The organism is Lachnospira pectinoschiza, from assembly GCF_900103815.1.
Lineage (GTDB): Bacteria > Bacillota > Clostridia > Lachnospirales > Lachnospiraceae > Lachnospira > Lachnospira pectinoschiza_B.
The window spans coordinates 57,672-115,342 of sequence record NZ_FNHZ01000001.1 but is presented as its reverse complement, the minus strand read 5'-3'; the positions used below and the strand labels follow the sequence as shown (position 1 = coordinate 115,342).

The window sequence follows — 57,671 nt, the reverse complement described above, 5'->3', positions numbered from 1 at the left end:
AAAGTGGGAGAAAAAAAAGGACTACAAACGAATTTGTAGTCCTTTTGTCTTATTATTACAAAAATGTAATGCCGGCAACGGGAATCGAACCCGTATGGGAGTATAAGTCCCGCAGGATTTTAAGTCCTGTGCGTCTGCCAGTTCCGCCACACCGGCATAACTGCTCAATGAGCAATTAACCTAGTCTCAAGTGCTCTCAAGACCTTAGTTATATTATCACGAGATTGAAGCTTCGTCAACCTAAAATTAGGAAATCTTGCGATAATTTTATACATGTTGCTCTGGCGTAGCCTAAGTTAATCTAGCGATGCATCAACGTCTCGCTCTTGGGAAAAAGATCTTTCGATCAACAAGACAACTAGAGTTGCTTTACTACCTGCAGATTACATGCAAATGGGCGGAGAAGGATTCGAACCTTCGAAGGCAGTGCCAGCAGATTTACAGTCTGTCCCCTTTGGCCACTCGGGAATCCACCCATGTACTCAAATAAGCAATTATTCTATTAATTCAAGGCAATAAGCTTTACTGCCTCAAACGTTTGCAAGTTTACCATAACAAAATATAGTATGCAATACATTTTCAATCTCTTTCATAAATCTTTCACTTTTTTCACAAAGTTGTCACAAACTTGACAATATAGTTTGTGGTTTATATACAAAAATGTGTATGGGATTGCATTGCAAAACCATACACATTTAAATTTCATAAAGTAATTTTTATTCACTTTCAGCATTAGTCTTCCTGTAATCTTTCAACCATTGCTAAAAGACCTGCAGCGCTATTGAAGTTATCTGGGATAATTTCGCTAGCTGGAATTGAAATATCATACTCATCTGTAAGAGCTGAGATGATTTGTAAAATATCAAATGAATCTAAGATGTGATCATCAATAAGTGTTGTGCAATTTTCAAAATCTACATCTTCCTTAACGTCCTGTAAAATTTCAATAAGTTCTTCCATAGTTTTCCTTCGACTTTAAAAGTCTATCCTTTCTCATTTTAATTTTTGTAAAAAATTTACCTATTCATTGAATTAATTTCATAGCTTTCCACGTAGTCTCTTACTAATCTAGCACTTCCATCCCACAATACTACTCGAGGAAGAGTTCTACTAAGGAATAGATAAATACCTTCTGTAATAGAGTACGCTCCCATGTTAGAGAATGCAAGTACATCTCCCATATTTAATTCTAGAGGAAGCTGACTTACAATAATATCGTTTGTGGTACATAAGCTACCATATAAACAATAAGCCTTTTTTGTGGCATTTTCTTGAACATCCTCTAAAGAGCTTATAAATTCCTTAGTGTTTAGATTAGCCACCACAGGAACTTTCATACCCATCATCTGGCCGTAGTAATTTACGTGATTAAGGCCACCATCAATAAAGGCATAGTCAATGTCCTTGTTAGTCTTCATATCCACGATAGAAGTTAGATAATAGCCGCATTCAGTGGCAATAAAACGTCCCATCTCAATAGTTAGCTCGTAACCCTTAGCTGCCAAAGCCTTTAGGCCTTCGCTAATCTCCTCAAGGGATTCGTAGCTGTTAGTGCTGTCATCTTCTGCAAAAATTGGCACTCTAGCCCCAGGGCCATACTCAACCCTTTCCATCTTAAAGCCATGGTCTTTTTCTAGAGTCTCTAAAATGTCTGATAGCTTATCTAGTTCTTTTAGCTGCTTTCTAGCGTGTTTCTTTTGAGTACCAGTAAAGAAATGAAGTCCTTTTATTTCAATTTTGTCAAACTTGTCACGGTTATCAATTAGGTAGAAAAGGTCTTCCTTGCTCATACCAAACTGGTTGCCGCCGTTAAGTCTAGGAATTAAATTCACCTTGTGGTCTGCGTGCTTCTGGATATATTCCACCTGACGAAGAGATTCCGCTGTGAAGGTGGCAATGCTTCTTTCCTCTTTATCTACTCCTACCCCGTATTCAAGAGCGCGGATTACATCCTTTTCTGTCTTACAAACACCTGAGTAAATGATCTTACTTGGGTCAACCTTATACTTTGCGCAAAGTTCTAACTCTCCTGGAGAACAGACTTCAAGGCCATCCACAAGGTCCACAAGCTCTGTTGTAAGGAATGGATTTGCCTTGATTGAATAAACAAGACCTACTTGTTCTCCAATAATATGTCTGATTTTTTCAATTCTATCCTTTAATGCTTTTATATCAAAAACGTATGTTGGGCTGCCGTATTCATCGGCAACTGCTTTTAGTTCTTCTAAGTTCATGATGTCCCTCTTTCTTTTGATTTTGCGGGCGCTGCGCTAGCAATGGCGCGGCCACGATGGGCGCTGGTGCTGGGCCGCGATAGCTGCGGGCAATAGCGCCAGCGAGCACGCGACAAGCCCAGCACGGCGCTGGCGGGCGGCTTAAAGGCCTGCCACCTGCTTTAATGCATTTCTATCTATCTTGCCATTCTTTGTCATTGGCATTTCATCAATCATAATTACCTTATTAGGTATCATATAAGATGGTAAATCTTCTCTTAATTCTTCAAGGAGTTCCTTCTTGTCGGCATCACCCATGACAAAGAGAAGGATTTTCTTCTTATTATTATCGTAAAGGCAGCAAGTTCTCTCTACCTTATCCTTTGAACTAGCAGCCACCTCGATTTCTCCAAGCTCGATTCTCTGGCCCATGTGCTTAACCTGAAAATCCTTACGAGATACGTAGTAGAGAAGTCCATTTTCATCATAACGACCAAGGTCGCCAGTTCTATACATCATCTCAAGGAATTCAGGGTTTGCAGGGTTTGGCATGAAGGCTGCATTAGTCTTTTCCCTATCCTTATAATAACCTAGGGCAAGGCAGGCGCCGGATACGCAAATTTCGCCAACCTCGCCCGCTTCTCTGATTTCCTTATCGTTGTCATCTAGAAGGAACACGTGCTCATTTTCAAAAGCCTTACCTGCCGGAATCACTTCCTTAAGGTCATAGTCTCTGTCCACCACATGATAAGTGCAGTTGCAAGTAATCTCTGTTGGGCCATAGACGTTAACGTATGTTGCCTCAGGAAGGTACTTCTTCCAAACGTTAAGCTGCTTAATCGGCATAACTTCGCCAGAGAAAATGACCTTTTTAACGCTAGTTGGCACCTTGTAGCCAAAACCGTTCATAATAGACACGAAGCACATGGCACTAACAGCCCACACAAGGACAGTTGGCTTTCTCTCCACGAGATAGTCCATAAGGACTGTTGGATTTGAGAAGTAACTACGTGGGATGATGTTAACTGTGCCGCCTACTGAGATTGATGCAAATATATCTTTAACGGATACGTCAAAATCAAAAGGAGCTTGGTTAGCCCAAATGTCGTTTTTATTCAAATCAAAAGTCTTTATAAAGACCTCAATAAAGTCGATAATTGAAGCATGGCCCACAACAACGCCCTTTGGAGTTCCTGTAGAACCACTTGTAAAGTTTACATAAACAGGATCATTTGAAAGAGCTGTATGTCTTATTTTTACAAGTTTTTCTCTATCAATTAAATCCTCTAAATTGCCTTCACTACGATATTTTCTCTGGTTTTGAAGAAGAGTTTCAAGGCTTATTATTTTTACATTTTCATATTTATCAAAAAGGCTAAGGGCACTAGAATAGTTGGCGTCGTCGGTGAAAATGACCCTAGGCATTAAAGTTTCAATTACCTTTGTCTGTCTTGTTTCTGGACTTCTTAAATCAATAAAAGAGTAGAAGGCGCGAGTCTTTAAGGTTGCAAAGATACCCACTGTTGCATCTACGCACTTCTCAAGGTAGAAGGCGATGGCCTCTCTTTCCTTTATCTTCTCATCATTAATTAAATAACTTGCAAGAATATCACTTTCAATTTCAAGCTCCTTGTAAGTTATTGTCTTGTCTACATCGGCAAAGGCTACCTTATCTGGGTAGTTTGCGGATGAGTTTTCTAACCATTCCAATACGTTTTTCATACGCTTGCCTCTTTTCTTATTTATCGTAACTAATAGTTTGTACGCAACGCTTTTCATAGGCCAAATCAGAACCTACTTGGCGGGCGTTTACTACAATCTTTATGCTGCCATCGTCGTTTCCATCTGCATCAAAAGGAATTAGGCAGCTAGTGCTTGAGGAATAATCTTGAACGACCGTGTATTCCCCAGTGCTTTCATTATACACTGTATATTGATATTCTACGTCTACATTTGTGCCGGTGTAGGCAATTGAGGAAACGGAGATTCCGTTGGTCTTAGTTGTAGTGTTAAACCAGATTGTAGATATGTAATCTATTGAGTTTAAGTATTCTTCTGGGCTGTAGAAGTAGCTTGAAACATCCTCTCCTGCCTCCTTCATAAGTAGGAAGTTTGCAAGGGATGTGGAAAATGCTTCCGAGCCCTCCTGATTCATGTGCTCATGGTCGAAGAAATACTTATCGCTTGTAGTAAATAGCTCAGATTTTGCTAAGTTAAAGTCATAGTATTCTGCGCCACACTCTGCAAAAAGCTCCTGTAGGAGATACATTTTCTCAAAATATTCATCTCCATTCTCGCCATAGCTTAACACGTCATAGGCAGGATGTGGTGTGGCAATAACTATAAGCTCAACGTCGTTTTCCTCGCAAAGATTTGCAATGTCTCGTAATTCCTGTAAAGAGTCCTCGCTAAAGGTCTCTGAATAGTAGGAATAAGTTGTGTCATTACCTGTATCATCAAAGTTTAGATAGCCGCTTAAGTAGCCGTAGCCCTTGCCTACATAGTGACGGTAGACGTTATTAACCATCTCCTGCTCTGTGGCCTGCTTACCCTCAAGCTTTGCCTTAACGTTTGATGCCACATTTTTTAAATCCACGGAATTGTAAATCCAAGGGAAGAAGTAGTTTAGGGAAGCCGGTGTTCCCACAATGTCCTCATCAAAGGCATAATTAGCGTAGGTAGTTAGCTTTTCTAGAAGGGACTCGCCCTTTGTCTTGGCTCTTAAAAATGAAACTTCAGCTATAGTGCTTCGCTCTCCTGTAAGAGAGAAATAGCCAAGAGCCATAACCACGCGCTTTACCCCGTGATCTTCAATGGCGGTTTTAATAGCTAGCTTAGTTTGAGCTAGATACTGGGAAGGGGTACCCATGTTGTAGGAATTAGTGCCCATGATGTCATCCACCACATAAGGGCTAATGCCTACATAGCAAAGGGAGCTTCCCACAAAAATCTGATCTATACTGTCTTCTTTATGGTAATCATCCCACATAACCTGACTGGCAGAACCGTAAGGCTCTAGACAGAATTTAAGTAGTTCATTAATTAGAACTACGCAGACTACTGCAATGATTACACCTATCCATTTACGTTTCTTTCGCTTAGGCTTTTGACTTGCCTGTGGCGATACATTTTCATTATTCTCCATAAGGCCTCCTTATTAATAGTTCGCGTACATAAAGCTTCCGCTAGATGCACTGCTAAGTCCAAAGGATATTAACATCATAATTATTAGTGTTGAATAAAGTACAATTCTAAAAGGAATTGGGGACTTCATAAGCTTTTCAGTTGGGTCGATGCCGCGCTCCTTTAGGATGCTGATAATAAGCACCACGATGCAGCCAATAAAGGCTAGGTTAAGGCATAGATTTTGCTCATAAACTGCGCAGTCCTTAAGTCTTCTAAGGAAACGCTCTGGATGAAAGTAGGTAAATGTGTTGCGTAGGCAAAGTAAGCTATAACTTGGATTTACCAATACATCAAAATACCAACCGATATTTACAACTATAAAGGTTCTTACAATGGCAAAAGCCTTGTAAAATTTGTTCTCTCTATTAATGTGTAAGACTGCTACCATCTTGTCAAAAACTGGGCTAAATAGGTCGCTTAGGGCGATTACAAGTCCGTTATAAATACCCCAAATAATAAAGTGGGATGCTGCCCCGTGCCAAAGTCCTACAATAAAGAAAACTAGTAGGTTTGCAAGACAGGCCGGAAGGGTTCTGCTAAGATGGGTTGCTAAATTTTTATTCTTAAGCTTTTTGCAGGCCTTAGATAGGGACTGCATAGGCTTTGTAAGGGCAACTGGATAAAAAATGTAGTCTCTCATCCAAGCACCAAGGGAAATGTGCCATCTTCTCCAGAACTCCCCTAGAGACTTACTAAAGTATGGCTGACGGAAGTTTTCCATCATGTCGATACCAAGCATCTTTGAGGCACCCATAACCATGTCGATACCGCCTGAGAAATCGCAGTACTGCTCAATGGAATAGAGAAGTATTGTAAAGACGATAATGCTTCCTGGTGTCTTTGAATCTATATTTCTAAAGGCTGCTATGATGATAGGAGATACCATGTCGGCAATGGCATATTTTTTAAAAAAGCCATAGCACATACGAAGTATTCCTCTATGTATGTTGTCTAAATCAAGTTTGTGTCTGCCATTTAGCTGATTTCCCAATTGATCATATCTATTAATTGGTCCCTGAAGTAATTGTGGAAAGAAAGATACGAAATTAAGGTACTTAAAAAAATTATTCTCGGCCTTATACTTTCCATTATACATATCAATTAAATAGCTAACTGATTGGAATGTATAAAAGGAAATTCCAAGAGGAATAACCACGCTTGAGGCGGAGAAAATTGTATTGCCCGATTCAGTTACGGACTCTTCAATAGTCTCTGCTACTGTCTTAGCTCCTAGTCCATTGAAAAACTCGTAAATGCTTGACCAATATTTTAAATAAGCAAGAATTCCAAAGTTGATTAGTAAAACAATTACCAATGCCACACGCTTATCAAACATATACTTAGCTTTAAGTTTTGCCTTAGCTTCTTTTATCTCGTCTTTAGACTTTGTTTCGTCATTCTTAAGTGCTTTCTTATCTAGGGCGTTTCTTTCTGTCCTTTTGCTCATATATAGGCCTGCAGCGAAAGTTGTTACAGATGTTGTGAAAATGTATATCAGATTAGTAAAACCACATAAGCCGTAAAAAATCATATTGGCAACAGTTAACACAATCCATTGATAACCTTCTTTATATTTGGATTGATTAAATATCTTCTCTACTCCGTAATACACTGCTAGCAAAGCCACCATAAATAGTGCAAATTCCAATGAGTATAATTCCATTTCTAACTCCTAAAGTATATTAATGCTTTATCCTGAAAGTGCCCGAAATTGAGCACCTAATTGATAATAGCACTATGAAAATTAATCTTCAATAAGTATCAAAAATTGTTCACTAAGAATTCACGACTAGTCACAAATAAGACTTAGCTCGTTAATTTTTTAATAAATATAATATCTACTCTAAACTTATAGCATCATATAAAAATCCCCTCCTTATTGATATATCCAATAAGGAGGGGATAATTCTTAACTTAATAAAATTTTATAGATACTGTGTCTTTCCAGACTCTCTAAGTTTTGCGAGAACCTGCTTGATCTCGCCAGCATTTTCCTTAGTCGAAATAAGAATAGCATCGTCAGTGTCAACTACAACCATGTCTCTAAGACCTACTGTAGCAATGAGCTTATCCTTTCCTTCGATTACTGTATTCTCTGTGTTAACTGTTACAACGTTACCTGTAACTACGTTGCCCTTGTCGTCGTTGTCCTTAATACGACCAACTGCAAGCCATGATCCAACATCATCCCAGCCAAAGTTACCTGGAAGTGTGAAGATTGAGCTAGCCTTCTCCATGATACCGTAGTCAACTGACTGTGATTCAAGGTTAGGGAACTCTGCATTTAATACTGCATCTTCTGAATCTGTTCCAATAGCATCCTTAATCTTTAAGAGGCCTTCGTATGTGCTGTTCATGAAGCTCTTGAAACAATCCATGATTGTTGAAACCTTCCAAACAAACATACCTGAGTTCCAAAGGTAGTTACCTTCAGCAAGGTATGACTTAGCTGTTTCAAGGTCTGGCTTCTCAACGAATCTAGCAACCTTGCGGCCATTGCCATCTGTAGTGCTTTCATCGTACTGAATATATCCATATCCTGTTTCAGGATAGTTAGGTGTAATACCTACTGTTACTAAGTTCTCGCCCTTAGTTGCAATTTCAACTGCTTCCTTAAATGTGTCAGCGAAAACTTCATTTTTCTTAATTAAGTGATCTGATGGTAAAACGATCATAACTGCATCGTCTTCACCGTTCTTCTGAGCCTTATCAAGTACGTGTACTGCGCCAAGACCGATACATGGTGCTGTATTACGTCCGATAGGTTCACAGAGAATGTTCTCCTCTGGGAGACCTGGTAACTGCTGTTTTACTAATTCCTTATAGTTCTTGTTAGTAGCAATATAAACATCTTCTAGCTTAACTAATGGGCTGATTCTTTCAACTGTAAGCTGAATCATTGTCTTTCCATCACCTGTAAGTGATAAGAACTGCTTAGGTAAATTCACACGGCTTCTTGGCCAGAATCTTTCACCCTTACCACCTGCCATAATTAACGCTGTAGTCTTCATGTTTAATCCTCCATTAAGTGACTAGCACTTTTCTAATTAGATATTCTAATCGCGAAAATGTTACTAGAGGCATCAATTCATCAGAATTGATGCCTCCAGTTTATAAATCATTATAATCTCCGCAATAAATAAACTTGAAAGTTCGGCGCAGCCCAAGTCCCCGCTTCACTGCCAGCAAACCTTCAAATTTATGGCTTGATTTTAACACTTATGTTAAGAAAATGTCAACATTTTTCCTTTAAATTATAAGTTTATTTAGAGAATATTTATTATTTTAATACTCCTATTTTCTGTTTTTGTTAATATTTTTAGGTCTAAGGGACTATTGGCTTGTGGTTATAAACCTAGGGGGAAAGATGGTGGGTATAGGGTGAACCTTTTAAAGAAATGCATCATTCCTCCTTAGAATTTCTAGAATAAAATTCATTAAGTCTTATTAATTCCAACTCAAAATATTCCCTATTATTATCCTTTATATTCTCCAATATTAAGCCTGCAAAAAATGATTGAATTGCAGCTATCATTGTAAAGCCACATATAATAAGTGTAGGAAAACGACGAACTAAGCCCGTCTTAATAAACTCCACAAGTATTGGCACAAAAAAGCCTATGGATATCAAGCCCAATATTATTGCTAGTGTTCCAAAGAATCGCAAGGGTCTAATATGTCTAAACAACTTCCATATAGTACACAAAACCTTAAAGCCATCTGAATAGGTATTAAGCTTTGACACGCTGCCTTCTGGTCTATCCTTGTAATCCACTACGGTGTTTATAATATTCATGTTCTTATCTATAGCGTGAATACTCATCTCTGTTTCGATTTCAAAGCCATTGGATAGAACCGGGAAGCTTTTTACAAATTGATAGCTAAAGGCCCTATAACCTGTCATGATATCCTTGATATCGCTTTTAAAGAGGAAATTAATACTCTTTCTTACAAGGACGTTTCCAAAGTTGTGGAAAGGTCTTTTATTTTCACCAAAATAAGTAGAAGAAAGTCTATCGCCAACTACCATATCCGCTTGTCGTTCAAGAACGGCATCAATCATTGCCTTAGCGGATTCTGCCGGATATGTATCATCACCATCTGCGATGACATAACACCTTGCGTCAATTTCACGAAACATGCGACGCACTACATTTCCTTTACCCTGCTTGTATTCGTGTCTCACAACAGCCCCTGCTGCCCTTGCAAGAAAAGCGGTCTTATCCGTTGAGTTGTTGTCATAGACATATACGCGGCAGTCACCATCATCCCCATATTTTTCAATGACTGCGCGAAAATCCTTCACTACTTTTTCTATCGTTTTCTCCTCGTTGTAACAAGGAATTAGAACTGCGATTTTATCCATAATTCTACCCACCCCTTTGTGACTTCTATGCTAGTTCTTTCTCTACTCTCTCAAGCGCTGATGCTACAACTGCATCCATATCATAGTACTTATACTCTCCAAGTCTGCCACCAAAGATCACCTTATCTTCCTTAGCTGCAAGAGCCTTGTAGTCTTCGTAGAGTTTGCCATTCTTCTCATCATTAACTGGATAATATGGTTCATCTCCTGGCTTCCACTCAGAACTATACTCTCTTGATATGATTGTCTTAGGAAGATCGTTACCTTCTTCATCCTTACCAAATTCAAACCACTTATGTTCAATAATTCTTGTCCATGGTGTCTCGCTGTCAGTGTAGTTCACAGCTGCGTTTCCTTGGAAGTTTGGAATATCAAGGGTTTCATTTTCAAAACGCACAGAACGATATTCGAGGGTGCCAAGCTTATAGTCAAAGTAAGCATCAATAGGACCTGTGTAAACCACCTTACCGTCTTCCTTTAATTCAGCAAGAAGGCTCTTTTTTGTTGCCTCATCAAGATAATCAAGGTTAAGTCTAACATCGATACCCTCAAGCATATTTGCCACAAGCTTAGTGTAGCCACCGATTGGAATACCCTGATAGAGGGCATTAAAGTAGTTATTATCAAATGTTAAACGCACTGGAAGTCTCTTAATAATAAAGGCTGGAAGCTCTGTACAAGCTCTTCCCCACTGCTTCATTGTATAACCCTTAATTAACTTCTCATAAATATCCTTACCCACAAGGCTAATTGCCTGCTCTTCTAAGTTGGCTGGTGGATTAACGCTACCATCTGCATTAGTTCTAGCCTTCTCACCTTCAGCTCTTTGCTCTTCAATTTTAGCCATAGCCTCTTTCGGTGTAACTACGCCCCACATCTTGTTAAATGTGTACATGTTAAATGGTAAAGAATATAATTCTCCCTTGTAATTAGCAACTGGTGAGTTAGTAAATCTATTAAAATCGATAAACTGATTAAGATAATCCCAGACTTTCTTGTTATTAGTATGGAAAATGTGTGCGCCATACTTATGAACATTTATCCCTTCCTGCTTCTCTGTGTAGATGTTACCGGCGATATTGCCTCTCTTATCAATTACAAGAACTTTCTTTCCTGCATTAGTTAATTCTCTTGCAAATGTAGCTCCGTATAAACCTGAGCCAACAATAATATAATCGTACATAATCTCTTAGTTACCTTTCTGTTTTAATTCCTAGCTAAATTTTAACTCAGTCGGAGTACAAGCTCCGACTGAGTTAAACGCTCCGCGAGGATGCGCACGGATTCGGACAGGAATTTGTCTGCAGTAGCAGACCCGAATCCGACGCGCAAGACTCGCGAGCGAGTCTTGACATCTAATTCTAATATTTTTTCTAGTTTCCCGTAGCTACAATTATAGAGCCAAATCCTCTGTAAAACAATATCTCTTGTATATTTGAAAGGCATAGTTTATAATAAACATATGTATCGCAGATGTGAATTTTATATTTTATTGGGATTATTTTAAGAAATTCTCTTGACAAAATTTAAATTTAGAATTATTCTAATTCCAAGTTAAGCGATTGAGATACATTTTCATAACGCTTAATCAAGTTTATGGAAGGAGAATTACCATGACGAAATACGCTAAGGAAATTTTAGACATTGTAAATGCTTCAAGTGATCACCTTACTGCTGAAGAGATTTTTCTAAAGCTCAAGGCTAAGAATTCTAAAGTCGTCCTTGCAACTATTTATAATAATCTAGGCACCTTAGTTAAGAACGGCGATGTTAGAAAGATTGCAATGGACGGTGGGTCAGACAGATACGATAAGACTGTTCGTCACGATCATTTAATATGTGCTAAGTGTGGTAAGATTTCCGATTTCACATTTGAGGATCTAACAGAATCAATTGAAAAGCAATCCGGTATTAAGATACTATCTTATGACCTTAAGGTTTCTTATATATGCGACGATTGCAAAAAGAATCATTAATTTTTTATTTTAAGGAGGACATTTAATTATGAACAAGTATGCAGGAACACAGACAGAGAAGAACTTAGAGACAGCTTTCGCTGGTGAATCACAGGCACGTAATAAATATACATATTTTGCTTCAGTAGCAAGAAAAGAAGGCTACGAGCAGATTGCAGCTCTCTTCGAGAAGACAGCTAACAACGAAAAGGAACATGCTAAGTTATGGTTCAAGGAACTTGGATGTCTTGGTGATACACCAGCTAACCTTTTATCAGCTGCAGAAGGCGAGAACTACGAATGGACAGATATGTATGATGGTTTTGCTAAGACTGCTGAAGAAGAAGGCTTTACAGCTTTAGCTGCTAAGTTTAGAATGGTTGCAGCAATCGAGAAGATGCATGAGGAACGTTATAGAAAGCTCTTACAGAATGTTGAAACAAAGCAGGTATTCGAGAAGAGCGAAGTTAAGGTTTGGGAATGCCGTAACTGTGGCCATATCGTTGTTGGTACAAAAGCTCCTGAGGCATGTCCAGTCTGTGCACATCCAAAGAGCTTCTTTGAAGTGCATGAAGAAAACTACTAATTAGAAATAATCTTAGGGATAAAGATTAGATATATATGAAATGAAAGCGTTATCGCAGGTTTTTCACTAGGTGAATTACTTGGCGGTAACGCTTTTTTATTGATTATAACTACATATTATAAAGATAACTGCTTTAGAATAACGTTGCTATTCTTTGATGCAAAATCTATTAATTCATCTGTAAAACCAGATTTCGAATAAATGCAATAATACTCTCTTCTTGATTGTGTCTTCCATTTAACACTTTTAGCCTTCTCTTTTAAGGACATCAATACATCCATTCCCTTTTTATTCTTAGAGTATTTACACTCTCCAAACACGATATCTTCGCCGTTAGAATCATACGCTAGTATGTCAATTTCAACATCTTTAGCTCCCCACCATCTTCCTAATCTATTAAAAGGTATTCCATTTGCCAATAAATTCCATGCATCTTCTCTACATATGTCTTCATATACATATGAGACATGATTATCTATAAAATTCTTCTTTATCTTATCCTCTACATATTGTCCTTTTCCAGATTCTAATAATCCCCTATTAGGATATATAAACTTAAACCAGAAAACTATAAAATTATCCTTAATCTTATACAAACCCATCTTGCTCTTACTTGGATTCTCCTCAGTTATGGGAACTTCTCTCTCGATTATATCTAGGTCCACTAAGACCTTTAAATATGAGGTTAACTTTGATTGAGCAACTTCAAGATAAGTAGCTATTTTAGATAGTTTATAATTACCGGCAGCAATAGTTTTTAATATTGAATAATAACTTCCTACTTCAGATACTTCCTTTTGTAATAAAAACTCAGGTTCAGCGTATAAAAATGAATTAAGAGAAAGCACATTCTTTTTTATCGCTTTATAAATATCCTTGTCTTTACTAAATAACTCTATGTATTTTGGAACACCACCTGTTACCGCATATTGCATTATTTGCTGATCTAAATTTAAAGTTTCATCAAATAAATGATAGTATGAAAAATCAATCTGCTTTAGTTTTATCTGCGCAGTTCTTCTTCCATAAAGTGGAGAATCATAATTTAGCACCTGTGAGGTCATCATATTAATTAAAGAACCGCATAATATAAGCATTACATTAGCCTTAGATAATATCTCATCCCAAGCCTTTTGCATAATAGAAGGAAATGCCTTATTAGACTTACCTAGATATTGAAATTCGTCAATTACTAATACAATTCTCTCTTTCTTTGATTCCTCTGCTATTCTTTTAAAAATAGGCATCCAAGTATCAAGATTAGCACTAGATAAAAGCTCATCTTCAAGTTCTAATGAAACTAAATCTTTAAAGGCATTTCTATTTTCAAATTCGCTTTCTTCTGTTGCCAAATAATATATAGATTTCTTATTCTCACAAAAATGATTGATCAAAGTTGTTTTACCAACTCGTCTTCTTCCATAAACAACTACAAAAGCTGGTGAGCTGCTATTATACTCGTTTTCTAATGTTTCTAATTCTTCTTCTCTTCCAACAAATAGTTCCATAGCAAACCTCCATCACAATTTATATAATTTAGATTATTATAATCCAAATTATATAAATTGTAAATTATTCTATTCTATTGATACCATTTCTTATAATACAAACCAAACAACCCCATCAGCCCGTATCAATCAACAGCTATCATCACTGTTATTAACACGACCCAATGGGGTTGTTTATTAGTAGCATTTTCTTTTAAAAAATGTTACAAGTCTTATAAATCTTTCTTCCAAAGACCATGAAGATTGCAGTACTCATAAGCTGCTACTGCCTTCTTTCCGCCAAGGTTAAACTTAACGCATGGTGGCTGACCTGGCTTAAGATACTCTACAAGTACACCATCTTCTGTCTGGAGACAGACAAACTGAATGAAGTGCTCTTCCACCATTGGATGCTCTACTTCACCAATCTTTACGATAACTTCATCACCGTTGCACTCTACTACTGGTACATGCTTCTCTGTAGCTGCATCTGTTGTGTTAGCCTTAAGTAAAGTCATGTCCTGACCGCAACATACTAATGGACCGCCCCCATCATGAAGTTTCATGATAATATTGCCGCAAATGTTGCAACGATAAATCATTAATTCTGCCATAAAAACCTCCTTATTTAGTTATACATTTGGATAGTAATATTATAACTTATATCGAGTTGGTATACAAGGAGTATATTTAAAAGAACACAAATAATGTTTCAAAATAAGATATTCCTTATAACACAAATCAAAAAAGAGGTAGCCACTATTAGCTACCTCCCTCTTAATCATTCTATTCTTCAGTTTCCATCACCTTTGGTTCTTTTATAACCAAGAACTTTAACTTAAAAAACATAAAACATACAAATTGGTATAATATATAAGCTGCAAATCCTATTGCAAATGTAATTACCATCCATTTAAACAAACTAATTAAGAACAGTTTGGGACTTTCATATAATAACTTAGCCCAATCCATATTTCTCCACCATGTTCTAAATGAATCACTATCGTGTATTAAATATATCATAAATGTAGAACTTGCAATATAATTATACACTATTTAAATTAATAAGAAATAGCTTTTTATTATTTAAAGTCAATACTTTTCATATTTATATTACCATATTTTATACGTTGAATTCCATTTTTATCAGTCTTTAAAAAAATAAATATACATTATTTGTTTAAATTAATTTGTAATTTACAGTTTCTATAAATCATATTTAATTCCTACAGTATAGATTAATTTACTTATAATCATCCTAACTTCTAAGTATGTTTCAATAAAAATGAATGCTAACTATAAAATATAGTATAGCATCCATATGTCCACTCTTGTTCATAAATATAATCTCAGTTTTTCATACATTCTAAACAAATTAGATGCTATCCCTTACACTACGAGATAGCATCTATAAGATTCACTCATATTATAAAAATTTTTATTTTAAATATCAGCTATTTATAACGATTAAATATATTTAATGTTGTAATTTATACCACTTTACATTCTTTCGCAGTTATAAAAACATGGATTATGATACTACCATGCCAATTTTGTACTTATATCATAATCATATACACATATTTTATATTGCCCAGATTCCAACACTTTTTGAGGTTGTCCTAATATCTTAAAAATATTATTACTATTTATGCCAAATATGTCACCATCATAAACTATAATGTAATTCGATGGTTCTTCATACCAAGATGATTTACAAAACCAGTTATACATTCCATAATCTTCCCCTTCACATATAACAGCTCTAACCTTAACACTTTCTCTAGATAAAACTGTTAATTTAGATGCTTCCCAAAATCCTGCATAACCAGTTGTTAAATTATTATCTTCCAATGTTTCTATAAGTTGTAATGTGTCATCTGTACTTTCTTTTTCATCTAAGTGTACCATATAAGCTTTTAAAACAAGCACTAATAATAATGTTATTAGTACGGTTATTTTCGTTTTCTTGTTTTTATTAATAATTAAATTATCATAATTTCTTATAAACACAATAGCAACAAGCGCATCAAAAAATGATAAATATCTTGCACTTATATAATCAACCGAAATTGTAGTCATAATAAATACCAATGACATTATAATAAAGGCTAAGCCTAATATTGTAGTTATAAAATCATAATCTTTACCTGATAGAAATTTAATAATATTAGATATTATTATGCAAAAAAACATTAATACAATTAAAACATTGATTGCATAAAATACTGTTTTTACAGAAAACAGTTGGGTATTTTCAAAATTTCCATCAACCAAATATAAAATACTTCTTATGTAAACAATTATTTTACTAGGTAAACTCTCTAATGATACAAAAAATTTTGAATCTAAAAAAGAATTTTTATTTGCTCCTCCTACAAAAAAGTATAATTTATCTAGTAAAAAACCAGTTATTAAACCGATAGCATTAATGGCAACAATTATACCTGCTCTATTTAAACTTATCTTATCTAATATAAAGCTCCAAAAAGCCCAAAAACACATTGGAGCTATTAGTAATAATATGATTATCGGATCACTTTCAACTGCAAGTGCTGTTAAAATAATATATAATAATCCAAGTAATATAATTTTCTTTTTTTCAACACATTCATTTAATTTAGTAACAATAAATACATTTACAAACGAAATTACAAAAACGCCTACATGAGCACGTAAAAGATTAAGTGCAAATAATCCGGGTAACATGGCATAAATTAAAAATAATAAGCCCTTTTCCCACTTTGATTTTTCAAACTTATCTTTAATTAACAACAGCGAAACCAAAACTAATGCAATTTGCATCAATCCGGAAGCTATTACATAAGCCCTACTCGAAACTCCTGCTACCAATACTCCTATTATATAATATATTACATCTGTAAATAGAAATGAAATTCCAGTTAAGTTCCAGTTAGATCTAAAAAAATTTCCACTTAAAATATCTTTTGCTTCAAGTACTAAATTTGCATAGTCGGAATTTAGCGCCCAAAAAGAAAATCTCCAAATGATAAAAGCACTATATAATACAAACAAGAATACAAATATCGCTGCTTTTTTATACTTATTCATTGACTACTCTCACCCTTCTTTTTATTGTACTATTTAATAATAGACACCAAAAAATATAGCACTTGGTGCATAAAAAGTCAATCTACGACAGTATTTGTATGTTATACGTTATATCGCATATAAGATTAAATGACTAATACCTTTTATTTTCTAAATATGGCTATAAATCAAATAATTACTTTTAATTTAACTAGATTAATTCAAAAAAGGGGTTATCATGAAACTTAAAGCTAGAACTATTACAATAATATCAATTTTGTTATCAATTTTTGTTTGGATCTTTCTCGATTTATTTTTAGATGGTTCAGCATCTCAAGAATTATTATTTGTTAATAATTTAGATACAGGTATGGATTTCTTTTCAAGTATTCTATATACACAAGGGACAAATCCTTATATGGGATTTGATACAGTATATCCACTTCTAGCAAATTTTTTTATGGGTTATATTGCATTCTTCCATCATATATAAAATCGATAATTCCAACAAATATGGGAGCTATAATGAATGCGTATGGAACTGCAGCGGATTTACGTACATTACAAAATAGTATGATGCTATTTATAATTACAATATTGCTACTTATATATACTAAAAGATATACTAAAAAATATTCTAATAATACTGTAGTTTCAATTACTTTATGTTATTCAATTGGAGTGATTTACGCTATAAAACGAGGTAATATTATTTTACCTACAATTGCACTAATCATGTATTTTTTAAATAACTATGATAACAAATCTAAATTTAAACGTAATATGGCACTTACCTGTTTAGCTGTAGCCGCAAATTTAAAACTATATCCAGTATTTTTCGGCATTATCCTAATTAAAGAAAAAAAATATATAGACGCTATAAAACCGTTATCGTAGGTTTATCATTATTTTTATTTCCTCTCTATTTTTTGGTGGACTATCTGCAATAAAACAATTTTTATAATTCTTTTAGGATTTTCAGGAACTGGAGTAAATAATTTTGGATATTTTGGCTTACAATGTATCTTTAAAACTATGATTGCCCTTACACAAAAAATAACTGGAGCTGACATTAATATATATCCTTACATAAATATAATAAGTTTTATGCAAAAAATTTCTTATGTAGTAGCATTTATTATTATATTGTTGAGCTTATGTGTAAAAGATAAATGAAAATCTTATTTATTGTTATAGCTATTTTTACCGTTCAACAATCAACAGCTTATACAACTTCTTTCTTATTATTTAGTTTTATATTTTATCTAAGAGATGTTAATTATTTAAAACTTAATTTAGATACCTTAATTTTTGTAATTATGTTAATAATGCAGCTACCTATAGCATTATTGGGTTTACAAATACCTATTACAGGTTATCCAAATTACACTTTTAATACTATACTAACTCAATTATGTTATGTGTTATTATTAATTTATTGTATAACTTATGATATATATAGTTTATTTGCTTTTATTAAAAGAAAATAGCAATTATTGATGTTAAAATCATAAAGCAGCAAACAATAAGTGTTGGGAATCTGTCCATTAACTGAGAATGTCTTTACAAACTGATAACTCATAGCTCTATAGCCTGTCATAATATCATTATTCTTTGTCTTAAAGATATGATTAATGGAGAACCTAACCAAACCATTACCAAAGTTATAAAATGGGCTCTTACTCTCTATAAAGTATGTTGATGATAATCTATCACCTACAACCATATCAGCCTGTTCTTCTAATACAAGTCTTGCCATTTCCTTAGCTTCACTTGCTGAATATATATCATTTCCATCGGCCATTAGATAACATTCTGCATCGATGTCTCTAAACAATCTTCTTATAACGTTACCTTTTCCCTGATGTCTTTCATATCTAACTACAGCTCCTGTAGCTCTTGCGATTTCATCTATTCCATCACTTGAGTTGTTATCATTAACATAAATAACCGCCTATGGAATATCCTCTTGAAATCTTTTACAACTTTCTCAATTGTTGCACTTTCATTATAGCATGGTATTAATACTGCTACACTGTCCGTTCTAATCTTCTTCTAACAATTGTTTAAATCATCTTTATTATACCTAAACAATATACTATTATATCTAATATTTTTCAAAACACAATAGTTTCACATAATAATAGCCCTACTAGATTTTCTAGTAGAGCTATCATTCTATACATGAGTAATAAGGCAAGTACCCTTTCCTCTAATAATAATCTCTTTCTTTCCTGCACTAACAAAGAAACTGTCTGCCGGTTTATACTTCATAGATATCTCACCCTTTTCATCTTCTACAGCAATACTACCATTTCCCTCAATGAATAATGCTGACATAAATGATGCTTCATCTACAGGTATTCTTACTTCGTCATTTACTTCATACTTTGTTACTTCAAAGTACTTACACTGAACAAGACGTTCTTCTGTGTAATGCTCATTACGTGCAAGAACAACTTCGTTCTTATTATCCTTAACAAACTTTTCCGGTACAACTACATCTAAGGACTGTGCAACATGTAATTCTCTTAAATTACCAAACTTATCTCTTCTATCGTAGTCATACATTCTGTATGTACAGTTTGAATTCTGCTGAATCTCTGCTATTAAGATACCTGCACCAATAGCATGAATAGTTCCGGCCTTAACCATTACTACATCTCCAGGTTTAACATCGATTCTATTAAGAATTTCTGTAATTGTATTATTCTTAATTCTTTTTTCAATCTCTTCCTTAGTAGCATCTCTCTTTAGACCACAGTAAAGGAATGCTCCTGGTTCTGCATCTATTACATACCACATCTCATTCTTACCATACTCATTTTCTTTCTCAAGAGCATACTCGTCATCAGGATGAATCTGAATTGAAAGATCCTTCTTAGCATCGATAAACTTAATAAGAATTGGGAATCTATCTTGTGCTTGGCACTTCCAACCTAAAGACTCTTTTCCAATTATACTTAAGTAATCATTAAATAATCTACCTTTGTATTTACCTGATGCAATTCTACTAAGTCCATCTGGATGGGCTGATAACTCCCAGCTCTCAGCAATAATGTCGTAATCACATTTCTTACCATATACATCACGAAGCTTAGTTCCACCCCAAAGATTATCCTTAAAGGCTGGATCAAGCTTAACGATTGGCTCTGCTGCCGCAACAACATTATTAGTATCTACATTGCTCTGATAAATCTTTACGAAATCATCATCCATAAGATTCTCACCTATTCCGATTTCAATAATAATTAAATCCTTATCAGTCTTATTGGCAACCTTATGCATTACACCTATTGGTACATCTACGCTTTCAAATCTATTATAGTCCTTAGTCTCATCTCCAACTGTAATAGTTGCCACACCTTCAACTACTGACCAATGTTCTGTTCTAAGTTCATGCTTATGTAAGTTCATCTGATATCCAGGATAAACTGTAACCTTACGAACCTTATAACCTTCGTTATAACTTAAGAGCTCATGTGTACCCCATTCTTTATAAGAAATTCTGTTATGATCAAAGTACATCTCATAAGTATCTTTATTATCCTTAATGATATCTTTAATACTATCAGCTGAACGCCTTGAAGACACTAATAATGCATCTTCTGTATTAACAACCACAATGTCTTTTAAATCATTAGCTACAACAAGTTTTCTCTCTGCTTCGTTAATAACTGTTACATTGTTACAGTCTTTTTTAATTACAAATTCCTGATTATGTACCTGTGCAATGTCTTCTAAATCATTAGCCGAACCTACATCCTTCCATCCAAATGTAGCTTCTACAACCTTAATCTTATCAGCCTGCTCAAATACTAAAGTTTCAATACTTCCTGTTGGAATATCTTTCATCACATTCTCATTAAACTTAATTGAACGTTTAATAGCAGGAACTTTTCTCTTTGCTAATTTACACTTCTTAAATAGCTCAGGATTAACTTTATTAACCAAATTAACCATGGCACCTGCACTAAATACTAAAATGCCTGTATTCCAAAGATAGCCCTCTTCATAACTAAAGTCTCTACTTTGCATGTTATCAAAGTTAACCTTTGAAATATACTGAGTAACTAATTCCCCTTTTCTCTTTATGTATCCAAGAGTAGATGTTCTATAAAGAGGCTTTGAACCAACTGTTACAATATCGCCATTCTTAGATAATTCCTTTGCAGCAATAATTGTATCTTTATAATCATCGCCTTCAATTAAATTATCTGAATTAACTACTAATACAGTTTCTGTCTGGTTGCAGAACAAAGTACCAAGCATAATAGCTGCTGCAGTTCCATGTGCTTCACCTTCTAGTAATACACGATACTTAAGGCTTTGGAAAGCCTTCAATTGACCGTTAACAATATGCTTATAACTTTCATTAGTAATAATTAAAAACTCATCACAGAAAGGCATGTTACGAACTACTGTCTCCTGTAATATAGATCTTCCTTCCTTAACATTCATAAACTGTTTAGGAAATTGTCTGCGTGATAATGGCCATAAAGCATCTCCACTACCACCAGCTAAAATAATACACTTCATAACTTATTAATTCCTCCAAATAGGATTGTCAAAATTTAGTCATTAACGGAACGATTATAGCACACATTAAAATATAATGCACCAATTAACATTACTTTAATCATAAAATATATGTTAATTACAATAACTATTTTATTGATTTATTAATTATTATATGATAGACTTTTAGCTAGTTAGCACATCCGTGCTTAACAATAATACCACATAAAAAAATGGCGTTGAAATCAACGCCATTTTTTATTTGGGAAATATATAAAATTCAAAATATAGTATTAGTTCACTTCTTTACTTTTAAATGCCCATAACTTATTCATAACAAAGTTAATTGGTACACTTATTATTAGTGTTATTAGTGGAGATATTAATTTGCTAACACCTAGGATATCAACCCATAAAAATGCTAAAACATTAGTTAAAAACAATCCTGTAAAAGCATATGACATATAAGTTTTAATTAGCGCAGCAAAAATATTTCGCTCTTCTCCATCATTTACTGTAAATACATATTTATTGTTCCAATAAAATGACCATAATACACTCAAAATAAATGCAACCATATTAGCTATAAAATAATCATATCTAATACAAAGATGATTCTTATCTAATATCGTAAGTGTAATTAAATATAATAAATACGATATAACAGTGTTAGAAAGTCCAACTATACCAAATTTTATAAATTCAACAAATGATTTTTCTACCTCTGGACTTAATTCTTTATGAAGGATCTTAAATATTATCCTTAGAAAAAACAATCCAATTTTTTCTATAATATTATATATATATTTCATATGATTCTCCATTCAAATAGATATATTTACTCATCAAAGTTAATTCTTTCTTCTTCGACTACCAATGGACGGTTCATTAACCTTTGATTCATACTTATAATATATTCACCCATTAATCCTATAAAGAATAACTGTAGGGCACCTAAGAAACTAACCAATATAATCAACGGTGCCATACCTGCTGCAAAACGGTCCCAATATATTAACTTTAACACTAAATACACAAGACCTATCACAACACTAATAAAGCCCACAAATGCACCTATAAATGTTGCAAGACGTAATCCTATTTTAGTATATGATGTAAAACTTAGCATTGCTGCATCATATAATGTATAAAAGTTATTATGAGTTTTTCCAGCTCTTCTTTGTGCCTGAGTGTACTCAATCTCTGTTCTTTTAAAGCCAAGTTCTCCAACAATACCTCTAATAAAAGGAATAGGATCTTTTAAATCTCTTAAAACCTTAACAAAGGACTTATCGTACAAACCAAATCCAGTGAAGTGTTCAATTTGTTCTGCTGAAGACATCTTCTTTATCATTTTGTAATAACAAGATCTTAAGAAGTACATAATCTTATTTTCTTTACTTGTTGTCTTAACTGCACAAACAATCTTATATCCTTCTTCCCATTTTGCTACTAACTGAGGAATAACATCTATTGGATCCTGAAAATCAGCACATACTGGAATTGTGCAATCACCTGTTGTTTGTAATATTCCATAGTAAGGTGAGTTAAACTGTCCAAAATTCTTTGCATTAAAAATCGCTCTTATCTTTTTATTGCCCTCACATAATTGTCTTAATTTAACCCTAGTAGTATCTCTTGAATCATTATCTATAAATAATATTTCATAATCGTAATTAGGTAAATCCTTAGCAAACATTTCAATGATGGCTTCGCTAATTGGTATAACATTCTCTTCCTCATTATAACAAGGAATCATAATACTAATCTTTTTCATTTTATCTCCTACCATTTTTAATCCAATCTATGGTTTCATTTATTCCTTCTTCAAAGCTATAACCTGGTTCAAAACCTGTATCATTAACTAATTCAGTGGTATCTGCACATAAGTACATAACCTGTTTATTACCATAAGGTATATCGCCAAAACCAATTTCTGCTTTTGGATTAATTTGATTCTTCATTCCAACAATATAATCTTTTAAAGGTCTCACACTTCCTGATCCTATAGTATAAATCTTTCCATGCTTACCCTTTTCACCTAATAATCTAAAAGCTTTTGCAGCATCTTTTGAATATAAATAATCCCACTTTTGCTCTCCTAATGTACAAGACGGTTTTTGACCTTGTAAAAGACTTGAAATCAAACTCATAATCATAGTCTTATCACCATCATATGGTCCATATATGCTTAAAATTCTAGTCCATATATGCTTTATTCCAAATTCTTCACACATTATTCTTGTCATCTGTCCAGCACATAGCTTAGCAATTCCATATCCATTTTCTGGAAAGGTTGGTGTTAATGCATTTAGTTTACCTTCAAAACGACCATATTCAGCTTGTGAACCTGAACCTATAAAGGTTTTACACTTTATTCTTGAAGCTGCTTTTACAGCATCTAGGGAATACTTAACGTTTTCATTTTGTCCATACATATTGTTACGGCTATTACCAAATGTACCATCCCATGCAAAATGATAAAAAGTATCTATATCAGAAATGTTTTCTTTTTCAAGAATCTCTGGTAATTTATCTAATTCAGATAAATCACATTCCACTTTCTTGATTTTACTATTTTCTACAATTCTACTTGATCTAGTAGAATTTGGTCTAACAACAGCTACTACTTCAACACCATTATTAACTAATTCATTAATCAATGCCATTCCTATAGTTCCTGTTGGACCTGTAATTATCGCTTTTTTCACTTTACACCTCTTCTACAGGTTTAATATATAAATTACTAAGTACTTCTTCGCGTGGTAAGAATGGGGCTAAATCTTCAAGTGGAGGACTTACCAAACTTCCATCCTCTAGTCTCTTTGTTGCACTCTTTGGTTCCCATACCTGCTTAGTATCAGTAAATACTTCACAGAATACAAATCCATCCATTGAAAGAGCCTTATCGACTGCTTCTTTCATTTCCTCGTTATTATGAGCTGATAAATATGGATAACCAAATGCTTCTGCAAGCTTTTTGAACTCTGGGAAACTTAAATCTCCCGATTCAGGACCTATACCAATTTTACACTTATCTTTAAATAAGTTGTTCTGTGTTAATCTTATTGAATGATAACCGCTATTATTTATTAAGAATAACTTAATTGGTAATTTATTAGTTATAATTGTCTGTAATTCCTGTAAGTTCATCATTATAGAGCCATCACCCTCTAGGCAGATAGTATCTTTTTTACCCCCTGCTACACATAAACCAATAGCAGCTGGTAAACCATATCCCATACTAGCAACTGCACTATTAATAATAAATCTTGTATCCTTCTTTATTACATAATTCTGATGACCTACTACACAACAAGCTCCATTAGAAACAGCTGTTAAAGAGCCTTCTTTTAAATTATCACTTAAATAGTTAATAAATGCATATACATTAGCTGTCTTACCATCGTTATTCCAATGTCTTTCAAGAGTAGTTGGATATTTAGCTTTCCATTCCTGACACTGTTTTACCCAACTATCTTCAGTAAATACATGCTCGTTTTTAGCTATTTTCTTATCAATTACATTATTTAAAGTTGTTAAGAAATCCTTAGCATCTGCCCAAACTGGTATATCTACATGAATAGTATGCTTTTTCATTTCAGCTCTATCAATATCAACCATTATGACTTTTGCTTCTCTAGCCCATGTATTAAAGCTATAACCTGTTTGACGAATAGAAATTCTAGTTCCTATAGCTAATAATAAATCTGAGTTCTGAACAGCAAAATTTCCTGCTCTATCACCCATATTTCCGCCTCTACCAACATAAAGTGGATTATCTGTTTCGATTAAATCTACGCTATTCCAATATGTAGCTATAGGTACATTTAATTTATCAATAACTTTTCTAAATTCATCATATCCACCAGATAATCTTATGCCACCGCCAGCATAAATCACCGGTCTTTTGGCTTCTTTTATCATATCGATAATCTTTTCTACTGTTTCTTCAGAAGCAATAGGAGGTAACATAGCATCATCTTTTTCCTGATCTTCTGTTCCAAAATAACCATGTAAATCATCTGTTTCAATATATGAGCCTTGATAATTTACTGGAATATCTATCCATACTGGGCCTGGACGTCCTGTTGTAGCTAAATGCCATCCTTTTTCTAATGCATAACGAATATCATTTGGATTCTCAATCATTACAGCATATTTTGTCATGTTTTCTACGGATTTTACAATATCATATTCCTGATCTCCTACTGCTCTTAATGGCAAACCGTCTGTATACTGCATAGCATATCTTGCTGTTGTATCATATCTAACCTGTCCACTAATAACAAACATAGGAATTGAATCTAACCATCCACCAAGAACACCTGTTAAAGCATTTGTTCCTCCAGGACCTGTTGTAACACATAATGCTGCTATATTATTCTCTAATCTTGCATAGCTTTCTGCTGCAATAGCACATGCCTGTTCATGATGATTATAAGTACAATGCATAGATTCGTTATGACCAAATGCATCATTTAAATGCATTGCTCCTCCACCTACAACCATAAATGTATCTTTAACACCATGTTTAACTAAAAAATCCACTACATAATCAGCTAATCTAACTTTCATGAAATTTCTCCCTTCATAAACACACATAGAGAAGTTTCTATAATTTCTTATAAAAACTTCTCTAATGAAAAAATTATTATATTATTGATTTACGGCCTCAATAATTGTCTTAGCCATGTAATCGATTATTTCATCTGTCATTCCTGGATAAACACCAACCCAGAATGTATCTCTCATAATTCGATCTGTATTTTCTAATGTGCCAACAACTCTATAACCTTCACCAGTTGCACGCATCTGATCGAAGCATGGATGCTTAATTAAATTACCTGCAAATAAGTTTCTTGTCTGTACGCCATGATTTTCAACATATTCAACAACTTTCTTTCTATCAATGCCTTCCTTAACTGTAATTAAGAAACCAAACCAGCTTGGTGTACTTCCTTCGCAAGGTGTAGGAAGAATAATCTTATCAGCTACAGGCTGTAATGCTTCATGTAATCTTGCAAAATTATGTCTTCTTCTTTCAACAAATGAAGGGAACTTTTCTAACTGTGCACAACCAACAGCTGTCTGCATATCAGTAGCCTTTAAGTTGTAACCAAAATGAGAATATACATACTTATGATCATAACCTAAAGGTAATTCTCCATACTGCTTATCAAATCTATGACCACATAAATTATCTTTACCTGATGGACAAACACAATCTCTTCCCCAATCTCTAAATGAACGAATGCATTTATTTAGTAATGGATTATTAGTATACACTGCACCACCTTCACCCATTGTCATATGATGTGGAGGATAGAAACTACTTGTTCCGATATCACCAATTGTACCTGTAAACTTTTCTTCACCCTTATAGTTATACTTAGAACCTAGGGCATCACAGTTATCTTCAATAAGCCATAAATTATGCTTATCACAGAAATCCTTTACTGCTGTTAAGTCAAATGGATTACCTAATGTATGAGCAATCATTACAACCTTTGTCTTGTCTGATAAAGCTTCTTCTAACTTTGTAACATCAATATTGTACTGTGGAATAGTAACATCAACGAATACTGGTACAACACCATACTGAATAGCAGGTGTAACTGTTGTTGGGAAACCTGCTGCAACAGTAATCATTTCATCTCCACGCTTAACCTGTCTATCGCCAAGTAGAGGTGATGTTAATGCCATAAATGCATTTAAGTTAGCAGATGAACCTGAGTTTACAACTGAAACATATCTAACTCCTAAGTATTCGCCTAACTTCTTTTCAAATTCATCTGTATAATGGCCAGCTGTTAACCAAAACTCTAAAGAAGCATTAACTAAATTCTTCATTTCAGCAGAATCATAAACTCTACTTGCATATGAAATTCTATCTCCTTCTTTCCACTGTTTCTCTGCAATGCCATTATTAGCATGATACTTTTTGCAATATTCATCTACAATATCAAGAATTTCTTTTCTTGCATCTAATTCACTCTTATTCTCAAACATACTTTTTCCCTTTCACTAATTAAAAAACTCTTTTATTTCATTATCCATACATTCAACGATATCACCATTGTTTGCATAAACTTTTGACCACTCAACTGACTTTTCTATAGCCATATCAAAATTCCATCTTGGTTTCCAACCAAATGTTGATTTTAACTTAGAACAATCTAGCTTTAAGAAATTTGCCTCATGAGGTCCATTATCAGATTTATTGATCCATTTAAGGTTTTCACCCCATTTTTTACAGAATGTATCAACTAATACCCCTGTAGTTATACAATCAATATCATCAGGTCCTACGTTATAAAATCCTGCGTACTTCTTATCTTCATACTGTTTCATTACAATCATAAGATATGCAGCTAATGGTTCTAATACATGCTGATATGGTCTTGTTGAATATGGATTTCTTACAACTATATCTTCTTTTTTAATTGCTGCTCTAACGCAATCTGGAACGATACGATCATTAGCAAAATCTCCTCCACCAATTACGTTACCAGCTCTTGCAGTTGAAACTGCTACATTAGCATCATTAAAAAACGAATTAATATAACTATGCGTAACAAGTTCTGAACATGACTTACTATTTGAATAAGGATCATAACCATCTAATGGTTCATTCTCTCTATATCCCCATTCCCATTCATTATTGTGATAAACCTTATCTGTTGTTACATTTAAGAATGATTTAACACATGAATTCAATCTTACACATTCACAAATATTTACTGTTCCCATAACGTTTGTTTCATATGTATAGACAGGGTCCTTATATGAATCTCTAACAATTGGTTGAGCTGCTAAATGCATTACGATTTCAGGTTGTACTTCTTTAAACACTTGCTTTAGATGTTCTAAATCTCTAATATCACCTATTACAGAATTCATCTTATCTTCTACATCAGCTAATGAAAATAAATTAGGATTAGTAGGAGGATTTAAAGAATATCCTGTTACATCTGCACCAGCATTAATTAATATTCTGCAAAGCCAAGTACCCTTAAAGCCTGTATGACCAGTTACTAAAACTTTCTTTCCATTAAAAAAACTTAAATCCATTTTAATCTCCTTAATTCCATTTCTTCCATGGAGCCTTATCTGCCTTTAATAACTTCTCAAGCATTTGCTTTTCACGCATATTATCCATACACTGCCAATAACCCTTATGTAGATATGACATTAATTCACCTTCAGCTGCAAGTTTTTCCAAAGGTTCTTTTTCAAAAACTGTAGTATCACCTTCAATATAATCAAAGATTTCTGGATTTAATACCATATAACCTGCATTAATAGGTGCTCCATCCATCTGGCTCTTCTCTCTGAAGGATTTAACAGCATTATCACCATCTATATCTAAGACACCTTTCTGTTGTTCCTGCATAACTGCTGTTAATGTAGCTATCTTTCCATGTTCTTTATGGAATTCAACTAACTTTTTAATATCAACATCACAAACACCATCACCATAAGTCATTAAGAAAGGTTCATTACCAACATACTTCTGAATTCTCTTAATTCTACCACCAGTCATAGTATTTAGACCTGTATCTACTACTGTAACCTTCCATGGCTCACTATGGTTTTCATGAATAATCATCTCATTCTTACCATCAGTATAATCAAATGTTATATCGCTATTATGTAAGAAATAATCTGCAAACCATTCCTTTATAACATGCTGCTTATAACCAGCACATATTACAAATTCATTGAATCCATAATACTCATATTCCTTCATAATATGCCATAAGATAGGTTTCTCCCCTATTTCAATCATTGGCTTTGGTTTATACTGACTCTCTTCACTAATTCTAGTCCCGTATCCACCCGCAAGTAAAACTACTTTCATGTTTAATCCTCCATTTTTATTACAACATTGCTCAATATAGCATTTATATACTATTTTTTCAATACTTACTGCATATTACTCTTTTTACAAAACTAATCGATTTTGAAAAAGCTCAATGTATTATCTTCACTTATTATAGGTTCTCCTAATAATTCAGTAAGTTCAGTTTCCAGCTTATCTAAATCAGTTTCTGTATATGCTTTTCGGCAAATATATATTCCCGAGAATCCTGCTTCTTTTAATTCAGCTACCATTTCAGAAGTTTCTAGTAACGCGAAATGCTGTATATATTCTGCATCCTCTGTATCTTTTGTTATTCCGTAGGTCCATCTAAGTTTATGAGAATGCATATATCCCTTAAATAACTCTTGTGGATACATACCTAATTGACAACCGCTTTCTGGATAAGGTTGATAAGGTAATTGATATATAATTGCCCCATCATCCATAACATTTTCAATTTCCGCTACAAAATTATCATCACTAACCCATGACTCTTCGACACTTTCATAATCAAACGTTAACTTAGGGTTTTGTTCCCATATCGTTATCATAAACATAGCGCCTACTACTAATATAAATATTATTTTTGCGTATAATTTTTTTATCTTGTCATTATAATAATCTAACAATAGACACACTGCCATAATTGTAAAAAAACCGATATGGACTGATATTCTATTAAATGAACGTAATGTTTGTGTCATAAACACAAACATGCAAGCTCCAAATCCACCAATTGTTCCAAATAAAATTGCAAATATATTTAATCCTGAAAGAAACGCTAATCTTTCATGCACTTTTTCATTTTTAATAATACTTTTTCTTGTTACCAATATGCAGAATAAAACAATTAAACCAATTATTCCTACAAAACCAATATAAGATGACACGTTTTCATTAACACAAGGAACGTCTGAATTATAACTATTAATTATTGATTCCAAATAACTTATACCATGCCCTCTTACCGGTAGAATAAGTTGTATAATTTTCAAAGAGAACACTTCAGAATCTTGTATTCCTCTTAGTCTCCCTGCTAATCCACCACCATTATTTATAATGTATATTATTTCCGGAATACATCCTATTATCATAAAAGTTATAATACTTAATAAAGATATTAGTCCCCTTATAATATCTATAAAATGTCTTTTATTTAACACTCTTATAAACACTGCAACACATATAAACATGCAAGCAAAAAACTGCCAATATACAATTCCAGAATTAGCCACTAAAAGCGACATTATTAAGCCCCAATAGTTCCTTTTATATTTAAAAAACTGTTTGTTTGGTAAGAAAAATCTTTCATCTTCATACAGCCAAAAACACATAAGTATTGCTAACGGTACAAAGTAATAACATGTTAATACCAAATGTTCTTCATTTCTAAAGAAAATAAAAGGTAACATTGCAAAATCCAATGCTCCTAAAGCTGATATCCATCGTTTTAGCTTTAAATTTCTAAAAACAATATATGAAATTAATGCAATCAAATAAAAAGCACTTAAAAATGTTAAATTTATCCCTGCTCCAACACTTCCTGTAATTTGTGTAAATATCTTGGTTGTTAAAGTATCAAAATTATGTAATCCAGATATTATGTTATTATGATTATCAAATCCATATGGCGCAGCTAAATTATCAGTATGAACATTCCAACCTGTTTCTTGTGTAATTTTAGCTTCAACGAGTGTTGATAATTCATCATTTCCAGTATAATTAAAAGGAATATTAATATTACATTGAAATATATTATAAAAATACTGCAAAAAAGCTGTAATAATTATTGCCATTAAGATTATTGCAATAATATCTTTATATGAATTACGACACCACATTCCTATATTTTTCTTTATCTTGTTCATTTTCCCCTCGCATTTAAACTATATTATTCTTATCTATAATCTCCTGGAAATACTTAGTATACTTATCTACTATTACATCCCAAGCAAAATTATCTAATACAAACTTTCGACCATTTCTTCCCATTTCAGCTGCTTCTTCTTTGTTATTTAAAACATATTCTACAGCTCCTTCAAATTCGAAATAGTTATCAAAGTATAAACCTGCATTTGCTGTACTAGCAAAATATCTAGTAACATTACACTTATCATGAACAAGAACAGGTCTTTCACATAACCAACTTTCCATAACAACAAGTGAAAAGCTTTCATTCTTAGATGGCTGACAAAGTAACTCTGCTGCCGCACATGCATCAAACTTATCCTGTACATCCACAAAGCCTAAATCAATTACATCATCCTTTATATTCTCTGGTAACTGGACTTCACCGCCACCAATTAAAACAAGTTTAACATCATTCTTATTACGTTTCTTATATTCACTAAAATACTTAATCAAAGTATAGATGTTCTTACCTGCATCTTTACGGCCAGCGTAAAGTACAAATGGATCATTAATATTAAATTTTTCTCTAAATCTCTTAGCATCATACTCTACTTCTGTATATACTCCCTCACCTAGAACCTGAGCATTTACCTTTGATAAATCATATACTCTATGAGCTAGATCAGACTCTGGCTGTGCATGGAAAATCATTCCTGCAACATGCTTAAAAGCTTCTTTAAATCTTCTCATATAGATATAACTTTCATCATGGAAGCATGGAATCATAACAGCCTTTTCTGGAACTTCCTTTATTCCATGATATGTTGGTCCAAACATATATGGAATAAAGATAAATAAGTCATAATTATCTTTATTCTCTCTAATATATTTATAAAGATCTGGAGAATTTACCATTTCCTCTGTATATATTTCTTCTTCAGCATCAGTTAAAGGTAATTCATTAGCCATAAGCTTTTCATTAACCTTATTAAACTTATCATCATCACGTTTTCTTACCTTAAATCTACGAATTGTAATTCCTTTTTCTTCGTAATTTCCAGGCTTATAATAATTTTCATTCCAATCCGTATAAAAATTCTTAACACATGTTGTTAAAATTTCTAATTCTACCCCTGCATCCTTAAGGTGAGTAACTAAACCCTTTAGTTCCATCTCTGCACCGCCTGGAATATCAAATCCAAACCATGACATTATAAACGCTAATTTCATTACTTTTCCTCCAGTTTGTTATTGTCTATAACTTTCTCTATCATCATATCTAGTTTATCAATAATTGTATCCCAACTATAAAACTTATCTACATATTTCTGTCCATTAATTCCTAGTTGAGTTCTTAAACTGCTATTTGAAAGTAATTTATTTAAATTACCTTCAAAATCTTGATAGTCATAATAAAACTTACCAACATCTCCTCTAAGACAATGCTGCTTTAATACTTCACATTTAGCATTTACCAATACCGGTACACCTAAATATAAAGACTCCAATAACACCATAGATAAGCTTTCAAATTCTGATGGAACAATAAGTAATTTTGCTTCTTTCATAACAGCAAATTTATCTTCTTCACTTAAAAATCCTAGATATCTCACATTTGGATCTTTAGGTATATCCATAGCCGGTTTACCTACTAGCACTAATTGTAAATTGCTTTTACTATGCTCTATATAATGCTTATAATATTCAAAGAGCTTGTCACATCCTTTATGAGTATCAATTCTACCTACATAAAGAATATAATCTTGTAAATTTTGGTCTTTAACGATTGTAGATCTAGATATCTTATCCTCTAAATCTTTATTAATTTCAACTCCAACTCCACCAAAGCCATTATTATTTAACACATCTGCATTTGAAAATGTCTTTTCAACAAATTCTTTTTCAGATACTGTATTATAAAAAATTGCTGCTGGTTTTCTAAATACGTTCTTATACATGTTCATGTATATAGTTGGTTCATCATGAGCTGTTGGAATTAAAATGGATTTACTCGCCACCTTTGGCATTCCTACAACTGTTGGATAATATAGGTAAGTCATAAAGATAAATAGATCGTAATTATCTTTGTTCTTATCTATATAATCTATTAAATCCTTACTGTAAGGGCCTTGTGACTTTAACCATAAATTCTCCACCAATTTAGTTTTAATACCTATATCAGTTAAAGTTGATATCCACCCAAATCTTCTAAGATTTCTTGGATGCTTAACAGAAAATCTTCTAACTGTAATACCATTTATTTCTTCGATATTATCTTTATATTCATCTTCCCAAGTTAAGTAATCAATCGCCTTTGTTGTTAAGACCTCTATTTCATATTTATTTGTTTCTCTTAAATGTTCCACAAGAAATCTAGCATGCTGTTCAGCACCACCATTTACTTCCTTGCCATACCTTTGAACTACTAAAGCAATTTTCTTCATAACATGTCCTTTTTTCAGGAAATTATAAAATGTTTTCCTTTAAGATTTCCTTAAATCTTTCAATAATTACTTCATTAGAGAAATCTTCTAAACGCTTATTCTGATTCTCTATAATAGCATTTCTTAAATTCTCATCTCTAATAACCTTATCCATTACAGCAGCTGTCTCTAAAGGATTCTTCTCCTGTAATACAATTCCACCACCGCCTAATGTTTCAGGTATAGCTGTAGATGCATATGCTACTATCGGTTTTTTGAAATACATTGCTTCTACTAATGGTACACAAAATCCCTCATGTTCACTCATACATAAGAAAAGATCCGCTGCTCTATAGTATGAGAGTATAGCATTAAACTTAATATGTCCTGTAAACTTAACATCGTGAGCTCCAAGTTGCTTAGCAAATCTTTGAAGTCTTCTTCTATACTTCTCATATCCGCCATCATTACCGATTAGGATTAATCTTGATTTAGGATTGAAGTGCTTCTGATATTCAGCAAAAGCAGCTATAACATCTTCCTGCTTTTTATTTCCTGCAATTCTTCCAGTAAAAAGAATATTAGTAACACCATCTTTTAAATTTTCTAATAATATCTCATTAGGCTTTTTATCATAATCACTATATGAGATTAATATAGGTAATACATCAATCTTACATTTAAAACCTGCTGCTAATAAATCTCTTTTATTAAACTCAGAAACCGCAATACAATAATCCACCTTATCTGAAAGATTAACTAATTCTGCCAATCCAGTTCTACAGTTTTCCGATGCATCATAATTGTATTCCTCTAAGAATTCTGGTGGTGTGATATTATGATAAATCATAACCTTCTTACACTTTAAATTTCCAAACTGATTATTAAAGTGTGAACCAGTAGACATATGATATATTACAACATCATCCTTCTTAAACTTTGGAATATTTTTTACTCTTTTTGCAGTTCCCTTTGGTAATCTTGCATCTACATGATAAGCATATATCTCAGTCTTATAACCTAAGTCTTTAATACACTTCTTTAATGCAATAGCATGATTTCCAATGGCATCGCCATAAGAAATTGTAGGTAATACTTGTACTATCATTTTTCCTCCATATTAATTCGACTTCTTCTCTAACTCTGATATTCTCTTTTCTAGTGCCTCTATTCTCATCTCATACTCATCAATCTTATCTGGTAACATTGAAACAGCATTGAATGTATACTTATTGTATTCATTCTGTTCATCTACAATTGCTTCAATATGATAAGCAATTAATCTTCTAAGAACCTTCTTAACAATCTTAGAAAGTATATTACCATGTAATGCAGGACTTGCATTAACTGCTACATGTGGTCTAGCCATATCAAGGCTCTTTGAGAATTCGTCATAGTTATAGACATCCCCAAAAATATCATTATTAACCATTGGAATATCCTCAAACTTGATATCTGATTCCTTTAGTCCTTTTTGAGCTATCTCAGCTCTAATCTGATTCATAATCTCATCAACATTTACTGTACTCATATAACATCTCCTTACTTATTAGTTACTGGAATTGTAAGTTTCCAATCATGCGGCATTCTATATACTCCTGTATCGCCAATATTAGATACTACTTCAAACCTTAAGGCTTCCTTGAAGTAATCCACTGGATGACCATCTCCCCATTCAATAGTAACATCCACCCAATACTGTCCTGGAATAAGAGAAATATCACTTAACTTCACCTTATAATTTCCATTCTCCTCTATATCAAAGTTATCAAAACGATCGATTCTTGTATTAGTTCCGTATACCCATAGTCCATCATTTCTAAATACACCAAAACCGAATACTCCATCAACGACCTTCTTGTAAACTTCGTAATCTAAATCAAGCGTCATCTCGTCACCTGTTCTAAATGTTGTCTGTGGATTGCCATCTTTATCTAATATTCTTACATTAGTAAACTTAGCATCTCCAGAGCCGTAACGCTTACGCTTCTTCTCGTTTTCCTTTTCAATTCGTTCTTTTTCTTCTCTTTCGATACGTTCCTTCATTTCTTGTCTCTGAAGACGAACTCTCTCTTTTTCTTCCTGTTCAATTCGCTCTTCATTCATGTAATCAAGATATTCCATATGAACGTTCTTTGGAATTCCCTCTGCCGCAATCTTACCATTCTTAATCCAAATTGAGCGATCGCAGATCTGCTCAATCTGACCTAGAGAATGAGATACGATAACAATTGTAGTACCATTAGCCTTAATTTCACGAAGCTTATTAAAGCACTTAGCCTGGAAATTTGCATCACCAACAGCTAAGATTTCATCAATAAGTAAGATATCAGCATCTACATTAATAGCTACTGAGAAAGCTAATCTAGTATACATACCTGAAGAATAAGTTCTTACAGGGTTATCTATATATTCCTCTAATTCAGAAAAGGCAATAATATCCTCAAGTCTAGCATCAATTTCCTTCTTTGTTAAACCAAAGATAGCTGCATTAGTATAGATATTCTCTCTACCGCTCATATCAGGATGGAAACCTGCACCAAGCTCAATAAGAGATGAAACACGTCCGTTCATCTCAATTTCACCTGAATTAGGGTATATAATTCTTGTTAACATCTTAAGAGTTGTACTCTTACCACAACCGTTCTTACCAACTAAACCGATTGCTTCACCTCTTTTTACTGAGAAACTAATATCATCTAAGACCTTACGGTTCTCATACTTATTTCTCTTAGAGAATAAAACCTTATCCTTAAGTTCTGTTCCCTTATCATAATAAACTCTAAACATCTTGGTTATATGTCTAACCTCAATTGCATTTTCTCTATCTACCATAATTAACCTCTTCTTTTAAGCTTTTACTTCTCTTTCTATATATTAGAAGTTCTCCGCAAATCCCTTCTGAAGCTTCTTAAATAAAAATTCACCAATAATAATAAATATAATACCTACAACAAATGCCTCTACTAAGCTGCTAAGTCCTGGAACCTGCTTATAGTAAAGAATCTGTCTATAAATAGCAATGATAGGTGTTAATGGGTTTAAGTTAAAAATTGGTAAAGCCCAATCTGGAACCATATCACTACCATACATAACAGGAGTCATATACTGTAATGCCATTGTAAAGATACCCAAAATATACTGTAAATCTCTTAGATAAACTGTAAGAGATGCAACAATCAATGCAATTCCTAAACATAATACATATTGTACAATCATAACAACTGGTAAACATAATAGAGCTAAAAAATTAATGCCTCTACCACTAAAGATAAGTACTATAAAGATTACGATAAATGTAAGAAGCATATTGATAAAGCCACTTGTAACAGTAGCAATAGGTAATACCTCTCTTGGAAAGTATATCTTCTTAACCATATCTTTATCTCTTAAGATACTTGTTGATCCGTCCTGAACACTAGATGCGAAGAACATCCATGGAACAAGGGCTACGAATAAAAATAAATAATACTGTTCATAACTAGCTTTCATAATAACTGAGAAAACTAATGTGAATACACATAACTGTAATAATGGATTAAGGAATGTCCAAAAGAATCCCAATATAGAACCCTTATATCTTCCTCTTAAATCCTTTCTAACTAAACTAATAATCATTTGACGATAATCATATATCTCTACTAACTGTTTCACAACTTCCTCCTAAATTATAAAATTGCAAAATTCAATTTATTTTATCACAATATAGCTTTAATTACCATTGTTAATTGCCGACTAATATTACCACTAGTAAACCTATTAATCAACTATTCTAAAATAAAGCATACATAAATCCACCACTCTTACCAATATAACCGAGCACCAGTATACATGCAAAAACCATATAATACACTGCCCATCTAACAACTAAAGGTTTAGTTCCAAGAGCTTCTCTTATAACAATTCCTCTTTCCTTAAGGACACTCACCAAAAGCACCACAAGGCAACCAGCTACTAGTATAGCATAGTCATACATAGCCAAGCCAAAACTTGTAATGTAACCTGTTGATAACTGCTCTAAGCTGTAATTACTAAATAACCCCTTGAAAAATGTAACGCAATCACCCATTCCACCAGCACATATATCAAAGATCCAGCCGATATTTACTAAGATGAAAGTTCTAATTATAGAGACCACGCTCCAAAACTTACCCTTAGCATCAATATGACACACTTCTAAGCCCTTCTTAAAGTAAGGCTTAAGAGCTGCACTAACTGCAATAATCATACCATTATAAACACCATAGCAGATGTATCTCCACTCAGCGCCATGCCAAACCCCGACAATAAAGAAGATAAGTAGATTAGCAATACAAATTGGAATAACTGTTCCAAAGTGTTTACCAAAGTGCTTTCTTCCCCACTTTCCTAAGTTGTTCATCGCCTTAGTTAAAGAGAAGGGATAGAAAATGTAATCCTTCATCCAAGCACCAAGTGTTATATGCCATCTTCTCCAGAACTCACCAATAGACTTACTAAAGTAAGGCTGTCTAAAGTTCTCATCCATAGTTACACCAAAGATTTGTGCAGCACCTATAACAATGTCGATACCGCCTGAGAAATCCATGTATAACTGAATTGAATACATAAGTAATGTAATAACGTTAGTAAAGCCGCCATAAGCAGCTACATTGGCAGTAACTGTTGAAACCACAACTCCTGCTCTATCTGCAAGGACTAGCTTCTTAAATAAACCCCAGCCGATTCTTTGAATACCGAACTGGGTTCTTTTTAAGTCCCACTTATGCTCACTAAATAAGCCGCCTTCCACAAAGTGATCATATCTTCCAATAGGACCCTGCATAATCTGAGGGAAGAAAGATACGAATAGGAGCATCTTAAAGTAGTTTGTTTCTGCGCTACATTTTCCTTGGTAAACATCTATTACATAGCTAACTGCCTGAAATGTAAAGAAGGATAAACCAAGAGGTAGCACAAAGCTCGGGCTTTTAAAGCCTGTAGAAAACACTCTATTAAAGTTTGTAATAGCAAAATCAGAGTATTTAATAACGGCTAACAAACCAAATGCAAAAAGAAGGGCAACTGCCACAACCATCTTCTTCTTTCTGACAAATTTTTTCTTAATTATCTTTTTATCCTCTTTGGAAAGTTTTACCCCCCCCCTCAAAATTTTGAACAATTTTCCTATCTTGCTCTAATTTTGCAATAAAAAGACCTGCAAAATAAACAATTGTAGTTACATATACAAGAGCTAAGCTACATTTTATACTAAAGCTAAAGTAATAAATAAAGCTTAATACGAGTAGCCAAACCCACTGTAACTTCTTTGGAATTATATAATATATAATTGCTCCTACTATTAAAAATACAAAAAACGAAACATTTAAAAAAGACATATTACTGCGCCTCACCATATACTTTATTTAGGACTAAATCAACGCCCTCTTGCTTAATATCCTGTAGATTTTGGGCTAATAATTTAGAGAACTTTTCTGCTAATTCTCCGCACATATGGCCTTCCGCATCAACATAATCTTCCTGATTTCTATCTAACAAATCAAAAGATGCCATATTATAATCAATATAGGTTACTCCGTAGCTATTGAAAAAATCGGACATCTTCTCATGAATAAGACTAACATTTAACTCCTCATAAGAAGTTGGTGTAATAGGTGCTGTCTCACAGATTAATTCAATGCCATGTTCATCACAATATTTCTTAATCTTTTCAAAGTACTTACGCGGTGTAGCATCTATTTCGCTATCTGCACACAAGGCATTCTTATCACAATATCCATTATAAAAGCAATCTTCTTGATTTCTATAAAAGAAGCCCTTACCAATATAATATCCACCACAATCTTCAACTTCTAATTTATAGATGTTAGAAGTTAAATAGTCTTTTGAAAATTTCTGACTGACATTTCTTTTCATATCTGTCAAAGAATGGGTGTAAACATCTCTTTTTGAGATAGCATTTCTAAAATCTAATTCATTCATATTATCTAGTAGATACTTCCACTTTGTGCTACTAAGCCACGAATATTGGTTATAAATAAAAGCCTCTTCAAAGTAACCCTCGCTATTATCTCCAAGATAATATTGATAATCCACATCTAATATAACTGTCTTAATATCATTATTTCTTGTAGCTTCCATAAGCAGATAATAAGAGTCCTTAACCGTTTCGCCAGGAATAGATAGATTTAAACTATTAGTTCCTAGTGTCTCATCTATATATTCCGGATCAATGGCAGATCTACCATGACTAGCCCCTAGGATTATTAAATCATAGCCTTTGCTACTAGTAGTCACCTGACCATCTTCACTAACTTCATATCCCTTATTTAAAACCTTGAGAATATAGTTTACATAACCATCTCTTGCAAATACAAGGTCTGAAACTTTCACTAATACAATTAATCCTAAAATAAAAATTACACTTCTTATATAGGCCATAATCTTAGTCTTTTTATTAACATCCATAATATTCGCCTTATTCCTTGCTTATCTCGTCCAATCTTCCCTTAACCTTCTTAGCTACATTTTCATAAGCCAAATGAGTTCTTGCGTACTCATAAGCGCCCTTCTTAATTCTATCGTAGTAGTCCTTGTCATAGACCAACTTCTTCATGTAAGCTGCTGCCGTTGAAACATTGGCATCTGCCCACTTGTAGCCCTTCTTAAAAGGATCAAGGTCCCTATCCAATTCGATTAGCTTAGCATCTACCATACAAGCCACGCTAGGATTCATAAATTCAACGTTTCCTGACCAATTTGTGGCAATACAAGGAGTTCCAAGATACATTGCCTCTCCCATTACAAGGCCAAAGCCTTCAGCTCTATGAAGGGAAACATAAGCATCCACGCATTCTACAAGGGAATTCATCTCTTCCTTGCCGGAAGTACCCTTGATGATATATACATTTTCCTGCTCCTCAGGAGTAAGGATGGAAGCGAGAATATCTGCGTCTTTCTCGGATAACTCTGGCTCGCTAATCTTGATTACAAGGCCAACGCCGTTGTAACCTGACTTCTTTCCACCAAGAACAGTACCTTCCTTAATGGCCTCACGAATCTGAGAGTCGATAATGTTACCCACCCCGTCAGAAGATACATTTTCCAAAGACTCCTTTGAATTTAATAAAAATGCTTCTTTAAAGGCTTTGATAGCGGCTAACGGATTCTTACGTTCCATTACGCTACCGCTAGAAAAACTTACCATAAATAAGAACTTATCCTCTGGTAGGCCAAAATACTTTCTATCGCAGTTACTATCTGTCTTTAACTCTATACAATGAGGCACTGTCATAACCGGCTTGTCAGTATATTTTCTAAGGACATTTGAAACAAATTCTGAAGGTGTCCAAACTTCATCCACTAGGTTAAAGGCTGGCAACCATTCCTCTGGAAAATCTTCCACTTCCCAAGCCCAAAAGCCGATATTATAGTGTCTATCCCACATCTCTTTACCCATGTTCATATAGGCAAGGGTAAATTCTGAAGCGTTGACATCTATTAAATTAATTCCATAAGGCATCTGATCTTGGCTTACCTTACCGCCGTTCTTGCCGTCCTCATTAATTACTTCGCTGGCATATTCTGTATTAGTTCTTGAGCCCCCTGGTGGAACGAAGAAATCTCTAATGACATATGGTACATCCCCAGTCTTTAATAGCTTTGCTGCAATTCTTGCGCTCTGACCAAGGCCATTATCCCCTTTAATATTACCAACTAAATTAACGCCATAAGGAAAGCTCTTAGGCTCATAAGGCAAGAAGCCTTCTGCTGCCACATTGGCACTAGCTTTATTAACAACCGATGCCTTCATTCTGCTTAAAAGCTTCATTGGAACGACCTTAGTAATAACCGGTCGAAGGCCTTCTCCAAGTTTTAAAATTATACTTTCTAAGCTCATATCTCTCTCCTGCTGTTTATTATCAATTCATTACTTATTATTTCCTAGCATCTGTAATCTTAACCATACCTGTACAAATCTCAATAAACTCAGATACCACCAAGCCTAGCTTATCTGGCGAGTATCTAGCAAGAACCTTTTTATATTCTCTAGTATCAACTATCATATTGTAGTCACACATTGCCTCTGAAAGGTTCTCAATCTGGCCCTGTTCGCTAGTATGTATATCAAATCTATTAATGCAATCTCCCACGATTTCATCAAAAATACTAAGATTACTTACAATAATAGGCTTGTTAAACTTCATTAATTCAAGTACCGGCATACCAAAACCCTCGGCCTTAGATGGGAAGAGGTAGCAACTACATTTGCTATATAATTCCTCTTTCTTATCAGGCTTTACATAGTTAAGGTAAGTTATGCCATCCACCTTACTCATACACTCATTAAGAAGGTCGTTAATATCTGCTTCTTGCATCTTTCCTGCAAGAATAAGAGGCTTTTTACCGCCCTTTTCTCTGTATCTAACATAACTCTTAAGTAAGAGATCTACGCCCTTTCGCTTCTCCATATTACCAACATAAAGGAAATATCCTTCATCCTTTATAACTGGTTTCTTCTTTAGTGGATTAGAAATTATATAACCATTACAGCAGGCAATTTTTCTAGCCTCTGGGAAATTCTTCTCAGTAGTCTTTCTTGTCTGCTCTGAGTTATACAAAATCATGTCCGTAAATTTCAAAGTTTTCTTTAAATAATGCTTAAAGTAAAGGTTATAAACCCTTCCAAAGTATTCCACATAATCAATAGGGAACATGTCATGAATAGTAATCATTACCTTAAAGTTTCCCCTTGGACGAATTGGAATATTAGTATTAACTTCCCAGAAGATATCTGGCTTGACTTCATTTAATGTCTTTTTTATCCAATTAAAATATGCATAGACACCTGCGCTCTTATAGGTAGATTTACCCATCTTTAAGACTGGTATTCCCTGCTCTTCAAAATGCTTTATATTGTCGCTTTCTGCCACATCTGTTAATAATACCCACTCAAATTCTGGATATTTCATAAGTTCCAATAAAAAATCATTAAGATACATTCCAACCCCGCTAGGTCTCGACCCTAATGTTCTAGCATCTACTGCTATCTTCATAAAAAATCCTCCCGGATAAAGCTATATCTTAAGCTTCCTTTTTCTTAAATACGAACAACTTACTAATAATGTAATTTAAAACGATAATAATAATCTGTGCTACTAGCTTTACAATCATTGAATTAAAGTGAAGCATAGTATCAAAAACTAAAATTATAACTTCCTCAACTCCAAGAGTTGCCAATCTTCCTGTATAAAACTTAAAAATCTCTCCTAAGACTTCCTTAGAATTCTTAGTTTCCGAATCAAATACCCATATTTTATTAGTGATATATGCAAATGTAACTGCAAACACCCATGAAATAATATTCGCTATTAAAACATTAATTCCGCAAATCTTATAAGCAACATAATAACTTGCAATACTTACAACTGTTGTAAGTCCGCCAAATAATAAATAAAGTAAAACTTCCTTATTCTTAAAGTAAAATGGGCCAAGTGGTCCCCAAATCTTAGCTGACATTATTCTATCAAAAATGTCCTTATCTTTCTTTGCCATAATTCACTTAAGTTAAGCCATGCTTAACCCCTTTCTATACATATAAACAAATAAATTCGCCTACAAAATAGCAGACGAATTTATTTTACCATTTATAGAATATAAGTCAATTATTCGGGTACTATAGCCATAGCCAAGGCTACTTGCTTGCTTTGCTAAATTTAATACAATTTTGTAATAATATTAATACTGTAGTATACTAAAAAAAATAGCTAAAATTAAAATTTTTATATAATTTATGAAACTTTTCGAGGATACAATTATGGAAGATAAAAATTACTATACATCAGGACAATTCGCCAAAATGGCCAATGTTTCAACTAGAACAATTCGTTTCTACGATCAGAAAGGATTATTAAAACCAAGTCGTATTGAAAATGGATCGAGGCTTTACACAGATGCCGATTTTGCAAGATTACAGCAAATTATACTTTTAAAATACCTTGGTTTCTCTCTAGAGGAAATTAAAAATATGACTATCGGAGATAGCGACTATCACATTCTTCTTAATTCCCTAGAATTACAAAGTCGACTAATTGAAGATAAACTTGCCCAAATGCAACTTGTAGCCGGGGCCATTAAGGAAACATCTGCTGCCATACGTTCTAGGGGCGAAGTCAACTGGGATCATATGCTAAATCTAATTCACCTAACCAATATGGAATCAAGTTTGAAATCTCAATATATTAATGCTAGTAACATTTCTGCAAGAATTAAGTTACACAATCTGTATTCGAATAATAAAGAAGGTTGGTTTCCATGGATATACAAGCAATGTCATATAAAGTCAGATATGAAGGTACTTGAACTTGGTTGTGGAAATGGATCTCTTTGGACAAGCAACACCACAAAGATACCAGCCGGTGCCGATATTACAATTTCAGACCTTTCAAATGGTATGCTTCGTGACGCTAAAAGAAATATGAAAACCCTTTCTGCTTCAATGCATTTTAAAAAAATCGACGCTACAAATATTCCTTATGAGGATAACAGCTTTGATCTTGTTATAGCCAACCACATGCTCTTCTACTTAGATTTAAAGGCTAAGAAAAAAAATGCCCTCGCAGAAATATATCGTATTCTCAAACCTGGCGGAAAGCTAGTTTGTAGCACTTATGGTTCTAATCATATGAAAGAGATTTCTGATTTAGTAACTAGCTTTGACAATAGAATAAGACTAAGCTCTGACAAGCTTTATGAAAATTTCGGGCTTGATAACGGAAAAGAGATTTTGTCTCATTTTTTCAAAAAAAATAAAATTGAAAAGAAACTATACGATGATTATCTTCTTGTTGACAGCGTGGAACCACTTATTGAATATATCTTGTCTTGTCATGGAAATCAAAATGAATATCTCCTTGATAAGTATTCTGATTTCAAGGCCTTTGTCACAAGTAAAATGGGAACAGGCTTTAAAATCACCAAGGAATCTGGAATTTTTATATGCACAAAGTAGGCAGTCTTATTGGAATTTTAAGTCCTGTCACTTTCTATACTAAATATAATACAGAAAAAGACTTGACGGTTACGTTACGTCACCCTTTATAATATAATTGATTCTTAATAAATGTTATGTAAGTATTGATAAAGTTCTTTATTTACAACAAGTTATGTTAATTGCTAAGGCAATTACAATATGGAGGAATTATGAAAGGTATTATTTTAGCAGGTGGTTCAGGCACCCGTCTTTACCCACTAACAATGGTAACTTCAAAGCAGTTACTACCAATTTATGATAAACCAATGATCTATTATCCAATGTCAGTTCTTATGAACGCTGGTATTAGAGACATTCTTATTATTTCTACACCACAGGACACTCCTAGATTTCAAGCACTTCTTGGAGATGGTCATCAGTTTGGTGTTAAACTTTCTTACGCTGTTCAGGAAAGCCCTGACGGACTTGCTCAGGCTTTCATTATCGGTGAAGAATTCATTGGTAATGATACTGTTGCAATGGTGTTAGGAGATAACATTTTCTCAGGACATGGATTAAATCAAAGATTAAACACTGCTGTAAAAAATGCAGAAGAAGGCAGAGGTGCAACTATCTTTGGTTACTATGTTGATGATCCTGAACGTTTCGGTATTGTAGAATTCAACAAAGAAGGCAAGGCTATTTCTATTGAAGAGAAACCAGCTAAGCCAAAATCAAACTACTGTGTAACAGGTTTATATTTCTATGACAACAAGGTTGTAGAGTATGCTAAGAACCTTAAGCCATCAGCAAGAGGCGAACTTGAGATTACAGACTTAAATAGAATTTATCTTGAACAAGAAAATCTTAACGTTGAATTATTGGGTCAGGGCTTTACCTGGCTTGATACAGGAACTCACGAATCCCTTGTAGATGCAACAAATTTTGTAAAAACCATCGAGACTCACCAGCACCGTAAGATTGCTTGTCTTGAAGAGATTGCTTACTTAAATGGTTGGATTTCAAAAGATGATGTACTCGCTGTTTATGAATCATTAAAGAAGAATCAATACGGCCAATATCTTAAGGATGTATTAGATGGAAAATATATCGACCAATTAAATTAAGGAGAACAAACTCATGACAATTATCGTTACAGGTGGTGCCGGTTTTATCGGTTCTAATTTCGTTTTTCATATGTTAAATAAGTACCCAGATTACAGAATCGTTTGTTTAGATTGCTTAACATACGCTGGTAACTTATCTACACTTGCTCCAGTTATGGACAACCCAAATTTCAGATTCGTAAAGGAATCAATCACAGATAGAGAAGCTGTTTATAAGCTCTTTGAAGAAGAACATCCAGATATGGTTGTTAACTTCGCTGCTGAATCTCACGTAGACCGTTCTATCGAGAATCCAGAAGTCTTCCTTGATACTAACATCAAGGGTACTGCAGTACTTATGGATGCTTGTAGAAAGTACGGTATCAAGAGATATCATCAGGTTTCTACTGATGAAGTTTATGGTGATCTTCCACTTGATAGACCTGACCTTTTCTTCACAGAGGAAACTCCAATTCATACATCAAGCCCATATTCATCATCTAAGGCTGGTGCAGATTTACTTGTACTTGCTTACCACAGAACTTATGGACTTCCTGTATCTATTTCAAGATGTTCTAACAACTACGGACCATACCACTTCCCAGAGAAGCTTATCCCTCTTATGATTGCTAATGCATTAAATGATAAGCCACTTCCAGTTTATGGTGAAGGTCTTAACGTTCGTGACTGGTTATATGTTGAAGATCACTGCCGCGCTATCGATCTTATTATTCATGAAGGTCGCGTTGGTGAAGTTTACAACGTTGGTGGCCACAACGAAATGAAGAACATCGATATCGTTAAGATTATTTGTAAGGAACTTGGCAAGCCAGAAAGCCTTATTACACATGTTACAGATAGAAAGGGACATGATATGCGTTACGCTATCGACCCTACTAAGATTCACAATGAACTTGGTTGGTTACCAGAAACTAAGTTTGAAGATGGTATCAAGAAGACAATTAAGTGGTACTTAGAGAACAAGGAATGGTGGGAGACTATCATTTCTGGTGAATATCAGAATTACTATGAGAAAATGTATGCTAACAGATAATTTATCGCGTTGGTGATACATTTTCATAAAAAATATAGCCTGGCTCTAGCAATAGGGTCCGGGCTTTACCATTATAAATGCTGAAAGGATGCTAATTAATGAAGATTTTTGTTACAGGTGTTGGCGGTCAGTTAGGCCACGACGTTATGAACGAATTAGCTAAGAGAGGCTATGAGGGTATTGGTAGTGATATCGCTCCTGAATACTCTGGCATTGCAGATGGTTCTTATGTGACTACTGCTAGCTACTGCCCTCTTGATATAACAGATGCAGAGGCTGTATCTAAGACTCTTAATGAAGTTAAACCTGATGTTATTATTCACTGCGCTGCTTGGACAGCTGTTGACCTTGCAGAGGATGAGGATAAGAAGGCTAAGGTTAAGGCTATTAACGTAGATGGCACTAAGAATATTGCTAACTGCGCTAAGGCTCTTGATGCTAAGATGGTTTATATCAGTACTGACTATGTATTTAATGGTCAGGGTGAAACTCCTTGGGAGGCTGATTGCAAGGATTATGCTCCAGTTAATGTTTACGGTGAAACTAAGCTTGGTGGTGAACTTGCAGTTTCTGAAACTCTTGATAAGTACTTTATTGTACGTATCGCTTGGGTTTTCGGTCTTAACGGTAAGAACTTTATTAAGACTATGGTAAATGTTGGTAAAAACCACGACTCTGTTCGCGTTGTTGCAGATCAGATTGGTACTCCAACTTACACACTTGATTTATCTAGACTCCTTGTTGATATGGTTGAAACTGACAAATACGGTTACTACCATGCAACTAACGAAGGCGGATATATTTCATGGTATGACTTCACATGTGAAATCTACAAGCAGGCTAAGGAACTTGGCATTGAGGGCTATGTAGATAGAACTGTTGAAGTTAATCCAGTTACAACTGCAGAATATGGTTTAAGTAAGGCTGCTCGTCCTTTCAACTCTAGACTTGATAAGTCTAAGCTTGTTAAGGCTGGCTTTACTCCACTTCCTACATGGCAGGATGCAGTTCATAGATATTTAACTGAGATTAAGGATCAGTTATAAGATTTCAAAAATAAATTTAAGAAAGAGGTAAGACAATGGGACAGATTAAGGTAGAGAAAAACGTTGGTGGCATTGAAGGTCTTCACGTAATCACACCAGCAGTTCATGGTGACAACCGTGGTTATTTCATGGAAACATACAATCAGAACGATATGCACGAAGAAGGTCTTGATATGGTTTTCGTTCAGGACAATCAGTCATGCTCTTCAAAGGGTGTTCTTCGTGGTCTTCACTTCCAGAAGGAATTCCCACAGGGAAAGCTTGTTAGAGTAATTAAGGGTAGCGTATTTGACGTTGCTGTTGATCTTCGTAAGGATAGCAAGACATACGGTAAGTGGTATGGTGTTGAACTTACAGAGGAAAACAAGAAGCAGTTCTACATTTCAGAAGGATTTGCTCATGGTTTCCTTGTACTTTCAGATGTAGCAGAATTCTGCTACAAGGTAACTGACTTCTATCATCCAGGTGATGAAGGCGGTCTTGCTTGGAACGATCCAGCAATTGGTATTAAGTGGCCAGAACTTGTTGGCGAATACAAGGGTAACTGCGAAGCAACAGGCTACACTCTTACAGATGGTACTCCACTTAACTTATCTGATAAGGATCAGAAGTGGGATACATTAGAGAATACATTTAAGTTCTAATTAAGATTACATACAAGAACCCCATCCAATTATGTCTAGCATAATTGGATGGGGTTCTTATATTAATATGCACACGATAAAATATTATATTAGAAGCTTGCTTCCTCTATTTTTACAATTTAACTAAATATTAAAATTACTAAATATTCTCTTTCTTTCTATTTTAGAGACAACTATATTCTGAAGTTGCTCATAACTTCCATCAATCAAAGATTGCTCATCAATAAATATATCATCGATAACAATATACTCATGTGCCATAACACATTTTTTTATGTCATCATATTGTTTTTCAACACACTTATTGAAAAAATTAGCAGTCAATTTATTATCCGAAAAAGTAATAACACAATATGATTGATTCATAGTCTTTAGACTTATTCCATAACGTAACAACATCAAATGCTTCGTCAACCCTATAAATTTAAATCTTTTTCCACATTTCAATAATTTTTGTGTTATAAATATAGCCAAAAATGTGAATACTACTAATAATAATAGTTTTCCAAGTATAATTTTCATATTTTGTGATTCGCCTAAAATTGCATCTTCCAATTTTAATATTGCTATAAAAAAAGTTAACATGTATGCAACTAAATATAAGGCAATAATTACTAATAAAAACCTCTTTATCATCGCACTTTCGCGATTGATAATATTAAATCTTCTTTTCCAATATTCATTATCTGTTTTAAATTTAAATTCCACTTTATTTCACCTCAATTAATAATGCAGTTAATGCAGCAACTGCTGGAGTTCCAGCAAATACAATTATTAGCACTACTATTAGCAGAATTAAATAATTTGCTAAATGATATTTTTTCACCACTTTACCAGCCTCATTTACAGCTTTTTCTACAGTGTTAAATACATTACTAATACACATAACTGTACTAGCCACAAACATCTTAATTGTTTCCTCCGTTTGCTCTTGCGTTGCGATTATTTCCTCAATTTTCCTATATTTTTGCACTTCTGCTTCGCTTAGCCTATCATCAAATTCAAACTCAAGACCTAATTCAACATATTCCTCAAGTCCTTCTTCAATAGACATATTCTTATGAAATAGAATAAACCATTTAAACGTACCATCATCTAACAATGATACTCCCATTTCAATATACCCATTATTTACCATAAACTGTACTTTTGACTGAAAATCAAGAATCCCAGACGCATCTACCATCATTGAATTATCTTCAGATACATTTTTAAATCCTTTAGTCGCAGTAATATATGCTTTATCTTCAATCTTACCATCCACGATATCGAACTTAGCTCTTGTAAAGCCATCACCAATTGATATACTTTCTCCCTGTGTAGCCTTATATTTAACAGTCACACCAGGTAAACTAACCTCTGTTTCAGCATTGAACTTAACAATATCTACATCAATACCTAGTAACTTCAATGTATCTACACAAAATCCATTAGCTACATCTCTGCTGCTTGGTTTAATCTGCTGTTCTGGTCTATCAATTATGTGATTAAAGCCATTATATTTTCCTGAAGTTGCTACACAATCAAGAGCAAATGCTCCATCAGCCGAACCTTGCGTATACTCACGTATCTGATCAAACACCCAATTATCAGGTAAGATAAAACCTTTATTGCCACTATATCCTGTGGACATATCACTTACAAAACTATACTTGGCATAACCATAGTTGCCAATACGAGTGCATATGTTACGTGGGCCATAACATCCAATTGTATATTTATGACCATTGTCCCTTATGTACTTAGCAATTCCCTGAAAATGCGGAATTATCATATCTGTTGTCTGATCATCATTAAAGTCATAATCAACTGCAAAAAATATAGGTTCCCCATAAGGAATACCTAAGTCTTCGGCAGCCTCTACAGCTTTCTTAGCATCAGAATAACCCTGATCATAATTGTAATAATGTACCGTTGTTTCTTCATCAGGATGACAATTGTAGTACTCCTTTTCATCCTGATAAATAGCAAATACCGATAGTCCTTGATTGAATAAAATAGACAATTCTTCTCTTGTTAGATTCTTAGGGCCATTAGCTGTACAACCTGTGAGATATCTACCAATTATTCTAAAATCATTGGCATAAATTCTCTTTGCCTTAGTTTCCGTAATCTGTGTTGATGCATCACAAGCAAGCACATCTCTTTTAGGATATCCTGTACTTACAAAAAGTGACATCCAAACCTTGATATCTACCACACCATCTATATTTAACATGCCCGTAAATTTCTGAAACTCTTTTACTGCATTTTCCATTCTCTCATCAAAAGTTTCAGTAAAATTATTACCATCACTGCAATCAAAGGAATTTTCTTTGAATTTTCTTACACCATTAATGTATAAGCCAAACTTAGCAAGTTTTACAAGCTTCCCTTTACCTGTTCCTACTGTAAGGGTATTCTGCTTTGCTAGTTCCTGTGTTGCTGGGCCAAAATTTCCGTTAGCCGTGTAAGCATCCATACCTGCCGATATCTGGAAGGCATATATTAATGCTTTATTCGTGTTGGCGTTGTACTTACCATCACATGGTATTATATCAAAATAACCACCATAATATCTATTAAGATACTGTTGAATAAGTCTAATTTTACTATCTCCACCTGGCACCAATACTAGTGCATCAGAACATAATATCTCTTTAAATACCTTAGCTGACAATCTTTCAGTTATATAATCTTCACTAAATCCAGCATCAAGCTGCACCTTTGTAACAGCCTCCATGGTACCATCGCCAAAAAATCCTGTGACAGCACTAGGATTATAACCCTTACAAAAAAGACCATATTGTAAAATTTTTACAAAATTGTTGTCACTATCTCTATCTCCCTTTTTTATGGCTTTACTATTGTAATTTTTAGCTGTTTCTTCCCCGAAGTAACCTGTTATGTTACTCATATGTAATTCAATCTGCAGAGCACGAACCAAGGCATTCATAACTGCATTACCAGTACGTCCATTTTCCTCTACTTTAACAAATCCTTCTCTACTACCATAAGTTTTGTTTAACCACACTTGTGCTTCTTTTACTTTTTCGTCCATATTCAAGTCTCCTTTTTTAGCTAGTTTTCATTTGTAAAATCCTGATTTCAAATGTCTAATATGGTTATAACTCTTTTGTTAATAATATGCAAGGAAAATAGTTGGTTATATAATTTATTTTATAATTTTTATAAAAAATTAACACTTTTCTTATCACACTAACAAAAATCCTCCAAATTCTGCCACCTGACCTTATGTCATACAGAATTTGGAGGGATTATTTTATTTTAAAATTCTTTTGGATGATATGTTGGAACCACTTCCTTAATCAAACTTCTAATGTCGTCAGTCTCTGAATAAGATGCCTCTTTTAATCTTTCTAGATCTTTGAAAAGTTGCTCTCTATCAAACTCAATTGGCTTGCCAATATGAATTAACTTATTATTAGTATCCTGCATACCTTCTTCCTTCATAAGAAGTTCTTCGTAAAGCTTCTCACCAGGACGGAGACCTGTATACTTAATTTCCATGTTAACTCCAAGTGTATAACCAGAAAGTCTAATAAGATTCTTTGCCAAATCATCAATCTTTACCGGTTCACCCATATCAAGTACAAATATTTCTCCACCTCTTGCGTAAGCTCCCGCCTGTAAAACAAGAGAAACCGCTTCAGGTATTGTCATGAAATATCTAATAATATCAGGATGAGTTACTGTTACTGGACCGCCATTTTCAATCTGTCTTTTAAATAAAGGAATAACCGAACCATTACTTCCAAGGACATTACCAAAACGAACTGCAACAAATTCAGTCTTAGAAATTTCATTATATGCTTGAACAATCATTTCACAGATTCGCTTAGTTGCACCCATTACATTAGTTGGATTAACCGCCTTATCTGTACTAATCATTACAAATCTCTTAACCCCATACTTATCAGCCATCTGTGCTAACTTCCATGTACCAACAACGTTATTCTTAACAGCCTCATTAGGACTATCTTCCATAAGTGGTACATGCTTATGAGCTGCTGCATGATATATAATCTCAGGTCTGTATTTACTAAAGACTTCTTCAAGTCTACTTGTGTTTCTAACAGAACCTATTAAAACTTCCACATCAGCATCTGGATAATTCTGCTTTAATTCCTGTTGAATATCATATGCATTATTTTCATAAATATCAAAAATAATAAGCTTCTTAGGATCATGGCTTACAAGCTGTCTACAAAGTTCAGAACCAATGGAACCACCTCCACCAGTTACCATAATAACTTTATCACTTACATAACCCATAATAGATTCAATATCAACATTAATCGGATCTCGACCAAGTAAATCTAACACGTCAACATTTCTAATGGAATTAACATTAAAGTCACCATCCACCATCTGATAAACACCAGGTAATGTCTTTAATGAACAGTTTGTATTCTTACATATATTAAGAATCTGTTTCTTTTCTTCAGCTGTAGCACTTGGTATGGCAAAAATAATTTCATCAACGCCGTAGAGTCTTGCACTGTCAATAATCTTCTCTCTACCACCAACTACCTTAATTCCTCTAATATATCTACCAATCTTAGCCTTATCATCATCTATAATACAGACAACTTCTGAATTAGCAAGATATCTAGAGTTCTGGATTTCACGAATAATTACATTGGCTGACTCACCAGCACCAATAATCATAATTCTTGTATATTCACCAATCTGACGTTTTCTATTTAATACCGTTCTTATCATACGATACATAAAACGGCTAGCAGATTCAGCAACAATCAAAAACACCAAAGTATTAAGATAAACACTTCTTGGAAGCATTGTATCAGTAAATAATGTAAATGCAATGTGAACCGCTTCAACTACAATACATGCCTCAACAATTTTATAAACTTCAGCTATACTAGCATATTGCCATAATGAGTGATATAACTTAAACACCCAAAAAATCACTAAAGATATAATTGTATATGGCACAATATTAACTAAAAATGCATGCACATACTGTGGTTCAATCTTAGATATGCTAACATCAAAACGCATAGTTAATGCAAATCCAACTGATGCATTAAGAATTATCGCATCAACTATTATAAGGAAGAATCTTCTTACTAGAAGTTGCATCCTATCTTTTTTTCTCTCATCCATATCTTACCTCTTTTTTTAGTGCCTTGGCACATCAATTAATGTATATAAATACTAACCTTTCCCTTTTTATCAACCTATTATGTATACTCCCTTTAGGCAAACTTGTCAATTCGAGATACATTTTCATCAATAATTATTTAAAAATTGACTTCAAAGTTCCTAAACCGTAAGACACATGCAATAGGAAAAACAAAACTGGCAATAGTATTGCCGAAAAGTGTCTGCTTTTTTTATCCGCTCCAACTACCGCCATTACTGCCATTAACAAGGCCAGAGCGATATAGGCGCCCCACATAAGACCTGTCAACATATAGATTATTCTTAGCTTTGTGAAAATGCATAGCAAACTAGAAACTAGAATGGCCATGACAAAAGCAAAAGGCACGAAGTGATAAATTGATAAGCATCCCGGACAAACTCTTAAGGTCTTACCAATCCAATATCCGTTAGCGTGCTTTTGTTTAAGCATCTTTGGCAAGCTACTTCTAATATATTGATAGCTTACAATTTCAGGGTCAAAGGCAATCTTAAAGCCTGCCTTTCTGATTCTGTAATGGATTTCGTTATCTTCAGTTCTTGTTAGATTTTCATTAAAACCGCCAATCTTATCAAAGACTTCTCTTTTATAGGCGCCGTGGAAAATTGACTTCACATAAGTCTTTCCCGGATTGTTTCTAAAGGAAGCAATGCTTGAACCAAACATGGAATTCTCTGCTAGTAAAAGTGTGTCCTGCCAGTTTGTTCCATCCTTAATAATTGTAGGTCGTCTGCCGCCGCAAACCATTTCGCCCTCTTCAAGGAGGGATACATTTTTACTAACAAAATCCTTAGGAATTGTTGCATGGGCGTCTACCTTTAAGATAGCCTCCCCTTCATAGGCTGCAAGAGCCACATTCCATCCGCAAGGAAGGGTCCTCCTAGGATTATCTAACAAGCTGATTTTCCTAAAGGTCATGTCGTTTTCTTTCAAAAATTCTTCCATGATTTCTCTAGTCCTATCGCTAGATGCAGAATCCACCATGACTAGCTCCATATCCTGATGATTGTAGTCCTGCTGCTTTATATCTTCAAGTATTGATTTTATATATTCTTCTTCGTTATAAGCTATAACACATAAACTGATATACACGTTATTATCCTCTCACTAACCGGGGCTTGCGACCCTCATAAAGATTTCGTCTCTTGGGGCTTGCGACCCGAAACTTTACTTATGCACAGTTAGTTTATCGCTTCCCACCACTGAAACAAATGTGTCCCACAACACAGACATTTCCTGGAAGAAGCCAAATTTTTTAATCGACTCTAGGTTATATTTCATCTTAGCGGGTAGCACTTCATTTACATAAGCATCATCTACCTCGTCTGGGGCAACCTCGCCAAGGATCTTGTCTTCGTCCTTATAAGCAATGCTTGTTCTGCTGGTAAGGCCCGCTGGCAATAGAAGTGTGGCATACATCTCAGGAGTGTATCTCTTGACGTACTTTGCCACCTCAGGTCTTGTGCCAATGAGAGTCATGTCGCCGGCAAGAATGTTAAAGAGCTGTGGAAACTCGTCCATTCTATACTTTCTAAGAAATTTACCCACCTTAGTTATTCTATTGTCGTTGTCTACAGTCACTGCAGAACCGAGCTCGCTTGCATTTACAACCATAGTTCTAAATTTGAAAATCTTAAAAACTCTGCCGTACTGTGTCACTCTTTCTTGTAAAAAAAGGACAGGGCCGCGAGAGTCAAGCTTGATTGCAACTGCTATAAATGCCATTGGAATTATAAGCACCACTAACATAATAAATGAGATAATAATGTCTATTAGTCTTTTAAAAACTAGCCATGTTTTGCGCTTTTCAAGGATTACGTAATATTTGTAAACCTCTTTTGTTCTCATCTTGTTAGGAAGTTTGGTCCATGGTCTAAGTATCATTTTCATTACTCCTTAAACGTATTTGTTGAATGTCTCGATGACATAAGCCAAATCCTCATCAGATAACTTTGTATGAAGTGGCAATGTAATCTCATTCTTATACATATCAAAACTATTAGGGTAATCCTTAATGTCAAAACCTAACTTCTTGTATGCTGTGTGCATTGGAAGTGGCTTGTAATGAACATTAGTTGACACGCCGTCCTCTGCCATTGCAGTAATAAGCGCATTTCTCTCCTCAACGCTATAGCCGTCCACTCTAACGATCATTAAGTGACCACTGGATTGATAGTCCTCAGTAAAATGCTCTAAAATATGAACTCTATCACTTTCAATGCCCTTCTTATAAGTCTCAATCATATCTCTTCTTCTCTTTAGAAGTTCTGGATATCTCTCAAACTGCACAAGACCGATGGCTGCCATGATATCTGTCATGTTGCACTTGTAGTAAGTGCCGATGATATCGTATTCCCAAGCGCCTGCCTTAGTCTTTGCAAGGGCATCCTTGTTCTGTCCGTGAAGTGAGAATAGCTGTAACAACTTATAAGTATCCTCATCCTCAATTCCTGGAATTGTGTTCCAAGTGAGGGCTCCACCTTCTGCTGTAGTTAAGTTCTTTACTGCGTGGAAAGAAAATGCAGTCAAATCCGCAACACTACCACTCTTCACTAACTTACCTCTAAATTTAGCTGCAGCACCAAAGCCGTGGGCTGAATCTGCAAGAACGAGAATTCTTCCTAGAGCCTTCTGATAACTTGATGATGGCTTGAAAATGTTTTTCTTAGCCTCAACGATTTCAAAAATTTTCTCATAATCTGACATTGTTCCAGCGAAATCTACTGGAATAATTGCCTTTGTCTTATCTGTAATAGCTTCTGCTAATTTATCATAATCAAAATGGAAAGTTCCAGCCTCTACATCTACTAATACAATCTTAGCTCCAACGTGGTCAACAACACTTGCTGAAGCTGTGTATGTATAAGCAGGAACGATGACCTCATCACCTTCACCGATTTCAAAAAGTCTAAGTCCAAGTTCTAGGGCTGCTGTGGCAGAATTGAGGCAAACTGCTCTTGCTGCTCCTACGTATTCTGCGATTTTCTTCTCAAATTCCTTAGTCTTAGGACCTGTTGTAATCCAACCTGACTTTAATGTGTCAACTACTGCATTGATTTCAGCATCAGTTATATCTGGTGGTGAAAAAGGTACACTTAACTTACTCATTTTTAAAATTCCTCCAAAAATCTGCGTCCATTGTTTTGCGGATGGACAAAATCTGTCAGCGACGACTTGTGTGCCGGCGGCTTGCGGCCGGCGGCTTTGCGGCTTTTGTAGCGTCTATCTTTGTGGTGCCGGCTCCTCGGGGGTCTCGTCCCGTACGTTTGCCGGCCCCTCGGGGGTCTCGTCCCGTGCGCTTACCGGCCGCCTCTTGTAGGGCATCCGCCGGCGCTAACGCTACTCGCTTGTGGCGCTCTCCGTCTCTGATTCTGTGCTAGCCTCCTCCATATCTGGGAAGCTATATGTTAAATTACCAGTGGTGTTGGTTATAGAAATCGTGTAGCTTACGGTCTTGTAACCAGACTTTTTAAGTGTGATTGTCTTATTGCCGTAAGATTTTGCAAAAGTGCATGGTACAATTCCGACATATACGCTGTCAACGTAGAGAGCTGCTCCTGTCGGTGCTTGCACATTTACCGTATAACCACTAGTATTATCAACCGTTGTTTCACTTTCGGTAGTTGTTGTGCCGGTTCCATTAGACACCATGTCAATGACCTTGGTCTTATAAGAAGAGTTCACCACAAAAGTCTCTGTGTACTCCTCGTAATGATTGCATGCCAATGTCAAATAGTGTCTTCCATATTCTAGCGATAGAGGTTCTGAATAATCCACCTCCACTCCGTCAATGCTAAGTATTGCATTGTCCGGTGTGATTGAAAAATTCACGGTTCCATACTTGGTTGCCTCTGGCACATACTCGCTAAAATCCAACTTAGAAGTTTCATCCTTCTTAACTGTAACAGTCTTAGTTGCTGAAACATCTTCTAGCTGTATCTCTACAGTATAAGTCCCAACGGGAGAAGTTACAAGCATTCCTTCTGTAACTGAAAATAATTGCTTGCCGATAGTGACATATCCACCCTCAAAGGCGTCTAGTCCTGAAAACTCCACGTAACCATGACCTGATGTTACATTTATAGAATAAATCTTCTCTCCAATACCTCTTAGAACTAAATTGTCCTGGTCCACGATCTGGGCGATATTGATTCTCTCACCCCCCGACAGAACAACTGTGTCCTCTTCGTAGAAAAGAAC

Annotated in this window: 50 protein-coding genes, 2 tRNA genes and 1 pseudogene (1 of these 53 only partly in view); 9 read left to right on the top strand and 44 right to left on the bottom strand. The window is 34.5% G+C overall.

All coding sequences use genetic code 11. The features are described from left to right. Positions 1-69: 69 nt before the first annotated feature. The 10 genes from BLQ66_RS00455 to glf form a co-directional block, all read right to left on the bottom strand. A tRNA-Leu gene (locus BLQ66_RS00455) sits at positions 70-156 on the bottom strand. A 238-nt stretch (positions 157-394) separates the two neighbouring features. Then, positions 395-476: transfer RNA gene (locus BLQ66_RS00450), tRNA-Tyr, on the bottom strand. A gap of 256 nt (positions 477-732) precedes the next feature. Beyond that, positions 733-960 carry an acyl carrier protein gene (locus tag BLQ66_RS00445; RefSeq protein ID WP_027431943.1) on the bottom strand — a complete coding sequence of 76 codons (228 nt, stop codon included), beginning with the start codon at positions 958-960 and terminating at the stop codon, positions 733-735. Between the two features lie 56 nt (positions 961-1,016). Further along, positions 1,017-2,234, bottom strand: a complete 1,218-nt coding sequence (locus BLQ66_RS00440; protein ID WP_074520424.1) for a diaminopimelate decarboxylase family protein — start codon at positions 2,232-2,234, stop codon at positions 1,017-1,019. A 141-nt stretch (positions 2,235-2,375) separates the two neighbouring features. Beyond that, positions 2,376-3,935, bottom strand: a complete 1,560-nt coding sequence (locus tag BLQ66_RS00435) for an amino acid adenylation domain-containing protein (RefSeq protein WP_074520423.1) — start codon at positions 3,933-3,935, stop codon at positions 2,376-2,378. A 16-nt stretch (positions 3,936-3,951) separates the two neighbouring features. Beyond that, complete coding sequence (locus BLQ66_RS00430) at positions 3,952-5,358, bottom strand: SGNH/GDSL hydrolase family protein (RefSeq protein WP_074520422.1); 1,407 nt, start codon at positions 5,356-5,358, stop codon at positions 3,952-3,954. A gap of 12 nt (positions 5,359-5,370) precedes the next feature. Continuing rightward, on the bottom strand, positions 5,371-7,062 hold the full coding sequence (locus tag BLQ66_RS00425; protein ID WP_074520421.1) for an MBOAT family O-acyltransferase: 1,692 nt from the start codon (positions 7,060-7,062) through the stop codon (positions 5,371-5,373). A 262-nt stretch (positions 7,063-7,324) separates the two neighbouring features. After that, positions 7,325-8,410: a mannose-1-phosphate guanylyltransferase gene (locus BLQ66_RS00420; RefSeq protein WP_074520420.1), complete on the bottom strand. Its 1,086-nt coding sequence runs from the start codon at positions 8,408-8,410 to the stop codon at positions 7,325-7,327. Between the two features lie 392 nt (positions 8,411-8,802). Beyond that, on the bottom strand, positions 8,803-9,765 hold the full coding sequence (locus BLQ66_RS00415; protein ID WP_074520419.1) for a glycosyltransferase family 2 protein: 963 nt from the start codon (positions 9,763-9,765) through the stop codon (positions 8,803-8,805). Positions 9,766-9,790: 25 nt separating this feature from the next. Continuing rightward, positions 9,791-10,948, bottom strand: coding sequence for a UDP-galactopyranose mutase (gene glf / locus BLQ66_RS00410; protein ID WP_180364669.1), 1,158 nt, complete (start codon positions 10,946-10,948; stop codon positions 9,791-9,793). 430 nt (positions 10,949-11,378) lie between these two features. On the opposite strand from glf, the gene BLQ66_RS00405 reads away from it, so the two are divergent. Continuing rightward, complete coding sequence (locus tag BLQ66_RS00405) at positions 11,379-11,741, top strand: Fur family transcriptional regulator (RefSeq protein WP_074520417.1); 363 nt, start codon at positions 11,379-11,381, stop codon at positions 11,739-11,741. A 28-nt stretch (positions 11,742-11,769) separates the two neighbouring features. Continuing rightward, complete coding sequence (gene rbr, locus BLQ66_RS00400) at positions 11,770-12,306, top strand: rubrerythrin (protein ID WP_074520416.1); 537 nt, start codon at positions 11,770-11,772, stop codon at positions 12,304-12,306. Positions 12,307-12,422: 116 nt separating this feature from the next. Here rbr and BLQ66_RS00395 read toward each other — a convergent pair whose 3' ends face one another. The 4 genes from BLQ66_RS00395 to BLQ66_RS00380 form a co-directional block, all read right to left on the bottom strand. Continuing rightward, positions 12,423-13,814, bottom strand: coding sequence for an ATP-binding protein (locus tag BLQ66_RS00395; protein ID WP_074520415.1), 1,392 nt, complete (start codon positions 13,812-13,814; stop codon positions 12,423-12,425). A gap of 212 nt (positions 13,815-14,026) precedes the next feature. Beyond that, on the bottom strand, positions 14,027-14,407 hold the full coding sequence (locus BLQ66_RS00390; RefSeq protein WP_074520414.1) for a desulfoferrodoxin: 381 nt from the start codon (positions 14,405-14,407) through the stop codon (positions 14,027-14,029). A 172-nt stretch (positions 14,408-14,579) separates the two neighbouring features. Beyond that, on the bottom strand, positions 14,580-14,765 hold the full coding sequence (locus tag BLQ66_RS00385; protein WP_074520413.1) for a hypothetical protein: 186 nt from the start codon (positions 14,763-14,765) through the stop codon (positions 14,580-14,582). Between the two features lie 567 nt (positions 14,766-15,332). Next, positions 15,333-16,865 (bottom strand): hypothetical protein, encoded by a 1,533-nt coding sequence (locus BLQ66_RS00380; protein WP_074520412.1) that lies wholly within the window; start codon positions 16,863-16,865, stop codon positions 15,333-15,335. A gap of 217 nt (positions 16,866-17,082) precedes the next feature. On the opposite strand from BLQ66_RS00380, the gene BLQ66_RS00375 reads away from it, so the two are divergent. Beyond that, complete coding sequence (locus tag BLQ66_RS00375; protein ID WP_074520411.1) at positions 17,083-17,337, top strand: hypothetical protein; 255 nt, start codon at positions 17,083-17,085, stop codon at positions 17,335-17,337. A 32-nt stretch (positions 17,338-17,369) separates the two neighbouring features. Then, positions 17,370-17,741, top strand: a complete 372-nt coding sequence (locus BLQ66_RS00370; RefSeq protein ID WP_074520410.1) for a DUF2029 domain-containing protein — start codon at positions 17,370-17,372, stop codon at positions 17,739-17,741. 14 nt (positions 17,742-17,755) lie between these two features. On the opposite strand, the gene BLQ66_RS11930 is transcribed toward BLQ66_RS00370, so the two are convergent. From BLQ66_RS11930 to BLQ66_RS00265, 23 genes and pseudogenes are all read right to left on the bottom strand, one after another. Continuing rightward, positions 17,756-17,917 carry a hypothetical protein gene (locus tag BLQ66_RS11930; RefSeq protein WP_180364668.1) on the bottom strand — a complete coding sequence of 54 codons (162 nt, stop codon included), beginning with the start codon at positions 17,915-17,917 and terminating at the stop codon, positions 17,756-17,758. Between the two features lie 476 nt (positions 17,918-18,393). Next, a pseudogene (locus BLQ66_RS11710) lies at positions 18,394-18,893 on the bottom strand (glycosyltransferase family 2 protein); the annotation flags it as partial. Between the two features lie 129 nt (positions 18,894-19,022). Further along, positions 19,023-21,383 carry a type I phosphomannose isomerase catalytic subunit gene (locus BLQ66_RS00360; RefSeq protein WP_074520408.1) on the bottom strand — a complete coding sequence of 787 codons (2,361 nt, stop codon included), beginning with the start codon at positions 21,381-21,383 and terminating at the stop codon, positions 19,023-19,025. Between the two features lie 272 nt (positions 21,384-21,655). Continuing rightward, positions 21,656-22,174, bottom strand: coding sequence for a GtrA family protein (locus tag BLQ66_RS00355; RefSeq protein ID WP_242869296.1), 519 nt, complete (start codon positions 22,172-22,174; stop codon positions 21,656-21,658). Between the two features lie 26 nt (positions 22,175-22,200). Next, complete coding sequence (locus BLQ66_RS00350) at positions 22,201-23,139, bottom strand: glycosyltransferase family 2 protein (RefSeq protein ID WP_074520407.1); 939 nt, start codon at positions 23,137-23,139, stop codon at positions 22,201-22,203. Position 23,140: 1 nt separating this feature from the next. Beyond that, complete coding sequence (locus BLQ66_RS00345) at positions 23,141-24,073, bottom strand: NAD-dependent epimerase/dehydratase family protein (RefSeq protein WP_074520406.1); 933 nt, start codon at positions 24,071-24,073, stop codon at positions 23,141-23,143. Between the two features lies 1 nt (position 24,074). After that, positions 24,075-25,940 carry a thiamine pyrophosphate-binding protein gene (locus BLQ66_RS00340; RefSeq protein WP_074520405.1) on the bottom strand — a complete coding sequence of 622 codons (1,866 nt, stop codon included), beginning with the start codon at positions 25,938-25,940 and terminating at the stop codon, positions 24,075-24,077. A gap of 81 nt (positions 25,941-26,021) precedes the next feature. Then, entirely contained in the window at positions 26,022-27,374 is a 1,353-nt protein-coding gene (rfbH, locus tag BLQ66_RS00335; protein WP_074520404.1) for a lipopolysaccharide biosynthesis protein RfbH, read from the bottom strand. Between the two features lie 15 nt (positions 27,375-27,389). Continuing rightward, positions 27,390-28,436, bottom strand: a complete 1,047-nt coding sequence (rfbG, locus tag BLQ66_RS00330; RefSeq protein ID WP_074520403.1) for a CDP-glucose 4,6-dehydratase — start codon at positions 28,434-28,436, stop codon at positions 27,390-27,392. A 10-nt stretch (positions 28,437-28,446) separates the two neighbouring features. Then, positions 28,447-29,226, bottom strand: a complete 780-nt coding sequence (gene rfbF, locus BLQ66_RS00325) for a glucose-1-phosphate cytidylyltransferase (protein WP_074520402.1) — start codon at positions 29,224-29,226, stop codon at positions 28,447-28,449. A 92-nt stretch (positions 29,227-29,318) separates the two neighbouring features. Further along, positions 29,319-31,097, bottom strand: coding sequence for a DUF6311 domain-containing protein (locus tag BLQ66_RS00320; protein ID WP_074520401.1), 1,779 nt, complete (start codon positions 31,095-31,097; stop codon positions 29,319-29,321). A 13-nt stretch (positions 31,098-31,110) separates the two neighbouring features. Further along, complete coding sequence (locus BLQ66_RS00315; protein ID WP_074520400.1) at positions 31,111-32,310, bottom strand: glycosyltransferase family 4 protein; 1,200 nt, start codon at positions 32,308-32,310, stop codon at positions 31,111-31,113. Continuing rightward, complete coding sequence (locus tag BLQ66_RS00310) at positions 32,310-33,524, bottom strand: glycosyltransferase family 4 protein (RefSeq protein ID WP_074520399.1); 1,215 nt, start codon at positions 33,522-33,524, stop codon at positions 32,310-32,312. The genes BLQ66_RS00315 and BLQ66_RS00310 overlap by 1 nt, the downstream gene beginning before the upstream one ends. 22 nt (positions 33,525-33,546) lie before the next feature. Then, a complete protein-coding gene (locus BLQ66_RS00305; protein WP_074520398.1) occupies positions 33,547-34,611 on the bottom strand; it encodes a glycosyltransferase family 4 protein in 1,065 nt (354 codons plus the stop codon). A 12-nt stretch (positions 34,612-34,623) separates the two neighbouring features. Then, entirely contained in the window at positions 34,624-35,034 is a 411-nt protein-coding gene (locus BLQ66_RS00300) for a hypothetical protein (RefSeq protein WP_074520397.1), read from the bottom strand. A gap of 11 nt (positions 35,035-35,045) precedes the next feature. Then, positions 35,046-36,338, bottom strand: a complete 1,293-nt coding sequence (locus tag BLQ66_RS00295; RefSeq protein ID WP_074520396.1) for an ABC transporter ATP-binding protein — start codon at positions 36,336-36,338, stop codon at positions 35,046-35,048. Positions 36,339-36,380: 42 nt separating this feature from the next. Then, positions 36,381-37,157 carry an ABC transporter permease gene (locus BLQ66_RS00290; RefSeq protein ID WP_074520395.1) on the bottom strand — a complete coding sequence of 259 codons (777 nt, stop codon included), beginning with the start codon at positions 37,155-37,157 and terminating at the stop codon, positions 36,381-36,383. 118 nt (positions 37,158-37,275) lie between these two features. Beyond that, entirely contained in the window at positions 37,276-38,553 is a 1,278-nt protein-coding gene (locus BLQ66_RS00285; protein WP_242869295.1) for an MBOAT family O-acyltransferase, read from the bottom strand. A gap of 43 nt (positions 38,554-38,596) precedes the next feature. After that, a complete protein-coding gene (locus BLQ66_RS12100) occupies positions 38,597-38,860 on the bottom strand; it encodes a hypothetical protein (RefSeq protein ID WP_242869294.1) in 264 nt (87 codons plus the stop codon). Position 38,861: 1 nt separating this feature from the next. Next, positions 38,862-39,950, bottom strand: a complete 1,089-nt coding sequence (locus tag BLQ66_RS00280; RefSeq protein ID WP_074520394.1) for a DAHP synthetase I family protein — start codon at positions 39,948-39,950, stop codon at positions 38,862-38,864. A gap of 10 nt (positions 39,951-39,960) precedes the next feature. Continuing rightward, positions 39,961-41,382 carry a glycosyltransferase family 4 protein gene (locus BLQ66_RS00275; RefSeq protein WP_074520393.1) on the bottom strand — a complete coding sequence of 474 codons (1,422 nt, stop codon included), beginning with the start codon at positions 41,380-41,382 and terminating at the stop codon, positions 39,961-39,963. A 37-nt stretch (positions 41,383-41,419) separates the two neighbouring features. Continuing rightward, a complete protein-coding gene (locus tag BLQ66_RS00270) occupies positions 41,420-42,538 on the bottom strand; it encodes a glycosyltransferase family 4 protein (protein WP_074520392.1) in 1,119 nt (372 codons plus the stop codon). Positions 42,539-42,566: 28 nt separating this feature from the next. Then, the gene (locus BLQ66_RS00265) at positions 42,567-43,037 is read right to left on the bottom strand and encodes a GtrA family protein (protein ID WP_074520391.1); all 471 of its coding nucleotides are present in this window, start codon (positions 43,035-43,037) and stop codon (positions 42,567-42,569) included. 238 nt (positions 43,038-43,275) lie between these two features. Here BLQ66_RS00265 and BLQ66_RS00260 point away from each other — a divergent pair, with 238 nt between their 5' ends. The 5 genes from BLQ66_RS00260 (at position 43,276) to rfbC (ending at position 48,304) form a co-directional block, all read left to right on the top strand. Then, positions 43,276-44,493, top strand: coding sequence for a MerR family transcriptional regulator (locus tag BLQ66_RS00260; RefSeq protein WP_330389726.1), 1,218 nt, complete (start codon positions 43,276-43,278; stop codon positions 44,491-44,493). 191 nt (positions 44,494-44,684) lie between these two features. Further along, a complete protein-coding gene (gene rfbA / locus BLQ66_RS00255) occupies positions 44,685-45,581 on the top strand; it encodes a glucose-1-phosphate thymidylyltransferase RfbA (RefSeq protein ID WP_074520389.1) in 897 nt (298 codons plus the stop codon). 13 nt (positions 45,582-45,594) lie between these two features. Further along, positions 45,595-46,614 carry a dTDP-glucose 4,6-dehydratase gene (gene rfbB, locus BLQ66_RS00250; RefSeq protein WP_074520388.1) on the top strand — a complete coding sequence of 340 codons (1,020 nt, stop codon included), beginning with the start codon at positions 45,595-45,597 and terminating at the stop codon, positions 46,612-46,614. Positions 46,615-46,712: 98 nt separating this feature from the next. Next, the gene (gene rfbD, locus BLQ66_RS00245) at positions 46,713-47,660 is read left to right on the top strand and encodes a dTDP-4-dehydrorhamnose reductase (protein WP_074520387.1); all 948 of its coding nucleotides are present in this window, start codon (positions 46,713-46,715) and stop codon (positions 47,658-47,660) included. A gap of 35 nt (positions 47,661-47,695) precedes the next feature. Beyond that, positions 47,696-48,304, top strand: coding sequence for a dTDP-4-dehydrorhamnose 3,5-epimerase (gene rfbC / locus BLQ66_RS00240; RefSeq protein ID WP_074520386.1), 609 nt, complete (start codon positions 47,696-47,698; stop codon positions 48,302-48,304). 123 nt (positions 48,305-48,427) lie between these two features. Here rfbC and BLQ66_RS00235 read toward each other — a convergent pair whose 3' ends face one another. The 7 genes from BLQ66_RS00235 to BLQ66_RS00205 form a co-directional block, all read right to left on the bottom strand. Next, complete coding sequence (locus tag BLQ66_RS00235; protein WP_027431479.1) at positions 48,428-49,012, bottom strand: hypothetical protein; 585 nt, start codon at positions 49,010-49,012, stop codon at positions 48,428-48,430. Position 49,013: 1 nt separating this feature from the next. Continuing rightward, positions 49,014-51,344, bottom strand: coding sequence for a glycoside hydrolase domain-containing protein (locus tag BLQ66_RS00230; RefSeq protein WP_074520385.1), 2,331 nt, complete (start codon positions 51,342-51,344; stop codon positions 49,014-49,016). A 227-nt stretch (positions 51,345-51,571) separates the two neighbouring features. Further along, positions 51,572-53,434 carry a polysaccharide biosynthesis protein gene (locus tag BLQ66_RS00225; RefSeq protein ID WP_074520384.1) on the bottom strand — a complete coding sequence of 621 codons (1,863 nt, stop codon included), beginning with the start codon at positions 53,432-53,434 and terminating at the stop codon, positions 51,572-51,574. 133 nt (positions 53,435-53,567) lie between these two features. Next, positions 53,568-54,563, bottom strand: a complete 996-nt coding sequence (locus tag BLQ66_RS00220; protein WP_074520383.1) for a glycosyltransferase family 2 protein — start codon at positions 54,561-54,563, stop codon at positions 53,568-53,570. 75 nt (positions 54,564-54,638) lie between these two features. Further along, positions 54,639-55,355, bottom strand: coding sequence for a sugar transferase (locus BLQ66_RS00215; protein WP_074520382.1), 717 nt, complete (start codon positions 55,353-55,355; stop codon positions 54,639-54,641). 12 nt (positions 55,356-55,367) lie between these two features. Beyond that, positions 55,368-56,579, bottom strand: coding sequence for a DegT/DnrJ/EryC1/StrS family aminotransferase (locus BLQ66_RS00210; protein WP_074520381.1), 1,212 nt, complete (start codon positions 56,577-56,579; stop codon positions 55,368-55,370). A gap of 231 nt (positions 56,580-56,810) precedes the next feature. Next, positions 56,811-57,671: the 3' portion of a PEGA domain-containing protein gene (locus tag BLQ66_RS00205; RefSeq protein WP_083330205.1), read on the bottom strand. Its footprint extends 498 nt past the window's final position; only the last 861 of its 1,359 coding nucleotides appear in the window; its start codon lies beyond the right edge, outside the window; the stop codon is at positions 56,811-56,813.

Excerpts from the sequence above, each read along its gene's own strand:
- BLQ66_RS00445 (WP_027431943.1), bottom strand. The coding sequence starts at position 960 with ATGGAAGAACTTATTGAAATTTTACAGGACGTTAAGGAAGATGTAGAT.
- BLQ66_RS00440 (WP_074520424.1), bottom strand. The coding sequence starts at position 2,234 with ATGAACTTAGAAGAACTAAAAGCAGTTGCCGATGAATACGGCAGCCCA.
- BLQ66_RS00435 (WP_074520423.1), bottom strand. The coding sequence starts at position 3,935 with ATGAAAAACGTATTGGAATGGTTAGAAAACTCATCCGCAAACTACCCA.
- BLQ66_RS00430 (WP_074520422.1), bottom strand. The coding sequence starts at position 5,358 with ATGGAGAATAATGAAAATGTATCGCCACAGGCAAGTCAAAAGCCTAAG.
- BLQ66_RS00425 (WP_074520421.1), bottom strand. The coding sequence starts at position 7,062 with ATGGAATTATACTCATTGGAATTTGCACTATTTATGGTGGCTTTGCTA.
- BLQ66_RS00420 (WP_074520420.1), bottom strand. The coding sequence starts at position 8,410 with ATGAAGACTACAGCGTTAATTATGGCAGGTGGTAAGGGTGAAAGATTC.
- BLQ66_RS00415 (WP_074520419.1), bottom strand. The coding sequence starts at position 9,765 with ATGGATAAAATCGCAGTTCTAATTCCTTGTTACAACGAGGAGAAAACG.
- glf (WP_180364669.1), bottom strand. The coding sequence starts at position 10,948 with ATGTACGATTATATTATTGTTGGCTCAGGTTTATACGGAGCTACATTT.
- BLQ66_RS00405 (WP_074520417.1), top strand. The coding sequence starts at position 11,379 with ATGACGAAATACGCTAAGGAAATTTTAGACATTGTAAATGCTTCAAGT.
- rbr (WP_074520416.1), top strand. The coding sequence starts at position 11,770 with ATGAACAAGTATGCAGGAACACAGACAGAGAAGAACTTAGAGACAGCT.
- BLQ66_RS00395 (WP_074520415.1), bottom strand. The coding sequence starts at position 13,814 with ATGGAACTATTTGTTGGAAGAGAAGAAGAATTAGAAACATTAGAAAAC.
- BLQ66_RS00390 (WP_074520414.1), bottom strand. The coding sequence starts at position 14,407 with ATGGCAGAATTAATGATTTATCGTTGCAACATTTGCGGCAATATTATC.
- BLQ66_RS00385 (WP_074520413.1), bottom strand. The coding sequence starts at position 14,765 with ATGGATTGGGCTAAGTTATTATATGAAAGTCCCAAACTGTTCTTAATT.
- BLQ66_RS00380 (WP_074520412.1), bottom strand. The coding sequence starts at position 16,865 with ATGAATAAGTATAAAAAAGCAGCGATATTTGTATTCTTGTTTGTATTA.
- BLQ66_RS00375 (WP_074520411.1), top strand. The coding sequence starts at position 17,083 with ATGAAACTTAAAGCTAGAACTATTACAATAATATCAATTTTGTTATCA.
- BLQ66_RS00370 (WP_074520410.1), top strand. The coding sequence starts at position 17,370 with ATGAATGCGTATGGAACTGCAGCGGATTTACGTACATTACAAAATAGT.
- BLQ66_RS11930 (WP_180364668.1), bottom strand. The coding sequence starts at position 17,917 with ATGTCAGCTCCAGTTATTTTTTGTGTAAGGGCAATCATAGTTTTAAAG.
- BLQ66_RS00360 (WP_074520408.1), bottom strand. The coding sequence starts at position 21,383 with ATGAAGTGTATTATTTTAGCTGGTGGTAGTGGAGATGCTTTATGGCCA.
- BLQ66_RS00355 (WP_242869296.1), bottom strand. The coding sequence starts at position 22,174 with ATGAAATATATATATAATATTATAGAAAAAATTGGATTGTTTTTTCTA.
- BLQ66_RS00350 (WP_074520407.1), bottom strand. The coding sequence starts at position 23,139 with ATGAAAAAGATTAGTATTATGATTCCTTGTTATAATGAGGAAGAGAAT.
- BLQ66_RS00340 (WP_074520405.1), bottom strand. The coding sequence starts at position 25,940 with ATGAAAGTTAGATTAGCTGATTATGTAGTGGATTTTTTAGTTAAACAT.
- rfbH (WP_074520404.1), bottom strand. The coding sequence starts at position 27,374 with ATGTTTGAGAATAAGAGTGAATTAGATGCAAGAAAAGAAATTCTTGAT.
- rfbG (WP_074520403.1), bottom strand. The coding sequence starts at position 28,436 with ATGGATTTAAGTTTTTTTAATGGAAAGAAAGTTTTAGTAACTGGTCAT.
- rfbF (WP_074520402.1), bottom strand. The coding sequence starts at position 29,226 with ATGAAAGTAGTTTTACTTGCGGGTGGATACGGGACTAGAATTAGTGAA.
- BLQ66_RS00320 (WP_074520401.1), bottom strand. The coding sequence starts at position 31,097 with ATGAACAAGATAAAGAAAAATATAGGAATGTGGTGTCGTAATTCATAT.
- BLQ66_RS00315 (WP_074520400.1), bottom strand. The coding sequence starts at position 32,310 with ATGAAATTAGCGTTTATAATGTCATGGTTTGGATTTGATATTCCAGGC.
- BLQ66_RS00310 (WP_074520399.1), bottom strand. The coding sequence starts at position 33,524 with ATGAAGAAAATTGCTTTAGTAGTTCAAAGGTATGGCAAGGAAGTAAAT.
- BLQ66_RS00305 (WP_074520398.1), bottom strand. The coding sequence starts at position 34,611 with ATGATAGTACAAGTATTACCTACAATTTCTTATGGCGATGCCATTGGA.
- BLQ66_RS00300 (WP_074520397.1), bottom strand. The coding sequence starts at position 35,034 with ATGAGTACAGTAAATGTTGATGAGATTATGAATCAGATTAGAGCTGAG.
- BLQ66_RS00295 (WP_074520396.1), bottom strand. The coding sequence starts at position 36,338 with ATGGTAGATAGAGAAAATGCAATTGAGGTTAGACATATAACCAAGATG.
- BLQ66_RS12100 (WP_242869294.1), bottom strand. The coding sequence starts at position 38,860 with ATGTCTTTTTTAAATGTTTCGTTTTTTGTATTTTTAATAGTAGGAGCA.
- BLQ66_RS00280 (WP_074520394.1), bottom strand. The coding sequence starts at position 39,950 with ATGGATGTTAATAAAAAGACTAAGATTATGGCCTATATAAGAAGTGTA.
- BLQ66_RS00275 (WP_074520393.1), bottom strand. The coding sequence starts at position 41,382 with ATGAGCTTAGAAAGTATAATTTTAAAACTTGGAGAAGGCCTTCGACCG.
- BLQ66_RS00270 (WP_074520392.1), bottom strand. The coding sequence starts at position 42,538 with ATGAAGATAGCAGTAGATGCTAGAACATTAGGGTCGAGACCTAGCGGG.
- BLQ66_RS00265 (WP_074520391.1), bottom strand. The coding sequence starts at position 43,037 with ATGGCAAAGAAAGATAAGGACATTTTTGATAGAATAATGTCAGCTAAG.
- BLQ66_RS00260 (WP_330389726.1), top strand. The coding sequence starts at position 43,276 with ATGAAACTTTTCGAGGATACAATTATGGAAGATAAAAATTACTATACA.
- rfbA (WP_074520389.1), top strand. The coding sequence starts at position 44,685 with ATGAAAGGTATTATTTTAGCAGGTGGTTCAGGCACCCGTCTTTACCCA.
- rfbB (WP_074520388.1), top strand. The coding sequence starts at position 45,595 with ATGACAATTATCGTTACAGGTGGTGCCGGTTTTATCGGTTCTAATTTC.
- rfbD (WP_074520387.1), top strand. The coding sequence starts at position 46,713 with ATGAAGATTTTTGTTACAGGTGTTGGCGGTCAGTTAGGCCACGACGTT.
- rfbC (WP_074520386.1), top strand. The coding sequence starts at position 47,696 with ATGGGACAGATTAAGGTAGAGAAAAACGTTGGTGGCATTGAAGGTCTT.
- BLQ66_RS00230 (WP_074520385.1), bottom strand. The coding sequence starts at position 51,344 with ATGGACGAAAAAGTAAAAGAAGCACAAGTGTGGTTAAACAAAACTTAT.
- BLQ66_RS00225 (WP_074520384.1), bottom strand. The coding sequence starts at position 53,434 with ATGGATGAGAGAAAAAAAGATAGGATGCAACTTCTAGTAAGAAGATTC.
- BLQ66_RS00215 (WP_074520382.1), bottom strand. The coding sequence starts at position 55,355 with ATGATACTTAGACCATGGACCAAACTTCCTAACAAGATGAGAACAAAA.
- BLQ66_RS00210 (WP_074520381.1), bottom strand. The coding sequence starts at position 56,579 with ATGAGTAAGTTAAGTGTACCTTTTTCACCACCAGATATAACTGATGCT.